Below are 54,657 nucleotides of genomic sequence, written 5' to 3'. Positions count from 1 at the left end.
AGGCCATAGACCTTGCTCCGGGCGTCCTCGACGGTGAAGGTCTCGGGGTTATAGAGGCCGAGCCACCCGGTTCGCTGCTTGCCGGTCGCCCGATCGGTGAACTTGAACGAGAAGGTCGCCACGCCAGCCGTGGTGATGCTGACATAGAGGCCGGGGCATTTGCGATCGTAGAATTTGACCCGCTTGGCAACGCGCTTCTGGCAGAGGCGGTCGGTCAGGATGATGCTGCCGTTGCGGGCGCGCTTGCCAGCGGGGGCAGGGGTGATGGTAGTATCCATTTCGGTTTCGGCTCCTAAGGGTTGGGACCAAAGGGCTCGGCTTTTGGGCTTTCAGTTTGTCGTGCGGACGCTGAAAGCCTTAGGGCCGGGCCCTAGATTTGACGAAACCCGCCGAAGCGCCCTGCAACAGGCTAGACGAAAAGGGCTTGTTTTAAAGGGTTTTGTTAGTTTCAGCCGGTCTCACCGAATGCCAAAATATAGACGTGTGGTCCTGGCCGTCGTTGCTACGGTCAAGCCTTGCGAAGATGCGAGCGAGCCCAACCGGGCGGACTGCATCATCCAATTCGCGGGGCGAGGGAGGCCAGAAGGAAAGTTCGGCTCCCGGGAGATCACGGCATAAGCCGTCCGACCATCGCGCAGGGAAGGCCGAGTGATCGGCACCACCTGTATGCTGCTGTGCGGTTCTTCCTGCGTGTGCATTTTCGCGCAGCGGACCGCGGGTGCGCGCTGGCACCCGGCCTTCCCTGCGCCTTCTTGGCTTTGAGAGGGTGGAGACCCAAGCAAAGCTCGGGCGAAACGCGCCGCGAGGCTGCGAAGCCGCGTCTGCCACCACGCACACAGTGTCATCGCCCGCGAAGGCGGGCGATCCAGCACTCCGAGACGGCAGTGATCGAACCGAGAGGCCGCGGCGTACTGGATTCCCCGCTTTCGCGGCGAAGGCGGGGAATGACAGCGTCATTTGGAGAAGCAAGCTGCCGCCTCAAACGCCGTCTGCGAGGAGCTCGCGACAAAATTGCGAAGCAATTTGCGCTGGCGACGAAGCAATCCAGAGTCTTTCCGCGGAGGGATTCTGGATTGCTTCGCTACGCTCGCAATGACGGTGTGGACAGAGCAGTGCGTCCCACTCCGCTCTCATGCTCCGGACGCAGCGCAACGCTTCTTCGGCGGTGCGCTGCAGAGCCGGGGCCTATGTCGCGGCATCGCAACGTGCCTCCTCCTGGGTCCCGGCTCTGCGCCGCAACGCTCAATGCGTTGCGGCTGGTCCGGGACACGCACGTCCATCCGGCCCGCTCAGACCCGATACCATGCCGCCAGATTCCACGTCGTGACGTCCCAGCCCGACATGTCGACCATGAGGTTGTTGACGTGGGCGTTGACGACGTTGCGGGAGAGCAGCGGCAGGAAGATGTTGGCCTCGCAAAAGGTCTCGTCGACCTTGATCAGCAGCGCGGCGCGCTTGGCGGGGTCGAGCTCGTTCTGCGCGGCCTTGTAGGCCTTGTCGGCTTCGGGATCGGACCAGCGCGAGATGTTGCGGCCGAGCCATTTGTTCTCCTTGGTGGCGATCTCCCAGGAGACGCACTGGTTCAGGAAGCGCTCCGGGTCGGGCTGCGGCTGCGTGGTGTTGTACATTTCCATGTCGGCATAGAATTTCGAATAGGTGTCGGGGTTGCCGACGTCGGAGGAGAAGAACACCGAGGCGGTGACCGCCTTGATCTCGATCTCGATGCCGGCCTTCTCGCAGGCCTGCTTGATGATGGCCTGCGTCTTCTGGCGCGGCGCGTTGGTCGAGGTCTGGAACACGTATTTGAGCTTCTTGCCGTCCTTCTCGCGGATGCCGTCCGCGCCTTTCTTCCAGCCGGCCTCGTCGAGGAGCTTGTTGGCCTTGTCGATGCTGAACTCGTATTTCAGCTTGGGCGACTTGAACTGCTTCGGCGCGTTGACGAAGCTCGCGGTGGCGATGCCGCCGCGGCCGTAGATGAATTTCTGGATCGCATCGCGATCGATCAACAGATTGATCGCCCGGCGCACGGCCGGATCGGACAGCGTCGGATGCTTGGTCTTGGCGTTCGAACGCTCGCCGTCGACCTCGGTCCACGGATCGGTGGTGTTGAGGATGATGAACTCGACATTGCCGGAGGGCGTGATGTCGAGCTTGCCCTTGCCGCCCGCCTCCATGCGCTTGAGCACCTCCTCCTCCACCTGCATGTTCCAGGCGAAATCATACTCGCCGGTCTGCAGCACGGCGCGCGCCGCCGACACCGCATCGCCGCCGCCCTTGATCTCGAGCGTGTCGAAATGCGGCTGGTTCTTGATGTGATAGTCGGCATTGCGTTCGGCCCGGATCAGGTCTCCCGGCTTGAACTCGACGAATTTGTACGGGCCGGTGCCGACCGGCTTCAGGTTGGCCGGTGCCTCGCGCGACTTGGCGCCGGCATAGTCGCCGAAATGATGTTTTGGCAGGATCTGGCCGACCGAGCCGACGAACGGGTCGGCCCAGAACGGCGTCGGCGCCTTGAAGATCACCTTGACCGTATGGTCGTCGATCTTCTCGACCTTGATGTCCTTGTAGGACCCGGTGCTGTAGGCCGCCGTCGCGAGATCCGCGGCGTAAACCCAGGTGAAGACGACGTCGTCGGCGGTGAAGGGCTTGCCGTCATGCCATTTGACGCCCTGCTTCAGCTTCCAAATCACGCTCATGCCGTCGGCCGAGAGGCCGCCGTTCTGCTTGGTCGGGACCTCGGCGGCGAGGCAGGGGATCAAATTGCCCTCCTTGTCCCAGCCGGCGAGCGGCTCGAAGAACACGCGCGAGGCCATCTGGTCCTTGGTGCCGATCGCGAAATGCGGATTGAGCAGGGTCGGGGCCTGCCAGAACAGCAGCTTCAGCGGACCGCCGCCGCCGGCCTTGGTCGGCTTGTACGGGAGCGTGGCATCCGCCATCGCCACGTCGTGCCAGACCAGGATCTGGCTCGCGATCGGGGCCGCGATCCCGACCGCGGCCACCTTGTGGATGAACGAGCGTCGCGACAGCGTGCCTTGCTTCACCTGTCCGACCAGACCCCGGATTTCGTTCTCGTTCATCAGATGACCCTCCACCTCGAAGACAATCGTCCCTGGCGGTCATCATGTTGCATCATGCGCGAGGCGGCAATGCCGGCAAGGCTGCCCTGCGACGAAATGACGACGTGGAGAGCCCGTGCGGGCCAAGAACCCGGATCGCCGCCTGAGAAACCCAGGCGGCGATCCAGCGCGAACTTAAGTGAACTTGGGGAAGTTCTAAGGCCGCGCCGGAACGCTAACGCGATCGCTCCTGGCGCATCAAGTTTCGTGATGTTGCAGCGCCCGGAGATTCATTGCAACCGCCACGCCATCGCCACACATGAGCCCTTGGGGAGCCGGCATCGACCGGACGCTGGCCACGCCGATCGCCGCGGCCGACAGCAGCAGTGCCTTTACTCAACAGCTGGGGTCGCGCCGCCAGTCTCGCGCGCCGCGCGTCGAGTCGCCATGATCGCCTCACGCTTCGCGGCCGCCGTCCATTCGTTTCGCGTTTGCCGCCGAATGGAGAACGCGGGCCCGCCACAAGCACTCAATATGGATTTCCATTTCATTGATTTCGGCCTACGGAGAAGCGAATACGGTTCCAATTATTCTCGCCGCGCCATGGAGACCAAGATGTCGTTTCGCCTTCCCCTGATCCTCGCAACCGTGCTCGCCGTCTGGTCGGCCTCGGCCTCCGCCGAGACCATCAAGATCGGCGTGACGCCGGGGCCGCATGCGCAGATCCTCGAGGCGGTGAAGCCGATCGCGGCCAAGCAGGGCCTCGACATCCAGCTCATCGAATTCTCCGATTACGTCGTGCCGAACGCCGCGCTCGATGCCGGCGAGATACAGGCCAATTCGTTCCAGAACCAGCCGTACCTGGACAACCAGAAGGCCGATCGCGGCTACAAGATCGAGGCCGTCGGCCTGACCGTGAACTTCCCGATCGGCGTCTACTCGAAGAAGCACAAGGCCTTCGCCGACATTCCCGAGGGCGGCAAGGTCTCGATCCCGAACGATCCGACCAATGGCGGCCGCGTGCTGCTGCTGCTGCGCGACAAGGGCGTGATCAAGCTCAAGGACGGTGTCGGCTTCAAGCCGACGGTGCTCGACATCGCCGAGAATCCCAAGAAGCTGAAATTCATCGAGGTCGACGCGGCGCAGGCGCCGCGCGCGCTCGACGACGTCGATGCCGCCGCGATCAACACCAATTACGCAACCCAGGCCGGGCTCGATCCGGTCAAGGATCCGATCCTGCGCGAAGACCCCAAGGGCCCCTATGTCAACCTGATCGCGGTGCGCACGGCGGACAAGGACAAGCCCTGGGTCAAGATCCTCGTCGACAGCTACCACACGCCTGAGGTGAAGGAGTTCGTCCTCACCAAGTTCAAGGGCGCGGTGCTGCCGAGCTGGTAGGCAGTCTGCCCATTCAAAGCCCAGCGCAGGGCGATCCCGGCGGACAGCCCCGCGCATGAGCCTTGCGCAATGCCCGCTTGTCTGGCGCAGCAGTAACCGACATCATCGGGGGCCTCGCCATTCTCGTCCGACAGGGGTCGTATGAAACGCTTTGCAAACCTGAAACGCCTGGGGTTCTTCACGCGGCTGCTCGACGAGGCCCCTCCGGCGGACCGCTACCGCTTCGCGGTCGAGCAGATCGTGCGCGCCGAAAAAGCGGGCCTCGATTCCGCGTGGATCGCGCAGCATCATTTCCACGAACGTGAGGGTGGCCTGCCGTCGCCCTTCATCTTGCTCGGCTACGTCGCAGCCCAGACCTCGCGCATCCGTCTCGGCACCGGCATCGTTACGCTGCCGCTCGAGAATGCGGTACGGGTGGCAGAGGACGCCGCGGTGCTGGATCTGCTTTGCAACGGCCGCTTCGAGCTCGGCGTCGGCACCGGCGGCAATCCGTCGGCCTTCGCCGCCTTCGGCCTCGACAGCGCCCAGCGCAACGAGATCTTTGCCCGCAACCTCGAGGTCGTCCGCACCGCCTTGGTCGGCAAGCCGCTCGATGGCGGCGACACGATCTATCCGCAGCGGCCGCAACTGGACAAGCGCATCTGGCAGGCCACGTTCTCGGTGGCCGGCGGCGCCCGTGCCGGCAAGGCGGGCGATGGCCTGTTGCTGTCGCGCACCCAGCCGCGGACCAGGGAGGCGCCGACAGCCACCCTTGCCGAGATCCAGAATCCGGTGATCGACGCATATCTGGAGGCGCTGCCCAAGGGAGCCGAGCCCCGCATCATGGCCTCACGCAGCGTCTTCGTCGCCGACGATCATCATGAAGCGATGCGCTTTGCCGATATCGGGCTGCGGCGAGCGCTGCCGCAATTCCTCAAGGGCGGCCACGCCAAGCCGGGCGAGACTCTGGAGGAGATGATCACGGCATTCGACACCCATGTCGGCGATGCCGACCACGTCGTCGCCTCGCTACGTGCCGACGCCACGCTGGAGCGGGTAACCGATCTCGTGTTCCAGGTGCATTCAATCGATGCGCCGCATCCCCATGTCCTGCGCTCGATCGAGCTGGTCGCGGAGAAGGTCGCGCCGGCGCTCGGCTGGACCCGGACGGCACCCGAAGTGGCGCTGGCAGGTTAACCGCTATGAACGCGATCGCGTTGCACGAGGCTGAATGATGGCGACAACAGATATCATCGACACGCTCGCAGGGATCAAGCCGGGCTCGGCGCTCGACGTCATCCGCGCCCGCCGCCTGCAAGCGCGCGAGAATGCGCAAGCGAGCTATCTCTCGCTGTTCGAGCCGATCGACGCGAGCGATTTCTCGCTGGTCGAACGCGCCGCGGTCGCAGCCTTCGTGACCGGGCTCCATGGCGAATCCCCCGTCGCTGCCTTCTATCGCGAGAAGCTTGCAGCGAACGCGGAAGCCGCAGCGCTCGTCGAGGCGATCGAGGTCGAGATCGAGCGGGGCAAGACTTCAGGACCCTATGGCGCGTATCCGGCCGGCCCGTTGTCGATCGAGAACAAGGCCGGCCTGATTTTTCGCGTGAGTGCGGAGCGCAAGGCCACGCTCGGTCCGCGGCTTGTCGCGGCCCTCGAGCATGCCCATCTCCTGGTGTTTCGGCCCCGCGACGCCGCGTCCGCCGACATGAAGGCGCTGCTGGACGCCGGCTGGTCGACCACCGGCATCGTCACCCTCTCCCAGCTCATCGCGTTCCTGTCGTTTCAGCTGCGCGTCGTCAGCGGCCTGCGCACGCTCGCAGCCGTGAACGCATAAGAGGAGGCCGCAATCATGAGCGCCGCCGTCAATCCCCCTGTCGTCTTCACCCAGGACGAGCTCGGTTGGGTCTCCTGGATCGATCCGCTGCCCGAGGCCGAGCTGACCGAGCGACACTACGCCGGCCTGGTCGATCGCGCCCGCGCCAAGTCGGACTATTTCCGTCTCCTGGTGCGCGATCCCGAAGTGCTGGAAGCCCGCACCAAGACCGACAAGGACATCTTCTACAACGTCGCCGACGGCCTGCCGCGTGCCGAGCGTGAGCTCTCCGCTGCCGCGACCTCGCGCTACAACGGCTGCATCTATTGCGCCTCCGTGCATGCGCGCTTCGCCAGCACCTATTCCAAGCGCCGCGAGGACGTGCAGCGTCTGCTCGACGAGGGCGTCGGGGCCGATCTCGGCGAGCGCTGGAACGCCATCGTGAAAGCCTCGGTCGCGCTGGCGGCGACGCCGATCGCGTTTGGGCCCGACAACATCGCGGAGCTGCGCCGCGCCGGTCTCGACGATGCCGAGATCGTCGATGTCATCAACGGCGCCTCGTTCTTCAACTGGGCCAACCGGCTGATGCTGTCGTTCGGAGAGCCCTCGAAATAGCCGATCTCGCCGGCACAAGAATTGCTGCCTTATTAAACTGGCGTTTCAACACCTGAGTGGATGGAGCCGTGCATGAGCAACATCGATCGTCGTAGCCTGGTGAAGGGCTCGCTTGCCGCCATGATGGCGGGCACCGCCTTCTCGCGCGGTGCCTTCGCACAATCGTCCGAACCGATCCTGCTCGGCGTCAGCGGTCCCCTGACGGGACCGAACGCGCAATATGGCACGCAGTGGAAGCAGGGCTTTGATCTCGCGCTCGACGCGATCATGGCCGCGGGCGGCATCAACGGGCGCAAGCTCGCCTACCAGTTCGAGGACAGCCAGAGCGATCCACGCCAATCGGTGGCGATCGCCCAGAAATTCGTGTCCGATCCCCGCATCGTCATGGAGCTTGGCGATTTCTCCAGCCCCGCCTCGATGGCGGCCTCGCCGATCTACCAGCGCGGCGGCCTCGTGCAATTCGGCTTCACCAACTCGCACCCCGATTTTACCAAAGGCGGCGACTTCATGTGGAGCACGTCCGTCAGCCAGGCCGACGAGCAGCCGCTGCTGGCGGCCTATGCGGTGAGGCGTCTCGGCCTCAAGAAGCTCGCAGTGCTGCACCTCAACACCGATTGGGGCCGCACCAGCCGCGACTATTTCGTCAAGGCGGCGAAGGAATACGGCGCCGAGGTCGCGGTGACCGAGGGCTATATCGCGGAGGAGCGCGACTTCCGCTCCACGCTGGTGCGCGTGCGCGATGCCAATCCGGACGGGCTGATCCTGATCTCCTATTATTCCGACGGTGCGCTGATCGCGCGTCAGGCGCGGCAAGTCGGCCTCAAGCAGGTGATCTGCGCCGCGAGCTCGGTCTACTCGCCGAAATTCATCGAGCTCGGCGGCGAGGCGGTCGAGGATGTTCATCTCGGCACGCGCTATTTCCCCCAGGATCCCAGACCCGAGGTGAAGAAGTTCATCGCGGGCTTCAAGGCCAAGTATGGCGGGCAGGAGCCCGATGCCTTCAACGCCTATTCCTATGATGCGATGAACATGGCCGCCGCGGTCGTCAAGATCGGCGGCACCGACCGCCGCGCGATCCGCGATGCCTTCGCGAAAGTGAAGGACGTCTCCAGCGTTATCTTCGGCCAAGCTACGTTCGACGTCGAGAGCCGCCGCGTCAAGGGCGCCATGAATGCCGAGCTCGTCGTCCGCAAGGGCCAGTTCGAGCTCTGGGACGGCAAGCCGACCTGACCTGATGGCCTGAGCATCCGCTTCGGCCCGTTCTCCCCTCAGTAGGAACGCTGCGTGTCTTCCTGGCTCGACTACACCATCAACGGGCTGATCGTCGGCAATGTCTACGCCCTGGTTGCGGTCGGGCTGGCGCTGATCTTCGGCGTCAGCCGGCTGATCAACTTCGCGCAAGGCTCGATCTATCTGGTCGGCGCCTATATCGGCTGGGTCGCGGTGGTGAAGCTGCATACACCGCTGCCGCTCACCATCATCGTGGTGGCTGCGGCTGCCGCACTCGTCGGGCTGATCATCGAGCGGTTCGGCCTGCGGCCGCTGCAGAACTCGGTGCGGATCGCACCACTGCTCGCGACCATCGGCATCAGCTTCGTGCTCGATCAACTGGTGATGCTGACCTTCTCGCCCAATCCGCGGGCGCTGCCGAGCCAGTTGCCGGACGTGCGCTTCCAGGTCGGTGGTGGCACGATCGGCCCGCTCGACCTCTTGATCGCCGGCGTCGGCATCACCAGCGCGCTGCTGCTGTTCGTGTTCCTGCGCTACTCCAAGCTCGGCTGGGCGGTGCGCGCGGCCTCGCAGGACCGCGACGCCGCGATGCAGATGGGCGTCGACGTCAACCGCGTCAATCAGGCGGTGTTCGGCATCGCTGCCGCGCTCGGCGGCGTCTCCGGCATGCTGGTCGGCATGTACTACAACCAGATCGACACCGCGATGAGCCTGCAGGCGACGCTCAAGGGCGTCGTCGCCGAAGTCGTCGGCGGCGCCGGCAATGTGCCCGGTGCTGTCGTCGGCAGCCTGCTGCTGGGACTGGTGGAAAGCTATGGCGTCGCCGTGTTCGGCACCAGCTACCGCAATCTGTTCGCGTTCCTGCTGCTCGTCGTCGTGCTCGTGCTGCGGCCGAACGGCCTGTTCGCCAGCGCGCGGCAGGCCCCGCCCGAGCCGCTCACCGGCACCTTCATCGCGCCGAGCCGTCCCGTGCGCATTCCGCGCTGGGCCTTGGCTGTTGCGGCGGCGATCTTTGCCATCCTGCCCTTGTTCCCGGTGTCGTTCTACGTGCTCCAGACCCTGATCAACGCCTGGCTGCTCGGCATGCTCGCGCTCAGCCTGACGCTGGTCGCGGGCACGATCGGCCAGGTCTCGCTCGGACACGCCGCGCTGCTCGCGATCGGCGCCTATACGTCAGCGCTGCTCTCGCTGACCTTCGCCGTCCCAGTCGGCCTCGCCATCATCGGCGGCGGGCTGATGAGTGCTGCACTCGGCACCACATTGATTTCACCCTCGTTCCGCCTGCGCGGGCATTATGTGTCGATCGCGACGCTTGCCATCGGCGAGATCGTCTCGCTGGTGATCCTGAACTGGGAAAGCGTCACGCGCGGCCCGATCGGCATCTCCGGCATCCCGCCGCTGTCGTTGTTCGGCTATGATTTGATCAGCCCGACCTCGATCTACTGGTTCAGTCTCGCGGTGATGGTCGTGCTGGCGCTGCTGCAGGGGCGGCTGCTCACCTCGCATCTCGGCCGCAGCTTCCGCGCCATCCGTGACGACGACATCGCCGCGCGCGCCTACGGCCTCAGCCTGAATCGCTACAAATCGCTGGCCTTCATCTTCGGCGGCTTTGCCGCCGGCATCAGCGGCGGCATCGCGGCGCATCTGTATTCCTACATCAACCATGAGACCTTCAACACGCAGCAATCCATCCTGGCGCTGACCGTCGTCATCCTCGGCGGTCTCGGCAATGTCGTCGGCGCTATTCTCGGATCGGTGGCGCTGGTCGGACTGCCCGAGATGTTCCGGATCGCGGCGGAGTATCGCATCCTGATCTACGGCATCGTGCTGCTGCTGCTGGTGCGGTTCAGGCCGCAGGGCCTGCTGGGGACGATCTGATGGCGGAGCAGTCTCCCATGCTGTCCCTGCGCGGGCTGACGCGCCGCTTCGGCGGCCTCACCGCCGTCGACGCCATCAATCTCGATCTCGCCAAAGGCGAGCTCGTCAGCATCATCGGCCCGAACGGCGCCGGCAAGACGACGCTGTTCAATCTGGTCACAGGGCTCGATCGGCCCGACGCGGGTGCGGTTCAGTTCGAAGGCCAGGACATCACCGGCCTATCACCGGAGCGGCTCGCGGCCGAAGGCATCGCGCGCACGTTCCAGTTCGGCCGCGTCTTCGGCAATCTCAGCGTGATGGACAACGTCCTGATCGGTGCGCATACGCGGCTGCGTGCTGTGAAGCCGGCGGTCCCGGTGATCGGCCCGCTGCTTGAACTGGGACTGGCGCTGCTGCGGCCAGCGAGCGTCAAGGCGGAGGAAGAGCGGCTGCGCGAAGAGGTCAAGGCCATCCTCGCCCACTTCGGCGAGCGGCTGCTGCCCCGGGTCGACCAGCCCGCCTATAGCCTGTCCTACGCCAACCGCCGCCGCGTCGAGATCGCGCGCGCGCTCGCGCTGAAGCCGCGCCTGTTGCTGCTCGACGAGCCGACCGCCGGCATGAACCCGACCGAGACCGCGGAGATGCAAGCGCTCGTCGCCGAGCTGAAGGCCGAAGGGCTCACCATCCTGCTGATCGAGCACAAGCTGGAGATGGTGATGCGCCTCTCCGACCGCGTCATCGTCATGGACGAAGGCAAGAAGATCGCAGAAGGACTGGGCGAACAGGTGCGGAGCGATCCCAAGGTGATCGAGGCCTATCTCGGCCACGGGCTGTCAGGGACGGCGGAGCAGGAGAGCGCGGCATGACGAACGCGTCGCCCGAGGCGCTGCTGGCGCTCTCCAACGTCAACACGTTCTACGGCCAGGCCCAGGTGCATTTCGACCTGTCGATATCGGTCGCGCGCGGCCACATCGTCTGCCTACTCGGCGGCAACGCCAGCGGCAAGTCGACGACGATGAAGATCATCCTTGGCCTCGTGAAACCGCGCTCGGGCGAGGTGACGTTCGACGGCGCCTCGCTCGTCGGACTGACGACGCCGCAGATCGTCCGCCGCGGCATCGCCTCGGTGCCGGAGGCGCGGCGGCTGTTTGCGGAGATGAGCGTGCGCGAGAACATCCTGATGGGTGCCTTCGTGCGTAACGATCGTGAGGCGATCGCGCAGGATCTCGACAGGATGCTCACCCTGTTTCCGAAGCTCGGCCAGCGGCTGTCGCAGCGCGCCGGCTCCTTGTCGGGCGGCGAGCAGCAGATGGTTGCGATGGCGCGCGCGCTGATGAGCCGTCCCAGGATGATCGTGATGGACGAGCCGACCATGGGCCTGTCGCCGCTCTATGTCGATCGCGTGCTGGAGCTGATCCGGACCATCAACCAGGAGGGCGTCTCGGTATTCATGGTCGAGCAGAACGCCAGCCTCGCGCTGGAGATCGCGCACGAAGCCTATGTGCTGCAGACCGGAAAGATCGTGCTGTCAGGCCCGGCGCGCGCGTTGAAGGACGATCCGCGCGTGCGCGATGCCTATCTCGGCGGCTCCGAGGCGGCGTAGAGGTCTGAACCTCTCCCGCTTGCGTCAGGGCGATCGAATTTGGAGATTGTTCGCCTGTGGCCATCCTTCGAGACGCCCGCCGTTGGCGGGCCCTCAGGATGAGGACCGGGGGCGCGGCACTGGTTTCAACGGGCAGCAATGCTACTTAGCCTCATCCTGAGGAGACCGAGAAGCGGTCGTCTCGAAGGACGAGGCGTGCGCTCAGGTCCCGCACTCAGGCCGACGCCGCGCTCGCGATTTGCTCGGCCGGCAGGTCATCGCCATTGGGATCGCCGGGGGCCGTGGCCCAGGCCAGCTCGACCAGCGTCACGATCCTGCGTCCACCACCATCGAGCTGGACCACGATCAGGCCCTGCTCCTCCATATAGCCGAGCAGCCGCTGCGCCCGGCGCAACGAATGCGAGCCGTAGGCGCGGGCGATCGCGGCGTCGCCGGGGCAGGGCCAGCCTTCCTTGGCCGCGCGCGCGATCATCATGAATACGCCTTGCATGTCGTCCGGCAAAATGGACGCTCGCAGCGAGACATCCTGCCAGGCGTCATCTTCAGTGAGATCAGCGCCGAGCCCGGCGCGCGCATGGGTCAGCATGCGGCGGAATTCGTTGAGATCGGGCACCGCCGTGCCGAGGCCCTCGATGCGGCAGCGAACCACGAACTCCTGATAGAGCACGCCGATGGCGCGGAAGCCGGCGTCGGGCGCGGCGAGCACGGCACGCAGCGTACGGTCCACGCGCTCGCGCCGCTCGGCGAGCTCCTCGGCACTGACCGGCACCTCGACCGCTGCCGGTTGGATCACCGGGGCGGCGGCCTTCGCGGCGCGAAGCTGCTCCAGCAGATCCGGCGCCGGCCGGCGCTGCGGCCGGCTGGCATCGGGCGGCGGCGCGGCCAGGATCACGGCGCGCATATCTTCAGTGGTCGCCTCCGGCAGCGGCATCAGCCGCGGCGTCGAATTGCGCGGAGAGGTGTCGGTCGGGCCGATGTTCAGGCGTAGCGGACGGCGCGACAGCGCAGGCCCCAGCGCCATGAATTGTCCGCGCTCGAGGTCGCGAAAGGCTTCGGCCTGCCGCCGTTCCATGCCGAGCAGATCGGCGGCGCGCGCCATGTCGATGTCGAGGAAGGTCCGGCCCATCAGGAAGTTGGAGGCTTCTGCCGCGACGTTCTTGGCGAGCTTCGCCAGCCGCTGGGTCGCGATGATGCCGGCGAGGCCACGCTTGCGGCCGCGGCACATCAAATTGGTCATGGCGCCGAGCGAGAGCTTTCGCGCTTCGTCCGAGACTTCGCCCGCCACGGCCGGCGCGAACAGCTGCGCCTCGTCGACGACCACGAGCATCGGATACCAATGGTCGCGGTCGACGTCGAACATCCCCCCGAGAAACGCGGCGGCGCGTCGCATCTGGTTCTCGGCGTCGAGGCCCTCGAGATTGAGCACGGTGGAGACGCGATGCAGCCGCGCGCGCTCGCCGGCGACCTGAAGACCGCGCTCGGTGTGATCCTCGGCTGCGATCACCAGATGGCCGAAGCGCTCGGCCAGTGTGACGAAATCGCCTTCGGGGTCGATGATGGCCTGCTGCACCCAGGGCGCGCTCTGTTCCAGCAGCCGCCGCAACAAATGCGATTTGCCGGAGCCCGAATTGCCCTGCACCAGGAGGCGGGTCGCCAGCAGTTCCTCGAGGTCCATGGCGGCCGCGGCGCCTGCCGTGGTCTGCCCCATCTCGATTGCAACCGTCATGTCCCCGACTCAAGTCCCGTCATTCGCGGACAGCGGCTTATCAATCCCGCCGCCGCGCGTCGAGCGGCACGGGTCGATCATGCCGCGTTGCCCACGGCGGCGTTCAGGCGTGGCTCGATTGCCGTAGAAGTGCGGGCCGATAGGGCGGTTGCGGATCGTCGTCCTCGTTTGCGGGGATGAGGCAGGAGCCGAATTCCTGCCTGATCCGCTCCATCTCGGCGATGCGTTCGTGCAGTCGCTGCAAATGCTCCGGCGATGTTGCCCGCCAGAACCGGAACGTGTCGGCCGTGAGCGGCACGAAAGCCGTGCCGAACAGCGTCGGCTCGGGAACGATGGTGCGTCCGAGCAGCAGGAAGCGGTCGGCGCCGGAGACGACGAGGGTCGCATAGCCCCGGTTTCCGATCCGCCTGATCCCGTTCAGCGACCATTCGGCGAGCTTGCTGAAATAAGGCTCCTCGCGCCAGCGATCGGGGCAATGGTCGTCGACCGTGACGTTCACGGCATCCTGGCTGAAATGCACGATGATGCCCGACTTCGCCGGGAACCAGTCATCGTCGAGATGCCCTTGCAGCCAGGCGCAGACGAAGGAGCGGCACATCTGGGGGCGGCGGTCGTAGATGGTGCAGCCGGTGCCGGTCTGCCAGTGCTTGCAGAGCTGGTTCACCGGCTTGTCGACGGCGGCCACTTCGAGGATATCGCAGCAGGCGTTGCACGACCCGCATTGCCGGGCCAGCGGCGTCGTCTTCGGCACGCCGGCCGCCTTGAAGCCCTGGCCGTCGCGCACGAGCAGTTTCTGCTTCTCCAGCGCGTTCAACGCGCGCTCGATCTTGAGACGGGACAGCCCGGTGGCGTCGATCACGCCCTTCATGGTCGTCGCGCCTGCCTCGACCGCGCGGACGACGCTCAGCATCGTCTGATCCATTACTTCTGCTTCTCTGTCTGTCCTGGATCCCGATGCAGGCACGGCCCATCCATGCCGGAAAGCGCCGTGTAACACAGGCGGTTTTACAAGGCTATGTTGCTCACAAGGCTATGTTGCTCACGCTCGGACCGGAGTGATCGCATCCGCCAAATTTGCGTCACACAGGGAACGGTCCCAGCTCAATCGTCGGATTGAGCGCGTCGTTGCCGATGAATGCAATCCGCGGCGTCATTGCCGGATGACGGAAGTGGGGTCCCTCGCCGGAACCCAGCACATTGCCCGCGCATCCCGATCCGGTCACACGTACCGGCGCGCCTACTGCGCGCCGGATCCGCCCTGCACGATCTTCTCGTTCAGCTTCTGGTCCACAGTGTCGACCGTGCGGTCGATCTCGGAATTGGGCACGCCGAGCTGATGCGAGATCAGCTTCACCAGGAGGTCGACGCGCTCGATGAAGGGCGCGCCACTTGCGACGGCACGCGCGGCCGATGACGGCTTGAGCAGGCTCTCGGCGGCCTTGGCGTATTTCGCGAAGGGCACCTGGTCCTGCGGATCGGCGCCGAGGCGGCGCGCGATCGCATCGACATGGTCGTAGATCGTCTGCGAGCGCTTGAGATCGCCGTGCACGGCATCGCGGATCGATTGCGGCTCGTGCGGCGTGATGCAGCGGTAATTGCCGGTCAGCAGCATCGACCATTTCGCCAGCGGCACGAACAGGGAATCGAAAACTTTCAGCTTCACCGGCACATCGTGGCCGTCGAGCGTCACAGCATCGATGTCGGCCTCCAACTCGCGCAGCACCTTGTTGTGCTTCTCGTCGGCGAACACCGACGCCTTGAAGTTGGTGGGCAGGCCGACATGCAGCACGTTCGCGGCTTCTTCCGGCGGACGGAACGCCTGCGGGTCGGGCGAGCACAGCGTCACCAGCCCCGGCTCGAACCGCTCCCACACCTGCGCATTGGTGTAGGCCTCTTCCAGATCCATGTCGGCGAGCGCCGGAATCCGTTTCAGATAGGGCAGCGGCGGCATGTTCATGATCGACAGGCACGGCAGCTTCGCCGCGGCGATCTTCACCATGAGAACGCGCACCGTGTGGTTGGTGTATTGCGGCTCCTGCATCGCAAGGCCAACCATATCGTAGCGGGAGAGATCGACATTGGCCGGGGTCACGGCGTCGAGCTTGCCGGGCAGATCGCGCGAGAAGATCGCCCGGTGCACCGCCTCGTCCCGCAGCTTGATGCGTACCTCGGTACCTTCTCGGTTGATCAGCTCCGCGGTCTTGGCGCGGCAGACCAGGGTCACGTTGTGCCCGGCCATCAGCAGCTTCGTGCCCAGCAGGGAGCCGTAAGAAGCCCCGAGAATCAATATGTTGCGCGCCATGCTCCGTCCCTTTGACAATTTGTGCGATTTTTGAGCCCCGGCCGTCATCCGGCGGGCGAGTTGCCGGCATGTAAAGCGAAGTCCGCGAGGATGGCAACTGGGATAATGCATACAAGGCGGCGCCGAAATCGGCCTCGCCTGGATGGAGCGAAGAAAGATTCGACGATCATTACGTCCGCCGGCAGGGACTCCCGCCTTGCGCGGCACTCGATCCGGCCATGGGCGCTCGTTTCTCGCCCGACCGATAAGCCTCGGTACCTGCCGCCGTCAGTCCGCTCGCCAATGCTGTACGGCTTTACCGAATTCCGATCTGTCTGATGTCGCGCTCGTCCCGGCTCACCGTGAGGTGCGATCACACGTCGTCACGCTTCGCGTGCCAATGATCGGCACGTTGGCCGGTATCGCCGTCATCGTCTTGTCACGTCCGCAGCGCGCATTGACGAAGCGACAATCCGCCGCATCGCTCACCATATCGTGGTTTCACAATGACGGCCTAGGCAGGCATGTCTCTTCGGTCGGCGAAGTGAAGTCATTTCTATTCGCCGATCGCAACAAGAAACGACCGGGCCCGAATCGCAAGCGTGGCGGTCTACGCGGGCAAACAACTATGTGTCAGCGATGGAGCTGGGACGTGACGATTGAGTTGAGCCAGCCTCGGGTCGGCTCGTTTGGAATACCGGCGGTCCCGCGCAGAGCCTCCGCCGCGCGAAGCGAGGATGTAGCGATTGTCGGGGTGGGTCTCGTCGCCTCGAGGCGCTGCACAGAACGTGAGGCCGGCGGATCTGGACGCAAGTCCGGGCAATCGTTGACGGCGCCGTTCGGGGGCTGACATGGAAGGTGATCATTGGCCTTACGGCTCGTGCGACGGCGCCGGGCAAAGCCTGGCTCGCTTGCGGGATCGCGCGTCACAATTTTTCGCAAGCCTGTCCGTCGCGGAGCTCGGGCGTGAGACGGACCGGCAATTGTGGATTTCGGACTGGCTGAGGGTCGCAGACGACTACCGGGCATTGGCCGAATCCGCGCACGACACCGGCTCCGCTCAGATTGCGCGGGAAGCGTGGCTATGTTCGCTGACGGCCCTCGAAGTCGTCAGACGTCTGTCCTGCCCGGGTGATGTCGCAAGTGCCGACCTCGCTGACGAGGTCGGCATCAGCCTGAGGGGCTTCGAGGCAGAGGCTGGTCTGGCGATCGAGCGCGTCAAGATCGACTGCTTCGATCAAGGGGTGCTGGCTGGCTTCTTTCTGCCGGCGCTCCGTCATGGGCCTTCCGCGCCGGCGGTGATCTGCGTCAGTGACGAGGACATCAGTTTGGGCTCGATGATGAGCCGGCTGTTGCCGGCCTCGCTCTGCGGGACCATGTCGCTGCTGCTCGTCGATGCCGGCAATTCGACGGTTCATCGCGCCTTCAAGCCGGTGCACAGGCTTCAGTGCTGGTTGGACTATCTGCAGGGGCGCCCCGATGTCGACCCGCGGCGGATCGCGATCTACGGCGAAGGGACGGGCGCCTGTCATGCGTCCCGCCTTGCCCTCTCGGATCGCAGGATCGCGGCCGCGGTGTGCGACGGCGGCCTGTTGACGCCGCGCATGCGTCGCGCCTCGCTACGCTGGATCAGCGGCTTCGGACAGGCCGCCCCTGACGGCGCCTCGACGGGTTCGTTGCTGCCGTCGCGTCGGCTGCCGTGCCCGCTGCTCATGATCGTCGGGAGTCGCTCCATGATATGGGAGCAGGACGCTCTCGAGCTGCAGGCCGATTATCGGCAGACCGGAGCGGATTGCTCGGTCGTCGTCCCCAACAACGTGTCGCACCCACTCGGCGAGGTCGAGAATTTCATCGCCCTCGACGACTTCGTTCTCGAATGGCTCGACAGCAAGCTTGGTGCGGCCCGTCCGCATGAACCCGTGACGTACCTCTAGCCGGTCAGGGCATAAGCGGCGCGCTATCCTGACGCGGCGCGACGACGTCAGCGTTCGGCTCGGGCACTCAGTCTGTCCCGGACATTTGCGGATTACGACGCGTCGATCGCCAGCAATCGAGCCGCCAGCCGGGCGTTCCTGGCGATCGTAGCGAGCGCGCCATTCAGTTCAGCTAAAGTCTTCTCGTCGAGCTCGTTGAACATGGTCGAATTCAAGGCGAGCCTTCTCTTGGATAGTTTCTCGATCTCCGTCTTCGCCTTCGCCGTCAGCGACATCAGAACGAAGCGGGCGTCGTCCGCTGCCGGCCGTCGCGATAGCAAGCCGCTCTTTTCCAGGGTCTTGGTCTGGTTGGTGACGAAAGCCGGATGGACCCGCAACTTGTTCGCGATCTCGATGCCGGCGACGCCGCGCCCCTCGTCCAGCTCGGTGATGGCCATCATGATCAGCCATTGCGGCTGGGTAATGCCCAGCAGTCCGGCCCAACTTGCGTGGATGTCCTCCAGCTGCGCGTGAATTTCGACGACGTTCCAGATGAAGTCCGTGATCGCCCTGTCGAGTTTTTTCTCGATCATGTGGCTTTGCCCCCCGCTTCGGCGTTGATCCCTTCTTATTGCTCTTGAATCAGTCTTTTAACGGCATATTCCGAGGGCGTCTCAGATTTCCGTCGTGATGAGGCCGAAACCGTCCGACCATTTGATGCTTGCAAAAAGCAATTAATTAAATTATGTCTCGTCGCACTCAATCTTTGCTGCTCTTGACCCTGTCGACGGACGGCGATGTGAGACCTCCAAGAAAGCCCTCGGGATGCCCCCTGAGGGCTTTTTACTTTTTATTCAGCATGTTAGTTCGCATTCCGACAGGTTCTGTTGCTCTCGGGCAACATCTCTCGCCGAACTTACAATTCACTAAATCAATAAATTGAGGCGATTGTTTTTATAAACTATACGTGAGGAACGACGGAGGGGGGCACCTCACTGTCGTTTCAGTCCGGACCTTCAGTGCGGATCTGAATTGAACGGAAATTATGAGGGTGAAGCGGTGTCCTCCGAGGAAGCCGAGCCCCCTGAATCGACCTGGAGGTTTACCTAATGAAGTTGACGAAGTCGCTCTTTCTCGGCTCGGCTGCCGGCCTGATGGCCGTCTCCGGGGCGTTCGCAGCCGATCTTCCCGTGAAGGCCAAGGCGGTCGAATACGTGAAGATCTGCTCGCTGTACGGCGCCGGTTTCTACTACATCCCGGGCACCGACACCTGCATCAAGCTGGGTGGTTATCTGCGCGCCGAAGTCGCGTTCAACACCAACAGCAACTACGGCATCTCGAACGGCTCTCCGGCCGGTGCGCACAACCGCCTCAGCAACTACTACCAGATGCGCGCTCGTGAAGATCTCAACATCGACACGCGCACCGCGACCGAATACGGCGTCGTCCGTACCTTCTTCGACGGCGTGTTCACCTGGACCACCGGCGGCTATCAGGGCTCCGGCTCCGCGACGGGCGGCACGGTCTATACCGGCAACCTCGGCCTCAACACCTCCGGCGCCACGCCGGCGCTCGTTGGTTCGTCGATCAACGGCACCGACGGCAACACCTCGGGCGGTTCGCTCGGCGTGTACTACGCCTTCATCCAGTTCGCTGGCTTCACCATGGGTAAGGCCGTGTCGCAGTTCGACGCGCCCTGGACCAACTATCCCGGCAACAACATCGACAGCCTCGTCGGCGGTTCCGGCACGGTCACCGGTGTTAACCAGTTCACCTACACCGCTGACTTCGGTCAGGGCGTGACGGCGGCGTTCTCGGCGGAGGACGCGACGGCCTACTATCAGGCCGGTAACCTCAACCTGCTCGGCGCCACTGCCGCTACCATGGTTGGCGGTTCGTATGGCTCCAACGCCATCGGCGGTTCGCGTTCGCCGAACCTCGTCGGTATGGTCCGCGTCGACCAGGCCTGGGGTCTGTTCCAGGCGTCGATTGCTGCGCATGACAACCACGTTGCCTATTACGGCGCCACCGAGACGACCGGCCACCCCGACGACAAGTGGGGTTGGGCTGTTCAGCTCGCTCTGTCGATCAAGAACATCCCGACTGGTGCGGGTGACACGATCAACATCCAGGGCGTCTACACCGACGGCGCGACCCGCTACAACTTCCAGAACCTGGCGGGCAGCTCGTACCAGATGTACGGCAGCTCGGGCATTGCCTACCAGAGCGTCGGCTTCGCCAATGCTCCGGACACCGTGTTCACGACCGGCGGTCAGGAAAGCGTCAAGACCTGGGGCTTCCGTGGTGCCTACACCCATAACTGGGATCCCTACTGGAACTCCGCGCTGTACGGTGCTTACGCTCAGGCGCAGTTTGGCACGCTTGCCAAGACCACGCTCTGCGGCGCGACTGGCACCGGCGGCGTGTTCGGTGGCCTGGCGGGCGTCACGGGTTGTAACCCTGACTTCGCGGTCGCCCAGATCGGCCTGATCACCCGCTGGACCCCCGTCAAGAACCTGACGTTCTCGGCCGACGTGAACTGGACCCATCTGGACCAGAAGTATGCCGGTACTGCAGTTCTCAGCCCGGCCGCTACCACGGCCAAGCCGACCGCTGTGTACGAGCTGAAGGATCAGGACAGCATCACACTGCTCCTCCGCGCTCAGCGCAACTGGTAAGCTCGGTTCAACGAACTGATCTTCAAGAGCCCTCGGCAGGAAACTGCCGGGGGTTTTCTCTTTGCTTGAGTGATGCTGGATGGCTTGAGTGATGGTGGACGTCATGGCTTCCAATGAGGCGTGGGCGAGGGCCCCCGAGCTGGTCGAACAAATAGTCAGAGCGGTACGATCCGTTGATTTTCTGATTTCGGAGGTTCAAACCGGATGGGCAAGCGCCATGGGGCTTACTGTTTCGCAATGGAACATGTTGGTTATTATCGCAGAAGCCCACGAACGCAGCGGTCTCCAAGTCAAATCCGTTGCTGAGACCCTGCGAGTAAACGCCTCGTTCATTGTCAGACAATCGAGACCGTTGGAAGACCTCGGCCTGATCCGAAGGAAAAGCTCGAACACCGATAAACGAGTGGTGTATCTTTCCGCTACGCCGAAGGCTCTCAAGGAGCTTGCTCGATTACAAGAGAGTAGGGACTCGGTGTGCGCCGCAATAAAGAAGGAGATGGGCGAGGCGACGACGTTGCACACGATAGAGCTGCTGCAGCAGCTTGAGCGCTCCTTGGCTCGTTGTCGTGCTAGGTTGCAGATCGCGGACTAAACAGCAGCTCTGACGATTTCCATGATCATCTTTCCCTATGGGTTCTATCTGCTAAATGGTAAGCGGCCCATCCACTTGGGCAACGACTTAGAAGCGCGCGAGGCCATGATGACATGGCTGGACGCGAACAATAGCGGTCATTTGCGCTCGGACATGATTGGTGGAGCCCAGCTGCTCACCAGGTTTCGAGGCTTCGATGATACCGGCTGGTCCGCTGCCATGCATCAGGCGCCGCTTCTGTTCGAAACTATGTTTTGCTCTGAGGGCGAGGTCACCCGGCATCGTCAATACGCTGAATACGACACTGCGCTCGCAGGTCACGCTGAACTGTTGGACATCAGCGGAAGATTGCACTGACTGGTTTGGTATAGGTGAGGGGGGCGCTCCCTAGCGGAGACGAAGGGTACTTCGTGAAAGCGCTGAAAAACAACGACAAATCAGCTGACTGCTTCGGCATTGCTACCACTCAACAAGCTGGCACGAGCCAAACAGTCATAACTTCTTGACCTCACCAAACACCTCGACCGTCCAAGGTCCACCCGCGCCCGCCTTCTTACGAAACCGCACGATGCCGGGGTCGTCAGACATTTTCTGGCTTGAGAAATCGAAAGTACTATCTTTGATCGTGCGCTCGACTTCAGTGCGTCGCCTGATACGAGCATTCGTGGGGATACAGCCAGCATAAACGCCGCTAGTTCGGGACTGCGGTGCCGCGGCGCAGATCGGCCTCGATCTGCAAGCGGGTGCCGCCGCCGAAGCGGGCGCGGTAGACCTGAAGGTTCTCCATGATCCGCTGCACGTAATTGCGCGTTTCGGAGAACGGAATCAGCTCGACCCAATCGATCGCATCCACCTTCGGGTCGCGCGGATCGCCGTAGCGGTCGATCCACTTCTTCACGCTGCCGCGGCCGGCATTGTAGGCGGCAAAGGTCATGATGTAGGAGCCGCGGTAATCCTCGAGCAGTCCGCCGAGCTCGGCTGAGCCCAGCGTAGCGTTGTAGACCGAATCGTTCTTCAGCCGGCCCAGATCGTAAGTCGCGCCGTGCCGCTTGCAGACATAGCGCGCGGCGTCCGGCGTCACCTGCATCAGCCCGTAGGCCTGCGCCGGGGAAACCACACGGGGGTTGAACGCGCTTTCCTGCCGCGCGATGGCGTAGACGATGCTGCGCTCGACCTCGGGACCGATCGGCGCGAATTGCGGAATGCCGTTGACGGGGTAGGCGTAGAAGTCGAACGGCAAGCCGCGATTGAGCGCGGCCTTGCCGACCAGCAGCATGCCGCGGGCATCGTTGTAGCGCTGGGCGAGCTCGCCGAGGCCGGCAAGCGCCTCGGGATCGCCGTTCTCGCCCATGTCGGCGAGAACAGGCACGGCCATCTCGTGCTCGTCGAGCTCGTAGAGCAGGTGCGCAGCGCGCACGATCTCCAGCCGTTCGGCGCCACGCCCGCGCGGCTGGCTATTGAGCTCGATCTGCGGCAGGCCGAGCTTGGCGCGGGCGAGCTGGCCATAATAGCTGGTCGATTGCTCGGCCGCGCGCGCATAGGCATTGCGCGCCTCCTGCTGGCGGCCCATCGCCTCCGCAGCGCGGCCCTGCCAATAGCCGGCACGCGCCAGCGTGGTCGGATTGACGCTGCCGACCCCGATGCGGGCAAAATGCTGCGCGGCCGTGGCGGGATCGTTGAGGAAGCGGAGCGCGATCCACCCGGCGGTGAATTCCTGCTCGGTCTTGTAGATGTCACGCGAGGGCAGCGCGGCGTCGCGCGCGATCAGATAGGCGCTGCGGAACTCCTCGGTGTCGATCATCTTGCGCGCCAGCAGACGCCGCTCGATCCACCATTCATCGAGATTGTGGAGCCGGCCCGGGTCCTTCGGCGCCGACAGCATGAGCTGGGCCGCCTCGGCAAATTTCTCCTCGCGGCGCAACAGCTGGATCTTGCTGAAGATGAAGCCGGGATCACTGTGCAGCTCGTGCGGCACCGCATCGAGCAGCGCGCGCGCGTTCGGCGCTTTCTTGACGGCGGCGATGCGGGCCCTGGCGAGTGCGACATAGCCGGCGCCGAGGCGCCTTGCGGCGCGCAGCGCGGCCTCGTTCTCGCTGCCGTAGAGCAGGGTGTCCATCCGCGCCTTCTGATCGCCCGGCGTCAGCAGGGCGCCGAACTGGTCGAGCGCGTTGTTCTCGGTCTCCTCGGACATCGGATCGCTGCGCCAGGCTTCGCGCACCAGCCGCTCGGCGTTGGCGCGGTCGCCGCGCGCCAGCATCGCCTTGGCGAGCGTGAAGCGGCCCTTGGCGGAGATCGGAGATTCGTTCTCGAACCACGACCACGCCACGGAATCGTCGCGCCTGTCGTCCCACATTGCAGCTTCGAGACGCCGGCGCAGGAAAGTCTGCGACGGCCAGCTCGGATTGGCGGAAAGGAAGGCGCGGTAGCGCTCCACGCTCGCGCCGTTGTCCTCGCTGCGCAGGATGATCCATTCCGCGAGTTTTCGCGCGACCGGATCCGAGATGCCGGCCGCGGCATTGGTGGCGTCACCCGCCTTGCGCTTCCGCACCAGCTCGATGACGCTCTCCAGGGTCTCCTTGTCGCCCTGCGAGGTCGACGACGTCGCTGCGACCGCGGCCGGCACGACCGGCTTGCGCGGCGCGGCATGCTGGCGGGTCGCCGGCGCCAGCACGGGAGCTGCGGCAGCGCGCGGGGGAGGGGCGGAAGGTTTGACGGTGGCCGTCACGGCCGGCGCGGGGGCCGCTTTCGGAGGCGAACCGCTGGCCGCCGGATGTGATTTCGGCGCTGGCGCCGCTGCGGCAGGCTTGGGCTTGTCCTTCGCGGCGTCTTTGCCGGCGCTCTTGTCGATGCTCTTGCCAGCGTTCCTGCCAGTGTCCTTGCCAATATCCTTGGCCGGCTTCTTCGCAGCGTCCTTGGCCGGGGCGGCAGCTGCGCCCTTGCTCGCGCCCTTGGCTGTCTCCTTGGCTGTATCCTTCGCGGTGTCCTTGCCAGGTCCTTTGCCGGTTCCCTTGGATGAGGCCTTCGCTGCATCCCTGGCCGCCGGCTTTGCGGTGTCCTTCGCCGTGTCCTTGGCGGTTTCCGCAGGCGTCTCATTGGACTTGGCCAGGGTGGCGCTGCCGACCGACAGCCCTGCCATCAGGCACAGGACCAGGCCGGAGGATCGCCAAACGGTGCGAGGGATTGAGGTCACGGGTTTCGTCGCCCCGAATCAGTCAAGTGGCTCAAGATCTAGCTGTATTTGATTGAATATGCGGACAAAATACCAACAGCCGCTTACTTCGGGCCCATTTGCACCATCACCACGGCAAAATCGCGGCCTAAACGGTGTGTCACCGGGCTGCGGGTCTTTTACCGGCGGGATAGACCCGATATGAATGGCGCTTGCTCAAGAGATAGCCGCGCACGGAGGAAGTCCATGGCAGCCAAGACGAAATTCCGGGGGTCGTTCACCGCCTTGGTCACGCCGTTCAAGAACGGCTCGCTGGACGAGGCCGCCTTCCGCTCGCTGGTCAACTGGCAGATTTCCGAGGGCACCAACGGCCTTGTCCCGGTCGGCACCACCGGCGAGAGCCCGACGCTGAGCCATGACGAGCACAAGAAGGTGGTCGAATGGTGCATCGCTGAAGCCAAGGGCCGCGTGCCTGTTATCGCGGGGGCCGGCTCCAACTCGACCAAGGAGGCGATCGAGCTCTCCCAGCACGCCGAGAAGGCGGGCGCTGATGCCGTGCTGGTGGTGACGCCCTATTACAACAAGCCGACCCAGGAAGGCATGTACCAGCACTTCAAGGCGATCAACGACGCGATCGGGATTCCGATCATCATCTACAACATCCCGCCGCGCTCGGTGATCGACATGTCGGTCGATACCATGAAGCGGCTGTGGGAGCTGAAGAACATCGCCGGCGTCAAGGACGCCACCGCCAGCATGGTGCGCGTGTCGCAGCAGCGCGCAGCGATGGGCGAGGAGTTCAATCAGCTCTCCGGTGAGGACGCCACCATTCTCGGCTACATGGCTCATGGCGGCCACGGCTGCATCTCCGTCACCTCGAACGTCGCGCCGCGTCTGTGCTCGGAGTTCCACATCGCCTGGCAGAAGGGCGACCACGCCACCGCCTTGAAGCTGCACGACAAGCTGATGCCGCTGCACAACAACCTCTTCATCGAGAGCAATCCGGCGCCGATCAAGTATGCGATGTCGCTGCTCGGCAAGCTGGACGAGACGCTGCGGCTGCCGATGGTGCCGGTTTCCGAGCCGACCCGCGTTGCGGTGCGCAGCGCCATGGTCCACGCTGGCCTGATCAACTGAGGCGCCAGCTTATCGGGAGTCCGTTCATGAGCGTCGACGACAAGGGTAGACTGATGCTCAGGGAGTTCCGTGAGTTCGCCATGAAGGGCAATGTCGTCGATCTCGCGGTCGGCGTCATCATCGGTGCGGCTTTCGGCGCCATCGTCACGTCGCTGGTCGGCGACGTCATCATGCCGATCATCGGCGCCGTCACCGGTGGTCTCGACTTCTCGAACCACTTCATCCCCTTGTCGAAGGCGGTTACCGCCACCAACTTAGCGGATGCGAAAAAGCAAGGCGCCGTCCTTGCTTACGGCAGCTTCCTGACGCTGACGATCAACTTCGTCATCGTCGCCTTCGTGCTGTTCCTGGTGATCCGCGCCATGAATGCGCTGAAGCGCAAGGAGGAGGCGGCACCTGTCGCGCCGCCGAAGCCATCGGCCGAGGTCGAGCTGCTGACCGAAATTCGCGACCTCCTCAAGAAGTGACGCGCGCGCTTCATCCGAACTGTTAGCTTTGCTGCGCATCTCGATCGGGTTTGCTTCTCATGGCCGATAAAAACGAACGTCCAATCAAGGTCATGGCAGAGAATCGCAAGGCCCGCTTCAACTATGCGATCGAGGACACGATCGAGGCGGGCATCGCGCTGACCGGCACCGAGGTCAAGTCGATCCGTAACGGCAAGAGCACGATCGCGGAATCCTACGCCGATTCCAAGGACGGCGAGATCTGGCTGATCAACGCCACCATTCCCGAATATCTCCAGGGCAATCGCTTCAATCACGAGCCCAAGCGGCCGCGGAAACTGCTGCTCCATCGCCGGCAGATCAACAAGCTGATGGGCGCCGTCGATCGCGAGGGGATGACGCTGATCCCGCTCAAGCTCTATTTCAACGAGCGCGGTCGAGCCAAATTGCAGCTGGCGGTTGCAAAGGGCAAGAAGCTGCACGACAAGCGCGAGACCGAGAAGAAGCGCGACTGGAGTCGCGAGAAGGGCCGCCTGATGCGGGCGAGGGGATAGCGCGATGTCTCAGAAGAACCTGCTCGAGGTCGACTGGAGCCAGATTCCGGCGCCCGCCGATGATGGCGGTGCGGCGCATCTGACGGGCATGAAGCTGCCCCCGATCGGCCTGCTCGCGACCAACGACACCTCGGTGACGCTGTCGGCGCTGCGCGGCCGGACCGTGGTGTTCGCCTATCCGCGCACGGGCGAGCCCGGCAAGATCTCGCTGGTGGACGATTGGGACATGATCCCGGGCGCGCGGGGTTGCACGCCGCAGACATGTGCGTATCGCGATCTGTTCGCCGAGCTGAAGGCCGCCGGCGCCGCCCACGTGTTCGGCCTCTCGACCCAGAGCAACGACTACCAGACCGAGATGGCCTCACGGCTGCATCTGCCGTTCCCGGTGCTGTCGGACGACAAGCTGGCGCTGACGCACGCGTTGAAGCTGCCGACCATGGCGGTCGCGGGCCTGACGCTGATCAAGCGCCTCGCGCTGATCATCGACGACGCCAGCATCACGCATGTGTTCTATCCGGTGTTTCCGCCCGACCGGAACGCCGGCGACGTCCTGGACTGGCTGAAGGCCAATCCGGCCAAGGCCTGAACCAGAGCGCTAATCGAGGTCCGCCTTCACCTTCGCGAACACCGACCGGAACATGTCCGGCGTCAGCACGCCGGTGTTCGTGTTGTAGCGCGAGCAGTGGTAGCTGTCGTAGAGCTTGAACGCGCCGGCCTGATGCACGACGCCATGGCCGAAGGGGGCCTGAGAGGCCTTCAGCTTCAGCGGCTTGAGCACGCTGTCGTGCGCAATTCGCCCGAGCGCGATGATCGCGCGCAGCTTCGGCATCGTCTCGAGATTCGCGACCAGAAACCGCCGGCAGGTGTTGATCTCGACCGGTAGCGGCTTGTTCTGCGGCGGCACGCAATGCACGGCATTGGCGATCCGGCAGTCGATCAGCTTCAGGCCATCATCGGGACGCGCCTGATAGGTGCCTTTGGCAAATCCGTATTCGAGCAGCGTGGCGTAGAGCAGATCGCCGGCATAATCGCCGGTGAACGGCCGTCCCGTGCGGTTGGCGCCCTGCATCCCCGGCGCGAGGCCGACGATCAAAAGGCGCGCCTTGATGTCGCCGAAGGGCGCGACCGGGGCATTGTGCCACAGGGGCTCGCGTGCGCGGTTAGCCTCGCGAAAGGCCACCAGGCGCGGACAGAGCGGACAATCGCGGTCGGGAACGACGGTGGGGAGCTGGCGGCTGGACCGAACCGCCTCACTCCTCGAAGTCGTCATCGCCCCTCGGCGCCATCGTGGTTGCGCGCTGGAGGAATTGCGGGGCGTGGTGGCGGGCCTCGCGCTCGCCGCGGTCGCGCGGGGCGGGGCGTTCGGACGGATCACGGCCAAGCTTGGACTGCAGCTCGACGAGGTCGGTGAAGACGTCGGCCTGGCGGCGCAACTCGTCGGCGATCATGGGCGGCTGGCTGGCGATGGTGGAGATCACCGTGACCCGCACGCCGCGGCGCTGCACGGCCTCGACCAGGGAGCGGAAGTCGCCGTCGCCGGAGAACAGCACCATCTGGTCGATGTGCTCGGCGAGCTCCATCGCGTCCACGGCGAGCTCGATGTCCATGTTGCCCTTGACCTTGCGGCGGCCGGAGGCGTCGATGAACTCCTTGGTCGCCTTGGTGACGACGGTGTAGCCATTGTAGTCCAGCCAGTCGATCAGCGGGCGGATCGAGGAGTATTCCTGATCCTCGATGATGGCGGTGTAGTAGAACGCCCGGAGCAGCGTCCCGCGGCCCTGAAACTCCTTCAGCAGGCGCTTGTAATCGATGTCGAAGCCCAGAGTTTTCGCCGTCGCGTAGAGATTGGCCCCATCGATGAAGAGCGCGATCTTGTTGGTAGGAGAAGGTGACATTCAGTTTGCTCGCGTAGTGTTCGTGATTGATCGTTTTATTGTTGGCGCGGCGGCAGCTGGCCGCGCATTTCTCTAGAGTGCCGCTGAGACCCGTCGAAACCGCAAATCCGGAGAAGTCGGGGCAATCAAGGTATAGTTATGGCCGACTTGCAAAGATCCGGCGCTGCCCTCGATGGCAGCCCGGGAAACCACCCATCCCAGCCCCAATGTGGGGGTAGCAGAGCCGTTTGGCGAGGCCAAATCACAAATTGGCCTTGCGAAACCGGCCCCGTCCCTATAACTAGCCCCAATCATCCACATATTTCGTCCCACCCACAACGGAGCGACAGTCCATGGCTCGCGTCACCGTAGAAGATTGTATCGACAAGGTCGACAACCGGTTTGACTTGGTCCTGCTGGCCGCCCACCGAGCCCGCATGATTTCGTCCGGTTCACAACTAACGGTTGACCGCGATAACGACAAGAACCCTGTTGTGTCGTTGCGCGAAATTGCCGACACGACGATTTCGCCGGAGGACCTCCGCGAGGAGCTGGTGCACTCGCTCCAGAAGTTCGTCGAGGTCGACGAGCCCGAGCCGGATACGGTGCCGCTGATCGGTTCCGCGGGCGCGAGCGTCGATGCGGACGATACCGAGGTCGCCGTCGAGCGCATGACCGAAGAGGAGCTCCTGAAGGGTCTCGAAGGCCTCGCGCCGCCCGAGGAGCAGCCCGAGGAAGACGAGTAAATCGTCCGTCGCGATCGTCGACTTCTTGTGATCTTATCAAAGGCCCGAACCGTTGTTCGGGCCTTTGCTTTTGCTGACGTTTTCGTGGTTACCATAGCGTTGTGGTTGGCGATGCGTCCTGTCACTGAATTGATCGGACACAAGCGCGATCGGAGCTAAGATGTATACAACGGGCAGGCCCAGGCTCGTTTGAAGGCAGGACGGATGGTATATCGGCGCCGCAGATCCACGCAGATGCAGGCCGCAACCGAATCGGTTGCCGTGGCCCCGACTGCGCCGGTCGCGCGCCCGGCCAAGCCGCGCGCGCGCATGATGCGTCAATATGACCTCGTCGAGCGCGTCAGGTCCTACAATCCCAACACCAACGAAGACCTGCTGAACCGCGCCTATGTCTACGCCATGAAGGCGCATGGCTCGCAGACCCGCGCCTCGGGCGATCCGTATTTCTCGCACCCGCTCGAAGTGGCGGCGATTCTCACCGACCTGAAGCTCGACGACGCCACCATCGTGGCCGCGCTGCTCCACGACACGATCGAGGACACCGAGGCGACGCGGGCCGAGATCGATCAGATTTTCGGGCCGGAGATCGGCGCGCTGGTCGAGGGCCTGACCAAGCTGAAGCGGCTGGAACTGGTGTCGCGGGAGGCCAAGCAGGCCGAGAACCTGCGCAAATTGTTGCTGGCCATTGCCGACGATGTCCGCGTGCTTCTGGTCAAGCTCGCCGACCGTCTGCACAACATGCGTACGCTGGACTTCGTGCCGACGGAATCGCGCAGGCGCATCGCGGAGGAGACGCTCGACATCTATGCGCCGCTCGCGGGGCGCATGGGCATGCAGGAAATGCGCGAGGAGCTGGAGGATTTGTCCTTCCGCACCCTCGATCCCGAAGCCTATTCGGTGGTGATGCAGCGCCTGGACGCGCTCGCCGAACGCAACCGCAATCTGATCGGCGAGATCGAGGACCAACTGTCCAATAATTTGCGTCACAGGGGCTTGGGGGCGCGGGTCTATGGCCGCCGCAAGAAGCCGTTCTCGATCTGGACCAAGATGGAGCGCAAGTCGGTCGGCTTCGAGCAATTGTCCGACATCTTCGGCTTCCGGCTCGTCGTCAACGACATCGAGGCCTGCTATCGCGCACTCGGCATCGTCCACACCACCTGGCCGGTCGTGCCGGGGCGCTTCAAGGACTACATCTCGACGCCGAAGCAGAACGACTACCGCTCGATCCACACCACGGTGATCGGCCCAGGCAACCAGCGCGTCGAGCTGCAGATCCGCACCGAGGCGATGGACCAGATCGCCGAGCGGGGTATCGCCGCGCACGTCTTCTACAAGGAAGACGTCGGTTCGCCGACCGAATTCCTCAAGCGCGAGTCGACTGCGTTCGCCTGGCTGCGCCACACCATTGGCATCCTCTCGGAGAGCGCCAATCCGGAGGAATTCCTCGAGCACACCAAGCTCGAACTGTTCCACGACCAGGTGTTCTGCTTCACCCCGAAGGGCAAGCTGATCGCGCTGCCGCGCCATGCCAACGTGATCGACTTCGCCTATGCCGTGCACACCGACGTCGGTAACAGCGCGGTCGGCTGCAAGATCAACGGCCAGTTCGCGCCGCTGTCCTCGGAGCTCCAGAACGGCGACGAGGTCGAGGTGCTGACCTCGGAAGCGCAATCGGCGCCGCCCTCGGCCTGGGAAACGCTTGCGGTCACCGGCAAGGCACGCGCCGCGATCCGCCGCGCCACGCGAACCGCGGTGCGCGATCAATATGCCGGTCTCGGCCGGCGCATCGTGGAGCGCCTGTTCGAGCGCGCCAAGATCGAATATGCCGACGACAAGCTCAAGGGCGCGCTGCCGCGACTCGCACGGACCTCGATCGACGACGTGATGGCAGCCGTGGGGCGCGGCGAGATCAAGGCCTCCCACGTCGCACGTGCGATGTACCCCGACTACAAAGAGGAGCGCATCGCGCGCTACGGCGTCAAGAAAGGGCTTGCTGCCAAGCTCAAGGAAAAGTCGTCGGAGCAGCCGCGCAGCCCGGTCGCGATTCCGATCCGCGGCATCAATTCCGACCTGCCGATCAAGTTCGCGCCGAACGGCGGCGCCGTGCCGGGCGATCGCATCGTCGGCATCGTCACGCCGGGCGAGGGCATTACGATCTACCCGATCCAGGCGCCGGCCCTGAAGGATTTCGAGGAGGAGCCCGAGCGCTGGCTCGACGTCCGCTGGGACATCGAGGACTCCGCACCGCAGCGCTTCCCGGCCCGCATCAAGGTCGAGAACGTCAACGAGCCCGGCGCGCTGGCACAGATCGCGACCGTGATCGCCGAGCATGACGGCAACATCGACAACATCAGCATGCAGCGCCGCTCACCGGACTTCACGGAAACGACGATCGATCTCGAAGTCTACGATCTGAAGCATTTGAGCGCGATTCTGGCCCAGCTGCGCGCGAAGGCGGTCGTCGCCAAAGTCGAACGTGTTAATGGATAGGTGCATCTCGCATGCGCCGGTCCCTCTGATTCTGCGAGTCCTGAAATGCCCGCTTCGAAGCTCCGCCTCGGCGTCAATATCGATCACGTCGCAACCGTGCGTAACGCGCGCGGCGGCCGCCATCCGGATCCGGTGCGGGCGGCGCTGCTGGCGATCGAGGCGGGCGCCGACGGCATCACCGCCCATTTGCGCGAGGATCGCCGCCACATCCGCGACGAGGACATGGCGAGGCTGAAGGCCGAGATCTCCAAGCCGCTCAATTTCGAGATGGCGGCGACCGACGACATGATGCGGATCTCGCTCGCCACCAAGCCGCACGCGGTGTGCCTGGTGCCGGAGCGCCGGCAGGAGGTGACCACCGAAGGCGGGCTGGACGTGGTCGGCCAGCATGACGCGCTCGCGCCCTATATCGCGCGGCTGACCGACGCCGGCATTCGGGTCTCCCTGTTCATCGCCGCCGATCCCGCCCAGATCGAGATGGCGGCGCGGCTGCACGCGCCCGTGATCGAGATCCACACCGGCGCCTGGTGCGACGCCGTGGTCGACGGCCACACCGCCAAGGCCGAGACCGAATGGCAGCGGATCGTTGCGGGCGTGAAGCTGGCTACGGCCGCCGGGCTGGAGGTCCATGCCGGGCACGGGCTTGACTATACGACGGCGGAGACGATCGCGGCTCTGCCTGACATCATGGAGCTCAACATCGGCTACTACATGATCGGCGAAGCGCTGTTCGTCGGTCTTGCCGAGACGGTGCGCAGCATGCGCGCGGCGATGGACCGCGGCCGGAGCCGGGCGTGATCATCGGCATTGGCTCCGACCTCATCGACATCACCCGCGTCGCCAAGGTGATCGAGCGCCATGGCGAGCGCTTCCTCGACCGCATCTTCACCGTGGCGGAGCGGGCCAAGGCGGAGCGCCGCGCCAAGAACGAGAAGATGGTGGTGGCGACCTACGCCAAGCGCTTCGCCGCCAAGGAGGCCTGCTCCAAGGCGCTCGGCACCGGGATTCGGCGCGGCGTGTGGTGGCGCGATATGGGGGTGGTCAATCTTCCGGGCGGCCGGCCGACCATGCAGCTGACCGGCGGCGCCCTGGCCCGGCTTCAGGCCCTGACGCCGGAAGGATTCGAGGCCCGGATCGACGTGTCGATCACCGATGACTGGCCGCTGGCGCAGGCCTTCGTCATCATTTCCGCCGTCCCGCTGGCCAAGTCCTGATCCTCACCGTGATCGCTTTATAATTCTTATTTAAAATCAATGTCTTACTCAGTTTCGATGCGATCCTTGATTGCGTGGCCTCCGACAACCGTCTAAAAGTCCGCGGACGCAAATCAGCCTGGGCGAATTCGGCTTTACGCCGGAATTGGCCCTCACTATCAGAATCAGGACAATCTCCTTGCGCCGCGAACCGGTGGGCTCTTCGCGGGAGGAGGGCGCTCTGTGACCGCCGGCCGGAATTGAGAGAGCAATGAGCGTGACTTCGGGAACGAAAACTGAGAGCGGCGTCGGCGAAACGATCCGGGTTGTGATCCACGCTCTCCTGATCGCGCTGGTGATCCGCACATTCCTGTTCCAGCCCTTCAATATCCCGTCCGGCTCGATGAAGGCGACGCTGCTGGTCGGCGACTATCTGTTTGTCTCGAAATATTCTTACGGCTACAGCCACTATTCGATCCCGTTCTCGCCGCCGCTGTTCTCCGGGCGGATCTGGGGCTCGGACCCGGCCCGCGGCGACATCGTCGTGTTTCGCCTGCCGAAGGACGATTCCACCGACTACATCAAGCGCGTGATCGGCCTTCCCGGCGACCGCATCCAGATGCGGGATGGGCTGCTCTACATCAACGACACGCCGGTCGAGCGGCAGCGGATGAGCGAATATGTCGGCGAGGAGCCCTGCGGCTCGGAAGGCGGCGGCATCTCCCGGGTGAAGCGCTGGAAGGAGACACTGCCGAACGGCGTCTCCTATGAGACGCTCGACTGCGCCGACAACGGCTACGTCGACAACACCAACGTCTACACCGTCCCATCAGGCCATTTCTTCATGATGGGCGACAACCGCGACAACTCCACCGATAGCCGCTTTCTCGGCCAGGTCGGCTACGTGCCGAAGGAGAATCTGATCGGCCGCGCCCAGATGATCTTCTTCTCCATCGCCGAAGGCGAGCATGCCTGGATGTTCTGGCGCTGGCCGTGGGCGGTGCGCTGGAATCGCTTCTTCAAAATCGTCCGATGAAAGACGAAGCCAAGGACATCGCGATCCAACCGAACGAGGCGCAAGCCGCTCCTGAGAGCGAAGCTGCACCGAAGACGCCTGCCAAGAAGAAGCGGGCGCGGAGCAGCAAGGCCAAGGGCACCGATGCCAACGCGGCGCTCGAGGCGCGCATCGGCCACAGCTTCGCCGACCCAAATATGCTGATGCAGGCGATCACGCATGTCTCGGCGCTGAAGTCCGGGCGCAAGCGGGGCGACAGCTATCAGCGGCTGGAATTCCTCGGCGACCACGTGCTCGGGCTCGTCGTCTCCGATATGCTCTATCACGCCTTCCCCAACGCCGATGAGGGCGAGCTCTCCAAGCGTCTTGCCGAGCTCGTGCGCAAGGAAAGCTGCGCCGACGTCGCCAAGTCGCTCGGCCTGCTCGACGACATCAAGCTCGGCTCGGTCGGCTCCAGCGCCGATGCCCGCCTGCGCAAGTCCATCCTCGGCGACATCTGCGAGGCCGTGATCGGCGCCGTCTTCCTCGACGGCGGCTACGCAGCGGCGTCCGAATTCGTCAAACGTAACTGGACCGAGCGCATGCACAAGCCGCGCCGTCCCTTGCGCGATCCCAAGACCGTGCTGCAGGAATGGGCGCAAGGAAAGGGGCTGCCGACGCCGGTTTACCGCGAGGTCGAGCGCACCGGCCCGCATCACGATCCGCAGTTCCGCGTCGCCGTCGACCTGCCGGGGCTGGCGCCGGCCGAGGGCATCGGCGGCAGCAAGCGCGCGGCAGAGAAGGTAGCAGCATCGGTGATGATCGAACGCGAAGGCGTCGGCGGCGGCAATGACGGCTGAAGCAAGTGGCGAGATGCCTACCGCGACGCGTTGCGGCTTCGTTGCGCTGATCGGCGCGCCGAATGTCGGCAAGTCCACGCTGGTCAATGCGCTGGTCGGGGCCAAGGTCACGATCGTCTCGCGCAAGGTGCAGACCACGCGTGCGCTGATCCGCGGCATCGTGATCGAGAATAACGCGCAGATCATCCTGGTCGACACGCCCGGCATCTTCCTGCCGAAGCGGCGGCTCGACCGTGCCATGGTCTCGACCGCCTGGAGCGGGGCGCATGACGCCGATCTCGTCTGCGTGCTGCTCGACGCCAAGACCGGGATCGACGAGGAAGCCGAGGCAATCCTCACCAAGGCTGCCAGCGTCAATCACGACAAGATCCTCGTCATCAACAAGGTCGACCTGGTCCAGCGCGAGAAGCTGCTCGCCCTGGCGCAGGCTGCCAACGAGCGCATGAAGTTCGCGCGGACCTTCATGATCTCGGCGATCTCCGGCGACGGCGTCGACGACATCCGCAGGACGCTTGCGGAAATGGTGCCGCCGGGCCCGTACCTCTACCCTGAGGATCAGATGTCGGACGCGCCGATGCGGCAGCTGGCGGCCGAGATCACGCGCGAGAAGATCTATCAGAAGCTGCACCAGGAGCTGCCCTACCAGTCCACTGTCGAGACCGACAAGTGGGAGGAGCGCAAGGACAAGTCGGTGCGGATCGAGCAGACGATCTTCGTCGAGCGCGAAAGCCAGCGCAAGATCGTGCTCGGCAAGGGCGGCGCCACCATCAAGTCGATCGGCGCGGACTCGCGGAAAGAATTGATGCAGATCCTGGACGTGCCGGTGCATCTGTTCCTGTTCGTCAAGGTGCGCGAAAACTGGGGCGACGATCCCGATCGCTATCGCGAGATGGGTCTGGACTTCCCCAGGGAATAACCAAGAAACGATCGGTATCCGATGAGCGTGCCCAGTAACGTCCGGCGCTTCGAAGCGCTGCTCTATGCATCGTTGATGCTGGACGCCTTGTCCGTTGCCGTACAGGACCGCACGCCGAGCGCCGAGACGACCGAACAGATGATCATGGCGGGGACCTTGCTCGCCGGCGGCATGATCCTGCTCCTCGTTTATTTCGTTAGGCTGGCCGCACATCATCGCAAGAATTGGCCGCGTTGGGTGCTGGCGGCGGCGCTCGTGCTGTCGGTGATCTCGCTCGGCCAGATCATCGGCGAGAAGGGCCTGGAGCTCGACAGCGCCATCGAGATCGTCTCCTGCGTGCTGACGACAATGGGCCTGTACTTCTCCTTCACCGGCGACGCGCAGGGTTGGTTCAACGCGTAGCGTCTTGCACGGTGCCGTAGGGTGGGCAAAGGCGCGCACCTTGCGCGCCGTGTGCCCACCACGTCGATCAAATCCGTGGGCACGCTTCGCTTTGCCCACCCTACGACAGCGCGAAATGGGCTACACTTCACCCCATGGAATGGACCGACGAAGGCATCGTCTTGGGCGTGCGGCGGCATGGCGAATCCAGCGCCATTGTCGAGCTCCTGACGCGCGCGCACGGCCGGCATCTCGGCCTTGTCCGCGGTGGAGCCGGCTCGCGGATGCGGCCGCTGCTGCAGCCTGGCAACAGCGTCAGCGCGGTGTGGCGGGCAAGGCTCGACGAGCATCTCGGCACCTATGCGATCGAGGGGCTGAAGCTGCGCGCGGCCACCTTGCTGGGATCGTCCCACGGCGTTTACGGGGTCACTCATCTCGCCTCGATTGCGCGGCTGCTGCCGGAGCGTGATCCGCACGAGGATATCTTTGCGCGGCTCGAGCATTCGCTCGACGATTTCGACGACATCGGCAGCGCCGCCGTGCACCTCATCCATTTCGAGCTGGCGATGCTGGCCGAGCTCGGCTTCGGGCTGGCGCTGGAGAATTGCGCCGTCACCGGCGAGACCACCGACCTGATCTACGTCTCGCCGAAGTCCGGCGGGGCGGTGTCGCGCAATGCTGGCGAGCCGTGGCGCGACCGGCTGCTGCGGCTGCCGCCGTTTCTGCGACACGGCGAAGCCGCCAGCGAACTTTCCGAACAGGACCTTCAGGATGGCTTTCGGCTCACCGGCCTGTTCCTGCTGCGTCACGTGCTGGAGCCGCGCGGGCAGGGCCATTCCGACGCACGCGCGGGCTTCATCAACGCTCTGATCCGGCAACAGGCGAGGGCCGCGATTCCCGCGCCATGAGCGAAACGGGACTCTGCCTTGTCCTCCAACATGGAGTTCCCGGGAACGAAATCGGGGCGGTTGAATTGGCCTCGCTGGGTTCCACAACGGGGGACAGCCTAAATGTTGATCAGGGGATTCGCCTTGTCCGCGGCGCTGCTCGCGTTCGCGCCCGATGCCATGGCCGGCGAGCCGCAGCCGGGCGTGTTTCGGCGCGCCTCCTGCACCGTCGTCCGGTACTACGTAGCCAAATATTCCGCTGCCGCTGCAGAGACATGGGCGCGGTCGAAGGGTGCGACGGAGGCCGAAATCGAGGCTGCCCGGCGTTGCCTGACCAATGTGCCGGCGCCGGCCCAGGCCACCACTCCGACCGTGACCGCCGGCTGGGCAGGGCAGTAGCCGCCCACAGGGAACCAATCCATCCTTGCCCGATTCCCTTCCACGGTTTAACCGGGCGGCATGGGAAAACGAATCGTTCCGCCGGAAGAACCGGCTGAAATTCACGAGGTCCGGCTGCAGGAAGCGCTGGAAGAGCGCTATCTCGCCTATGCGCTCTCCACCATCATGCACCGCGCGCTGCCCGACGCGCGCGACGGCCTGAAGCCGGTCCACCGCCGCATCCTCTACGGCATGCGCCTGCTCAGGCTCGACCCCGGCACCGCTTTCAAAAAGTCCGCCAAGATCGTCGGCGACGTGATGGGCTCGTTCCATCCGCACGGCGACCAGGCGATCTACGACGCCATGGTGCGCCTGGCGCAGGATTTCTCCTCGCGCTACCCGCTGGTCGACGGCCAGGGCAATTTTGGCAATATCGACGGCGATAACCCCGCCGCCTACCGCTACACCGAAGCGCGCATGACCGACGTCGCGCGGCTTCTGCTCGACGGCATCGATGAGGATGGCGTCGAATTTCGCGCCAATTACGACGGCCAGTCGAAGGAGCCGGTCGTGCTGCCCGGCGGCTTCCCGAACCTGCTCGCCAACGGCGCACAGGGCATCGCCGTCGGCATGGCGACCTCGATCCCGCCGCACAACGCCGCCGAGCTTTGCGACGCGGCGCTGCACCTGATCGAGAAGCCCGACGCGAAATCCAAGGCCCTGCTGAAATGGGTGAAGGGGCCGGACTTCCCGACCGGCGGCATCTGCGTGGATTCCAAGCAGGCCATCGCTGAAGCCTACACCACCGGCCGCGGCTCGTTCCGCGTCCGTGCGCGGTGGACGCAGGAGGAGGGCGCGCGCGGCACCTGGGTCGTCGTCGTCACCGAGATCCCGTTCCTGGTGCAGAAGTCGCGGCTGATCGAGAAGGTCGCCGAGCTGCTGGACCAGAAGAAGCTGCCGCTGGTCGGCGACATCAGGGACGAGTCGGCCGAAGACGTCCGCATCGTGATCGAGCCGAAATCGAAGAACGTCGATCCCGCGCTGATGATGGAATCGCTGTTCAGGCTCACCGAGCTCGAGAACAAGATTCCGCTGAACCTCAACGTCCTGATCAAGGGCCGTGTCCCCAAGGTGGTGGGGCTCGCGGAGTGCCTGCGCGAATGGCTCGACCATCTGCGCGACGTCCTGATCCGCCGCAGCAATTACCGCAAGGCGCAGATCGAGCACCGGCTGGAAGTGCTCGGCGGCCATCTGGTCGCCTATCTGAACCTCGACAAGGTGATCAAGATCATCCGCACCGAGGACGAGCCGAAGCCGGCCTTGATCAAGGCATTCAAGCTCACCGAGGTCCAGGCCGAAGCCATCCTCAACATGCGTTTGCGCAATCTGCGCAGGCTCGAGGAAATGGAGATCCGGAATGAAGACAGGGATCTGCGCAAGGAGCTGAAGGGCATCGAGGGCGTGCTCGCCTCCGAAGCCGAGCAGTGGAAGAAGGTCGGCGAGCAGGTCGGCAAGGTCCGCGACATGTTCGGGCCGAAGACGCCGCTCGGCAAGCGCCGCACCACCTTCGCCGACGCGCCCGAGCACGATCTCGCCGCGATGGAGGAAGCCCTCGTCGAGCGCGAGCCGGTGACGGTCGTTGTGTCCGACAAGGGCTGGATCCGCACCATGAAGGGCCATGTCGAGGACCTCTCGGGGCTCGCCTTCAAGCAGGACGACAAGCTCGGCTTCGCCTTCTTCGCCGAGACGACCTCGAAGCTCCTGCTGTTCGCCACCAACGGCAAGTTCTACACGCTGGATGTCGCCAAGCTCCCGGGCGGGCGCGGACATGGCGAGCCGATCCGCCTGTTCATCGACCTCGAGCAGGAGGCGGCGCCCGTCGCGCTGTTCGTCAACAAGGGCGGACGCAAATTCCTGGTCGCGAGCCATGAGGGCCAGGGTTTCGTCGTCAACGAGGACGATTGCGTCGGCACCACCAAGAAGGGCAAGCAGGTCCTCAATGTCGACATGCCGAACGAGGCGCGCGCGATCACCGAGGTGATGGGCGATACCGTCGCCGTCATCGGCGAGAACCGCAAAATGCTGGTCTTCCCGCTCGACCAGGTGCCGGAGATGGCCCGTGGCCGCGGCGTGCGCTTGCAGAAGTACAAGGACGGCGGCCTCTCGGACGTCGCCGTGTTCGAGGCCAAGGCCGGCCTGATCTGGAAGGACTCCGCGGGCCGCGAATTCTCCGCGACCATGAAGGAGCTCAGCGAATGGCAAGGCACCCGCGCCGACGCCGGCCGCCTGCCGCCGAAGGGTTTCCCGAAGTCGAACAAGTTCGGCAGGGTGATCGGGTAGGGCAGCTGGACGCGCTGTTACCATAACGGTGGTGTCATGCCCCGGCTTGACCGGGGCATCCAGTACGCCGCGGCCTCTCTTTTCAATCACGACCGTCTCGGAGTACTGGATCGCCCGGTCAAGCCGGGCGATGACACCGAGAGTGAGGCTGGACGGGTCGTAGCTCCGATACACATCTCAAACAGCAGACACAGCATCGCCTTCTCGCGGCGCGGCTCGCCCGAGTTTTGCTTCTCGTTCGCCCTCGAAAATGACGAGGGCGCAGGGAAGGCCGGGCGCCGGCGGCACCCGAGATCCGTGCGCTGTGAAAGATGCACACGGGGTGGACCACAGGTGATGCCGGTCGCCCGGCCTTCCCTGCGCGAATGGTTTTAACGGTGTCCTTCGTGCTCTCCTCGGGGAGCGTTGCACAATTGCCCCCGTCGCCTTGCGGCGGGTTGATGCGCGCACCGGTTGGCCGCCGCATCACCGCAAAGGCTTGACGCCAGAACCCCGGGCGTCGGGACCACACGACTTCTCCGTCCGCGCGCGTCCTCGCTGGGAATCCGGGGGGTGGCGTGTGCTCGCCCCCGAAGCCATGCGAAGACGCTGTCAGCGCCGTGTCGTTCACGCGAAAGCCATTGCTCACGGTGTCCCGCCCTGCAATGCCTGTCGCGCCGGCGCCGTCGCGTCCATCGCTGCCCAGCCCGCGGTTCGTGACGATCGCGATCCGCCTCTTGTGACGGGCCAGGGTGTTTCGTGTGTACGATAAATCCGAATTTCGGTAAAGTGGAATATTTTGTCGGACTGGGCTTGACAGGCGGTGTGGTCAAACTGACCGGGCTATTTTGCCCGACGGGCAACGGCCTCTCTGAATTAGCTGATCCGGGCCCAGAATTGCCCTTTATCTCAAGCGCCTGAATGTCGGCTTACGGGCGGTGACCGAGCCAGGATCCGACAGCGGTGGGATGGCCGCTTGTGAGCCCAAAGCGGACGATGCCCCCATGGCGTGAAAGCCAGCTTTTCGCCTAGAATTGAATATCGGTGGAACGGTAGAGTGCGACCATGCGGCAACGCGGTGACAAGGTTCGACCTGGGAAGGGGCGACGTCAGCAGAGAAGCAAGGCTGGCAAGTTGCCGGCGTCGGTCCTATCTAACGACGCTCTAAATCATCGACTTCGCCAAAGGACCAGAGAACTCAACGAGGCACTTCAGCAACAGGCTGCCACCAGCGAAGTGCTGAGCATCATTCGCAAGTCGCCGGTGGATGCCCAACCTGTATTCGAGGCGATCGTTGAGAGCGCTGCGCGTCTCTGCGGTGCCATATTCAGCGTTGTATATTTACACGACAACGATCGTCTTCGCTTCGCCGCTACGAAGAATTTTTCCGCCACGGCCTTAAATCAAATTAAGGAGCGTCAGGACCTCAGGCAGATCAATCGTTCCTTCGTCGGCGGGCGCGCCATCCTCGACCGTGCGATCGTCCAGATCCCCGACGTGCTTGCGGATCCCGAGTATTCGCGGGAGTTCGCGCTGGCCGGAGGATGGCGGGCGGTGCTCGCGGTTCCTCTGCTTCACGAGGGAAAATCTGTCGGGGCCATAACGGTCGGCAAAGCGGAGCCGACGGCATTTTCAGAGCAGCAAATTCGACTCTTGCAAACATTCGCCGACCAGGCCGTGATCGCGATCGAGAATGCGCGGCTTTTCGACGAGGTGCAGGCCAGAACCCGCGACCTGGAGACGTCCTTGCAACAGCAGACCGCGACCGCCGATGTGCTGAAGGTGATCAGCCGCTCGACGTTTGACTTGCAACCCGTGCTTAACACGTTGCTCTCGTCGGCATGTCGCTTATGCGAAGCCGATATCGGAACTGTCCGATATCAAGATGGCTCAACCTACCGTCTTGCCGCGGACTATGGCTGTACTCCTGAGTGGCGCGACCATTTAGCGCGCCAATCGCCCAAACCGGACCGAGGCACGATTTTTGGGCGAACGATTGTCGAAGGGCGTACTGTCCATATCCCTGACGTCCTTGTTGATCCTGAATTTACCCGGTTGGCAGCGCAAAGGCTGATGGGCTTCCGGGCGGCGCTCGGTGTTCCTCTCATACGAGAAGGTCGGGTTTTTGGAGTATTAAGTCTGCTTGGGCGAAGCTCCTTCACCGCGAAACAAATCGAGTTGGTCGAGACTTTTGCAGACCAGGCGGTGATCGCCATCGAGAACGCGCGGCTGTTCAATGAAACGAGGGAAGCGCTGGAGCGGCAAACCGCGACGTCGGAAGTGCTACAAGTCATATCCAGTTCGCCTGGCGGACTTGGGCCGGTGTTCGAGGCCATGCTGGAAAATGCAGTGCGCATCTGCCGTGCCAGTTTTGGGACGCTGCTCCTATACGAGGGCGACAGGTTGCGGCGGGTGGCGCGAATGGCCGCGCAAAACGTGCCGCAATTGTACGCGCCCGACCAGGAAACGCCGCCACACTTCATCGCGCCGTTTGATGGGGCGCCTTCGCTGGGGCGCCTCGTCGAGACCAAGGCGCTGGTTCACATTGCCGATATCGCCACAGAGCATCCCGACGATCTGATCTACAAGGTCGCCGGAGCCCGCACCATTCTGATTGTGCCGATGCTCAAGGAGAGCGAGCTTGTCGGTGGCTTTGCTGTCTACCGCAAGGAAGTGCAAGAGTTCAGCGACAAGCAGGTCGAGTTGCTGGAAAATTTTGCGGCACAAGCGGTGATCGCCATCGAAAACACACGATTGCTCAAGGAGCTGCGGCAGCGAACCGACGATCTCTCGCAATCCCTCGACGACCTCCGCACCGCACAGGACCGCCTGGTGCAGACCGAAAAGCTTGCCTCGCTCGGCCAGCTCACCGCGGGCATCGCGCACGAGATCAAGAACCCGCTCAACTTCGTCAATAATTTTGCCGCCCTTTCGGTCGAGCTGACGGAAGAACTGAAGGGTGCACTCGAGCCTGCCGCGCTGGACCAGACGCTTCGTGCCGACGTTGACGAGATCACCGGCCTGTTGAAGGACAATCTCGGCAAGGTCGTGCAGCACGGCAAACGCGCTGACTCCATCGTCAGGAATATGCTGCTTCACTCGCGCGAGGGCTCTGGCGAACGTCGGTCGGCCGAGATCAACAGGCTGGTCGAGGAGAGTCTTAGCCTCGCCTTTCATGGTGCACGCGCCGAGAAGCCCGGCTTTACAATAACTCTCAGGCACGACCTCGATCTCAACGCAGGCGCGCTCGACCTGTATCCGCAGGAAATCACCCGGGCGCTATTAAACCTCATCTCGAATGGGTTTTATGCGGCGACGCGACGAAAGATCGAACTAAACGACGACAGCTTTGAGCCTCTCCTCAGTGCCGCCACGAGGGACCTCGGCGATGCTGTCGAAATCCGGATTCGCGATAACGGCACCGGCATCCCGCCTGAAGTGAAGGAAAAGATGTTCAATCCCTTCTTTACCACCAAACCGAGCGGGGAAGGGACGGGCCTCGGCCTCTCGATGACGCATGATATCATCGTCAAGCAGCATGGCGGCAGGATCGACGTGGAGACCGAACCCGGGGTATTTACTGAGGTCATCATTACCCTGCCGCGCGGCAACGTCCCTGTCATTGGCGAGAAGCCGGAATGATCGCTTATGGCCCGAACACGAAGTCCGGGCGGGCGCCCCAGATTGTCGGCTCATTGGGGTAGACCGGAAGCGCATGGCTGCGGATCGATCTGGCGCTTACGACCAAAGCCGGCCCGCCCAAGACTATTTCGGAATGCCGGCCGGATTGACGAACTTGCGTCCACTCGGTCCTGTGCCACTGACTTGGATCAACACAGCCTCGCGTACTTCGACGAAGTGGGCGACGTTTGCGGGCTCGGTGTAAAAGCTTCCAGCGGGAAGTTCTTTCAGCGATACCGGATCGAACTTTTCACCGTAACCAGTATACCAAGTTCCCGACAGAATCGTCACTTCCCGGGAATCCGGGTGCGTATGTGGGGCAAGCTTGTACCCGGCGGGAAACTTTAAACGGACCGTGTAGGGTCCGGGCTTGGTTGGATCGCCCACCAGGTTTGTTTGCTCCATTCCTGGAAGTACCAAGCCACCTTGCGGCATCCATTTCATTTCGGACGGCGCGAGCGCCATTACTCCAGGAGCGGAAGTTTGGGCTCCAGCAAGTGTGCTGATGCCCGCGATTGCCAGAAGGCAGACCGAGGATACAAACATGTGAAGAGGCTTCCTCATAGGCTGCTCCTGTGACGCTGCATTTCGTCAATAGGCCATCGACATACGACGCGGAGCAAAAACACGAATTGTCTAATCCGCATTGATTTTTATCATTCAACGTTGTTGACCGTCGGCTCATAGTGATGGCCTGAGGCCGTGGGCATTTATTACGATGTCGCTGCTGGCCCAAAGCTGCCCTGAAGCGCCATGAATTTCATCGCCGCCTTCGATGGCAAACCGGACGTGGCGAACGATATGCCCTAAATCACCCCCGCCAGCCTTAGCACCACGCCCGCGGCACAGCTTGCCCCCAGCACCGTCAGCATCCCCAGCTTGAACCGGAAGATCGCAGTCGCCGCCGCGATCGACAGCACCAGCGCGGGGATGTCTACGCTGGTCAGCACCGGCATGTCGAAGTTCAGCGCAAACGCATGCACCGGCACCGTCTCTCGGAACAGCGTGTGCAGGGCGAACCAGATCGAGAGGTTGAGGATCACGCCGACCACGGCGGCGGTGATCGTGCTGAGCGCGCCGGCAAGGCCGGTGTTGCCGCGCAGGCGCTCGATATAGGGGGCGCCGACGAAGATCCAGAGGAAGCAGGGCGTGAAGGTGACCCAGGTCGCGAGCAATCCGCCGAGCGTGGCAGCCAGCATCGGCGACAGCCCACTCGGGTCGCGATACGCCGCCATGAAGCCCACGAACTGCAGCACCATGATCAGCGGGCCCGGCGTTGTCTCGGCCATGCCGAGACCGTCCAGCATTTCGTGCGGCTTCAGCCAGTGATAGTGCTCGACCGCCTGCTGGGCAACGTAGGCCAGCACCGCATAGGCGCCGCCGAAGGTGACGAGGGACATTTTCGAGAAGAACAGCGCGATCTGGCTGAACACGTTGTCTTGCCCAAGCGCGAGCAACAACACGATCACCGGCACCAGCCAGAGCGCGAGCCACAACGCGCCGACGCGGATCGTGCGCGCGGTGTTGGGTTTGACGTGTTCGGGCACGGCTTCGCCGAGCATGCTGTCGATCGCGGCGCCGCTGCCGCCATGGCCGTGACCGGCCGGGGCGAATTCGGCGCGGCCGCTGCGTGCGCCGGCATAGCCAATGAGGCCGGCGGCGATGATGATGATCGGGAAGGGCACCGCGAAGAAGAAGATCGCGACGAAGGCGATGGCCGCGAGCGCGATCATGATGCGATTCTTCAGCGCGCGCTTGCCGACGCGCACCACGGCCTCGACCACGATGGCGAGCACCGCGGCCTTGAGGCCGAAGAACAGCGCCTCGACGAAGCTGACATTGCCGAAAGCCGCGTAGACGTAGCTGAGGCCCATGATGGCGATGATGCCGGGCAGGATGAACAGGCCGCCCGCCATCAGCCCGCCGGCGGTGCGGTGCATCAGCCAGCCGACATAGGTGGCGAGCTGCTGCGCCTCCGGGCCCGGCAACAGCATGCAATAGTTCAGCGCATGCAGGAAGCGGCCTTCGGAGATCCACTTCTTCTCCTCGACCAGGATGCGGTGCATCACCGCGATCTGGCCCGCGGGCCCGCCGAAGCTCAGACAGGCGACGCGAAGCCAGACGCGGAAGGCTTCGTTGAAGCTGATGCCGTGACCGGCATCAGCTCCTGCTTGAACGTTACGGCTATCCATTACGCCTTCACCTTGTTGGTCGGCCAGTTGTGGGTCTCGGCCGTGGCATCGCGACACCAACGATAGAAGGCATCGTACAGCAACATGCCGGCCTCGAGCTGTTCGAGGTCGTCGTCATACATGCGCGACAGCCCGAGCGAGGCCGCGAGCAGGCCTGGCGCCTCCGGCGCGAGATCCGGCCGCGCAGTGTCGGCACCGCGCACCAGCGTCGCAAGCCGGAGCAGGGCCGGGGTGGCAATGCCGAACTCCTCGATCATGACGTCGAAGGTGCAGAGCTCACCGCGGTGGCTCCAGAACACGTTCTCGATGTCGAAAGGTGCGGCGCCAAAGCGCTCGCCGACGGCGACCACCTCGGACGGCGCTACATACAGGAACACCGCCTTGGGATCGACGAAGCGGCGGATCAGCCAGGGGCAGGCGATGCGATCGACCTTCGGTCGCGCCCGCGTGACCCAGACGGTGCGCCCCTTGGCATCGCGTGGCGGCAGCTTGCGGGCGTCGACCAGCGGCAGCTTGGCCGCCTTCCAGCCCTCGAAGCCGCCCTCCAGCGTTTCGGCCTCCACGCCGAGCTGGCGAAGCCAGGCCGCGGTGCCCTGGGCAAGCTTCTCACCGCGGAAGCACGAGACGACGGCCCTGCGGCCGGCGAAGTCGCCGCCCCATTCCGTCACATTCTCGTGGCTGAGCTTGATGGAGCCGGGGATCAGCCGTCGGTCGGCGGCAAAATCCTCCTCGGTGCGCACGTCGATCAGGACTGGGCCGTTCGCCGTGCCGATCAGCCGTGCCAATTTGTCAGATGATATGGTCGTGAATGTAGACATGATGCGTCCTCGCAAGAACCGAACGGGACGCGATGCTTGGGCTTGTCGCCTCGTGGGGAGATCGCTCAAATCCCCATGGCTCAGATTACACCGAAACTAAGAAGCACTGTCAATCCGAAGGGACGATTGAGCCTTCGAAAAGTGCAGCCCGCCGGTCTATACTGAGCCCCAACAGACCTGAATCCCCTGGAGAATTCGATGCATTCCGATTCCATCGAACAATGGACCCACGACCACGCCTTCCTGGGCGAGAAACACGACGAGAACGAGCGGCGCACCTGGCTCGTGGTCGTGCTGACGCTGGTCATGATGGTCGGTGAGATCGTCGCCGGCTCGCTGTTCGGTTCGATGGCGCTGCTCGCCGACGGCTGGCACATGGGCACCCATGCGGCCGCGCTCGGCATCGCCGCCTTCGCCTACCGCTTCGCGCGCCGGCATCTGGGGAACGCGCATTTCACCTTCGGCACCGGCAAGTTCGGCGATCTCGCGGCCTTCGCCAGCGCGATCATCCTGGGCCTGATCGCGGTCGAGATCGCCTATGAGAGCGTGCTGCGGCTGATCAATCCGGTGTCGATCGTCTATGGCGAAGCCATGGCGGTCGCCGTCCTCGGCCTCGGCGTCAACCTCCTTAGCGCGTGGCTGCTGCGCGACAGCCATGATCACCATCACGGCCATGAGCACGGCCACAGCCATGCGCATGATGACGACGATCATGACCACGACCACCCCGGCCATCACCACCATCATCACGACAACAATCTGCGCGCGGCCTATGTCCATGTCATGACCGATGCCGCGACCTCGGTGCTGGCGATCGCCGCGCTCGCGGTGGCGATGTATTCGGGATGGGTCTGGGCCGATCCCGCGGTCGGCCTGATCGGCAGCGTGGTGATCGCGAGCTGGGCGTTCGGCCTGGTCAAGTCATCAGGCGCGGTGCTGCTCGACGTGCGTGCCGACGAGAAGCTGGAGCGGGTGATCCGGGCGCGCATGGAGGTCGGCGACGACCGCGTCACTGATCTGCATCTGTGGCAGGTCGGCCCCGGCCATTGTGCCGTGCTGCTCTCGGTGGTGTCGGACAAGCCGAGGCAGCCGGCGGTCTACAAGCGGCGGCTCGCCGGACTGAAGGGCCTCAGCCATGTCACGGTGGAGGTCGAGACCTGCCCGCATTGACGCGGGGCCTTGCGGAATTCTGTGAACGGGCCGGGGTTGATCCTCGGTCACGGCCTGCATGGCTGTACGGGAGAACAACATGATGCCCAGGATCAAGCTCGCGTTCGCCATCGCAGCACTCGCTCTGTCCGGTTTTGCGGCGCACGCGCAATCGGACAAGACCGGCGTCGAAAAGCTCTACGTGCTCAATTGCGGGGAGGGCACCGCGGGCGATATCTCGCGCTGGTCGCCCGGGGTGAATGAAGGCAAGACGATGGATTTCGTCGACACCTGCTATCTGATCAAGCACGCCAAGGGCTGGTTCCTGTGGGACACCGGCATCCCCGATGCCGTCGCGGCGATGCCGAACGGTCTCGCGCCCGCCGATCCCAAGGCGGTTACCTGGCGCCGGCCGAAGACGCTGGCCGCCCAGCTCGAGCAGCTCGGCGTCAAGCCCGACGACATCAAGGCGATGGCGGTCTCGCACACGCATCCGGACCATATCGGCAATGTCGAACTGTTCCCGCAGTCGGTGCTCTATGTGCAGAAGGCCGAATATGACTGGCCCGGCGCCAACAACGCGCCGCGGTTCAAGCCCTCGCATCCGGCCGAGCCGCTCAATGGCGACAAGGATATTTTCGGCGACGGCAGCATGACCATCCTGTCGACGCCCGGCCACACGCCCGGGCACCAGTCGCTCCTGGTGAAATTGCCGAAGACCGGGGCGGTGGTGCTGTCAGGCGATGCCGTGCACTTCAAAGACAATTGGGACCATCGCCGCGTGCCCAGCATGAATGTCGACAAGGACCAGACCGCGGCCTCGATGCAGAAGATCGCCGACATCCTCGCCAAGGAGAAGGCGCAGCTCTGGATCAACCACGACAAGGCCCAGCGCGACAGCCAGAAGTTGGCGCCGGAGTTTTACGACTGAAGGCGGATCAGCTTTTCGGTACGCTCGCGGCAGGCGGGCTCGCTTCCGGCGTCTTCTTCGGCTTGAACGTGCCGGCATAGAACGAGAGCAGCCAGACCAGGAGGACGGCGAGGAGATAGACGCCCCAGGCCTGCGGCGGCGTGGTCGCCCAGCGCAGCAGGCCTTTGAAGGTGCGGGGCGGGCTGTGGTCGTCGGTCATGGCCCGCTTGTGCGCGAAAGCGGCAGCGCGGTCAATCCGGCCGCGGCTTGGTGCGGATCAGGAACAGCGCCGCCAGCGCCGAGAGGCTGAGCGCGGAGGAGACGATCAGCACCTTGGCACCCATGAGGTCGATCAGCAGGCCGAAGGCCAGCGGCGCCACCGCCTGCGCCATGCGTGCGGGGGCGCCGATGATGCCGAGACGGTAGCCGAAATCCTTCGGACCGAAGATCGACAGCGGCAGCGTGCCGCGCGCGATCGTCAGGATGCCGTTGCCCGAGCCGTGGAACAGCGCGAACGCGCTCGCCGCGGCGCCGCCGAAGATCGCCACGATCACCGCCCCGATCGGATGGGTGAGGCAGGCAGGCCGCGTCGACCACAGCGGATGGAAGCGGCTGAGGAAGCCGGCCTCGAGCATGCGTGCGCCGACTTGCGCCGGGCCGATCAGGGCGCCGGCCGCGATCGCTTCGGCAGGCGTCGCGCCCGTCGTCTCCAGGATACGCGGGAAATGGGCGGCCATTGCGCCGGTGACGGTCCAGACCGCCGCGAAGATGAAGGCGAGCAGCAGCATGGTGCGGTCAAGAGGGAGATGCGGCTTCTCGGCCGCGGCCGCCGCCTGCTTGGCGCCCTTGATCACCGGCAGCATGAAGAAGTTGAGAGGCAGGCCGATCAGGATATTGGCGGCCGCCCAGGCAAAGCAGGTCTCGCGCCAGCCGATATGGGCGAGGCCCCAGGCGGTGAGCGGCCAGCCGACGGTGGAGGCAAAGCCCGCCATCAGCGTGATGCCGGTGATGGGTCTGCGCGCCTCGGTGCCGTAGATGCGCCCCAGCGCAGCGAAGGCGGCGTCGTAGAGTCCCATCGCCATGCCGATGCCGAGCACGAGCCAGGCGAGCACCATCACTGGGATGGAGTGTGCGAAGCCAAGCAGCGCAAGGCCGCCGGCAATGGTCAGGTTCGAGGCCGACAGCACCTGCCGGCCTCCGACGAGGTCGATCTGCCGCCCGATGCGCGGGCCGAGCATCGCCGAGATCACCAGCGAGGCCGAGAACGCGCCGAAAATCCAGTTGGAGGAGACGCCGAGCTCGCGCGCCATGGGATCGGCGAGCAGCGCCGGCAAATAATAGCTCGAAGCCCAGGCCAGCGTCTGCGTGGTGCCGAGTGCCAGGATGATCGGAAGCTGGCGCTGGCTCATATCACCGTATTTCTGGTCGTCTGTATCATCGATTGCATTTGCCCCCTGCAGCGAGAGCGCGTCAACAGCGCCTGCGGCATATTCGATCTGCTGCGGGCGGGAGCCTTGGTTGCCATGTCCGCGCGGCCTTTCGTTCGTCACGAATGCGCGCCATAATGGCGCATGCAAATAACTTCGCGCCTTTCATTGACGAACTGGCTCGCCAGCCAGGGCCTTACGGGCCTGCCCGAACCCGAGCTGCTGCGCGGCTTCTGCGAGCGATGCCGCGCCGAGGGGCTCGCATTGTCGCGCGGCCTCGTCGTCATCGACACGCTGCATCCGATCTATGAGGGCCGCGCGTTCCGCTGGAGCGATACGCCGAGCAACGAGAGCGACGTCGTCGAGTACGGCTCGACGGCAGAGGGCGATGCGGCCAAGAACTGGCGCCGCTCGGTGTTCTATCATTTGCTCGAGCATGGCCACGACGAGATGGTGATCGATCTCGCCGATGCGCCGTCGCTCGATTTCTCGCAGATCGGCGACCTCGCCGAACATGGCCACCGGCATTTCCTGGCTTTCGTGCACCGCTTCGGCGAGAGCGGAGCGCTCGGGCAGATGGACTGCCTCTACTCCTATTGGACGACGCGGCGGGACGATGGCTTTACCGAAGCCGAACTTGCCGCGCTGCGCGATCTCGTGCCGGTGCTGGGTCTTGCGATCAAGTCGGCCCAGCAGGTCGACATCGTGCGCACGCTCGGCCGCGTCTATCTCGGCCGCGACGCCTCCGAGCAGGTGCTGCGCGGGCGGATCTCGCGCGGCGTCACCGAGCGCATCAACGCCGTGCTCTGGTACTCGGATCTGCGCGGCTCGACCGGGATCAGCGAAAGCATCGGCCCCGACGAGATCATCCCGTTCCTCAATGATTATGCGCAAGCCGTGATCGACGCGATTCACGAGGCCGGCGGCGATGTGCTCAAGCTGATCGGCGACGGCGTGCTTGCGATGTTCTGGGGCGAGGACATGGCGGATGCGCGGCGCGCGGCGCTACGCGCCGAGCACCTGTTCCGCAAGAATATCGCGGCGCTGAATGCCCGCCGGGCGGCGGAGGGGCGGCCGACGACGTCAGCCTATATCGGCCTGCATGTCGGGCAGGTTTTCTACGGCAATATCGGCAGCGAGGACCGGCTCGACTTCACCGTGGTCGGTCCGACCGTGAACGAGGTCAGCCGTATCGCCTCGATGAGCCGCTCGGTCGACCGCGAATTGCTGGCGTCATCCGAGTTCTACAAGGGCCTCGATGCCACCGGGCGCCGTTATCTCGTCTCCACCGGCCGCTACGCGCTGCGCGGCATCGGCCGTGCGCAGGATCTCTACACGCTCGATCCTGATGTCGACGCGAGCGAGCCCGTGACAGGGAGCTACGAGCGGTACCTGGCGAATTAGCTTCCGCTGTTTCAACGGTGTGGGAGCAGCGCGTACTCTCTCCTCGTGCCCCGGACGCACTGCAGCGCCCTTCAGCGCTGCACTGCAGAGCCGGGGCCCATGTCGGAGAGGAACGCGCGGCGTCTGGGTCCCGACGGACGGTTGTGGCTAGCACCGCGCCGGCACTTCGTCCCCCACCATGTCCGGCTGCCGGTCCAGCGCCACGGCCGGTGACAGCCAGATCACCAGGGCCTGCAGGCCGAACACGGCGGTCGCCAGGTACAGGCACGCTTCCGCGCTCCAGAGCCCGCCGACCACCGCGCCCAGCGCAGAGCCGAGCGGGCGCGCGCCGTAGCTCATGATGTTGATGGCGGAGACGCGTCCCAACAGGCGTGGCGGCGTCACCGACTGGCGCAGCGTCGTGGTCGAAATCACCCACAGGATCGGCCCGACGCCGAGCAGGAAGAAACTCAAGGCCGCGAGCCACGGCGAGGGGACCAGCACCGTCAGCGCCATGACCAGTGCGGCGATGAAGCCGGTGACCGGGCCGAGGCCGACCACCGTGCCGAAGCTGATGCGCTGCATCACGCGGGTGGCGAGCAGCGCGCCGATCACCATGCCGACGCCGTACATCGTCAGCACCGTGCCGACGCCCGCGGCGGTGAGGCCGAGATGGCGCACGGCGTAGGGCACGAACACGGCGATCTGCAGGAACCAGCCGGTGTTGAAGATGAACTGGGTGATGAACACCGGCCGCAGCAGCGGATGGTGAAACACGAAAGCCGCGCCTTCGCGAATGTCCTGCAACGGATGGCGGCGGGGCGCTGGCGCGCGGGCGGGTTCAAAGATGCCGGCCAGCAGCACCACCGCAATCGCCGAGAGCGCCGCGGCGAAGCCGAAGGCCGGGCTTGCGCCCCACCAGCCCACCAGCGCGCCGCCGAGCGCAGGTCCGCTGGCAAAGGCGATGGTGCGCGCAAGCTCGATCCGCGCATTCGCCGCCGGCAACAGCTCCGCGCTCACCAGCGAGGGCACCAGGGCCGGCGCGGCCACGCTGTAGACGACGGTGCCGCACACCGCAGCGAAGCCGAGCAGCGCCAGCAGCGGCAGGTTGAGCGCGCCGAGCGCGAGCAGTAGCACGATGGCGGCGAGCGCCGCGGCCCGCAGCGCCTCGGCCCCTGCCATCAGCGAGCGGCGCGAGATGCGGTCGGCGAGCAGGCCGGCCGGAATCGCGAACAGCACGAAGGGCAGGGTCAGTGCGGTCTGCAACAGGCCGGTCTGGCCTTCCGCGACCCCGAGGGTGAGCACCGCGACGATGGGGGCCGCCGCCAATGCGATCTGTTCGGCCGACTGCGCTGCGAGGTTGGACCAGGCAAGGCGGCTAAAGGTGTCGGGAAGGCGAGGCGGGTTTGACATGGCGCATTTCCTGCAAAGTCGGGTTGGCGCCAATATTCGGCGCCGAGGGGCGCCAAACCCACCCGCTTCCCGACAGGGCGGCGAACAACGGCCCGGGCGGGAACCCATGCCACTAGATGCAGTTGCAAATGAGTTGCAATAAGCCTCGACATCGGTATTCTCGTCGTATGGATGCCCGATCGCCTGATTTGACCCCCGACACCGCTGGCTGGCGCACTGACGCGCCCGCCACCAAGAGCCTCCCCGAGGTCAACGCCACGGTCGCCATTCCGGCCGCGGGCCGCTGGTGGCGCCGGATGCTCGCTTTCGTCGGCCCGGGCTATCTCGTCTCCGTCGGCTATATGGACCCCGGCAACTGGGCGACCGACCTCGCCGGCGGTTCGAAGTTCGGCTACACGCTGCTCTCGGTCATCCTGCTCTCGAATTTGATGGCGATCCTGCTGCAATCGCTGGCGGCACGGCTCGGCATCGTCACCGACCGCGATCTCGCGCAGGCCTGCCGCGCCACCTATTCGCCGGCGGTGAACTTCCTGTTGTGGCTCGCCTGCGAGGCGGCGATCATCGCCTGCGATCTCGCCGAAGTCATTGGCACCGCGATCGCACTGAAACTCCTGTTCGGCATTCCCCTGATCGGAGGCGCGCTGCTCGCCGCGCTCGATGCCTTCCTGCTGCTGCTCCTGATGAACCGCGGCTTCCGTTTCCTCGAAGCCTTCGTCATCGCGCTGCTGGCCGTGATCGCGGTCTGCTTTGCGGTCCAGATCGTGGCCGCCGCGCCGCCGGTCGCGGAGGTCGTGCACGGCTTCATGCCGAAGGCCGAGATCTTCACCAACCCCGAGATGCTCTACATCGCGATCGGCATCATCGGCGCGACCGTGATGCCGCATAATCTCTATCTGCACTCGTCGATCGTGCAGACGCGCGCCTATGAGCGCAACGATGAAGGCCGGCGCGAAGCAATCAAATGGGCGACGACTGACTCGACCATCGCGCTGATGCTGGCGTTGTTCATCAACGCTGCCATCCTCGTCGTCGCCGCGGCGACATTCCACAAGAGCGGCCATTCGGATGTCGCCGAGATCGGGCAAGCGTTCGAGCTGTTGTCGCCGCTCCTGGGCCTCGGCATCGCCTCGACGCTGTTCGCGGTGGCGCTGCTCGCCTCCGGCCTGAACTCGACGGTGACGGCGACGCTCGCCGGCCAGATCGTGATGGAGGGCTTTCTCGATCTGCGCCTGCCGAGCTGGGCGCGCCGCCTGCTCACGCGCGGCATCGCCATCGTCCCCGTGATCGTCGTCACCGCGATCTATGGCGAGCGCGGCACGGCGGATTTGCTGGTGTTCAGCCAGGTCGTGCTGTCGATGCAGTTGCCCTTCGCCGTCATCCCGCTGGTCCGCTTCGTCTCCGACCGCCGCAAGATGGGAAAGTTTGCGATTCCCGCCTACGTCGCCGCGATCGCGTGGATCGTCGCTGGCGTGATCGTGATCCTGAACGTGAAGCTGTTGTCCGATACATTGTTTGGATGAGCGGCTGCCGCTCTGTCTGTACCGAGCACCCTGCGACCGATTGGTCCTGCGCAAGCCCGGCCGTACAAGTTTCGCGCGAACCCTGTTCGGTCCTTTCGGAAATCCGCGCCATTCGGGGCGACGGCTTTCGTCGGAACCCATGAACTACGGCTTTTCAATTGGTGCGAAGAGGGTATACTACCTTCAATTGCTGATAGGCCGCATATTGCAAATAGGCCCTGTTATGACAGTGCGTTTTTCAGGATTGGTTTTTCTCCCGGCGGGATAATCGGCGGTCCCGCGCCGGATTAAGTGCGCCGATCGCATTTTCTCCGGATACGTCTATGAGTTGTGCGCGACGTCGGCGCGCGGAGCCAGTGGTGAGACCGTTGGCTTGATGGATTGATTTTGAACTGCGCGGGTTCACGTCCGGGAGGGGACGATGATCAAGCCAGAAAGCGTTGATTGCTGCGTTGAAATCATTGATGAGCGTGTCCTGCCGTGACCAAGTGTCCCGCATGTTCAGCCCGTGTTGCTCGCGAGCATCGCTTCTGCTCTCAGTGCGGCGCGCGCCTCGATCACGCCGTGGAGCAACTCTCCGCTTCATCGATTGCCAGCCCAATCGACCGCGAGGCGCGGGTTGTTCCGCTGCACGATCATGCGACGGTTCGGTCACAGATGTTGACCGAAAACAAGCAGGTCAGCGTTCTCTTTGTCGACGTCTGCGACTCCACATCACTGCTCCAGCACTCCGACCCCGAGGAATCCCGCAACTATCTCGGCAAGGCGCTGAACCACTTGGCCGAAGCGGTCGGGACCTATGGCGGCACGGTGAGCCAGTTGCTCGGCGACGGGCTCGTCGCCTTGTTCGGCGCGCCCGTGGCGCAGGAGGATCACGCCCTGCGGGCGTGCCTTGCCGCTCTCAAGATGCAGCGAGCAAGCATTCCCGGCCACGCGGTTCAGGGCGTGGCCAGCCCGACGCTGCGCATCGGCATCAATTCGGGCGAAGTCCTGGTCGGCGTCGTCGGACAATACGGCTGGTCGCACTACGGTGCGGACGGCAAGACGATTCACCTTGCATCGCGGCTCGAAAAGATGGC

General features: G+C 64.3%; 48 protein-coding genes (1 of these 48 cut by a window edge). 33 read left to right on the top strand and 15 right to left on the bottom strand.

Features of this window, described 5'->3' with window-relative positions; genetic code table 11:
* Together UNPA324_RS03005 and UNPA324_RS03000 are read right to left on the bottom strand one after the other, a co-directional pair.
* The coding region (locus tag UNPA324_RS03005) for an Arm DNA-binding domain-containing protein (RefSeq protein ID WP_141938662.1) at positions 1-278 on the bottom strand (278 nt) is incomplete at its 3' end.
* A gap of 1,011 nt (positions 279-1,289) precedes the next feature.
* Positions 1,290-3,077, bottom strand: coding sequence for a peptide ABC transporter substrate-binding protein (locus UNPA324_RS03000; protein ID WP_128921432.1), 1,788 nt, complete (start codon positions 3,075-3,077; stop codon positions 1,290-1,292).
* A 582-nt stretch (positions 3,078-3,659) separates the two neighbouring features.
* On the opposite strand from UNPA324_RS03000, the gene UNPA324_RS02995 reads away from it, so the two are divergent.
* The 8 genes from UNPA324_RS02995 to UNPA324_RS02960 all read left to right on the top strand — a co-directional run bounded on the left by UNPA324_RS02995 (position 3,660) and on the right by UNPA324_RS02960 (position 11,551).
* Positions 3,660-4,454, top strand: coding sequence for a MetQ/NlpA family ABC transporter substrate-binding protein (locus tag UNPA324_RS02995; protein ID WP_141933411.1), 795 nt, complete (start codon positions 3,660-3,662; stop codon positions 4,452-4,454).
* A gap of 141 nt (positions 4,455-4,595) precedes the next feature.
* Positions 4,596-5,630, top strand: coding sequence for a putative FMN-dependent luciferase-like monooxygenase (locus UNPA324_RS02990; RefSeq protein ID WP_141933409.1), 1,035 nt, complete (start codon positions 4,596-4,598; stop codon positions 5,628-5,630).
* A 37-nt stretch (positions 5,631-5,667) separates the two neighbouring features.
* Positions 5,668-6,267, top strand: a complete 600-nt coding sequence (locus tag UNPA324_RS02985) for a CMD domain protein (protein WP_181769638.1) — start codon at positions 5,668-5,670, stop codon at positions 6,265-6,267.
* Positions 6,268-6,282: 15 nt separating this feature from the next.
* Positions 6,283-6,861, top strand: coding sequence for an alkylhydroperoxidase domain protein (locus UNPA324_RS02980; RefSeq protein ID WP_141933403.1), 579 nt, complete (start codon positions 6,283-6,285; stop codon positions 6,859-6,861).
* A gap of 72 nt (positions 6,862-6,933) precedes the next feature.
* Positions 6,934-8,091: an ABC transporter substrate-binding protein gene (locus tag UNPA324_RS02975; protein ID WP_141933401.1), complete on the top strand. Its 1,158-nt coding sequence runs from the start codon at positions 6,934-6,936 to the stop codon at positions 8,089-8,091.
* Between the two features lie 54 nt (positions 8,092-8,145).
* Positions 8,146-9,969: an ABC transporter permease gene (locus UNPA324_RS02970; protein WP_141933400.1), complete on the top strand. Its 1,824-nt coding sequence runs from the start codon at positions 8,146-8,148 to the stop codon at positions 9,967-9,969.
* Entirely contained in the window at positions 9,969-10,814 is an 846-nt protein-coding gene (locus UNPA324_RS02965) for an ABC transporter ATP-binding protein (protein ID WP_181769270.1), read from the top strand. The genes UNPA324_RS02970 and UNPA324_RS02965 overlap by 1 nt, the downstream gene beginning before the upstream one ends.
* Positions 10,811-11,551, top strand: coding sequence for an ABC transporter ATP-binding protein (locus UNPA324_RS02960; protein ID WP_128921439.1), 741 nt, complete (start codon positions 10,811-10,813; stop codon positions 11,549-11,551). The genes UNPA324_RS02965 and UNPA324_RS02960 overlap by 4 nt, the downstream gene beginning before the upstream one ends.
* A 214-nt stretch (positions 11,552-11,765) precedes the next feature.
* Here the strand turns inward: UNPA324_RS02960 and UNPA324_RS02955 are convergent, their stop codons facing one another.
* From UNPA324_RS02955 to UNPA324_RS02945, 3 genes are all read right to left on the bottom strand, one after another.
* Positions 11,766-13,277: a helicase HerA domain-containing protein gene (locus UNPA324_RS02955; protein WP_141933397.1), complete on the bottom strand. Its 1,512-nt coding sequence runs from the start codon at positions 13,275-13,277 to the stop codon at positions 11,766-11,768.
* A 103-nt stretch (positions 13,278-13,380) separates the two neighbouring features.
* The gene (locus UNPA324_RS02950) at positions 13,381-14,199 is read right to left on the bottom strand and encodes a YkgJ family cysteine cluster protein (protein WP_141933396.1); all 819 of its coding nucleotides are present in this window, start codon (positions 14,197-14,199) and stop codon (positions 13,381-13,383) included.
* Positions 14,200-14,514: 315 nt separating this feature from the next.
* Positions 14,515-15,579 carry a ketopantoate reductase family protein gene (locus UNPA324_RS02945; protein ID WP_141933393.1) on the bottom strand — a complete coding sequence of 355 codons (1,065 nt, stop codon included), beginning with the start codon at positions 15,577-15,579 and terminating at the stop codon, positions 14,515-14,517.
* Between the two features lie 1,007 nt (positions 15,580-16,586).
* Here UNPA324_RS02945 and UNPA324_RS02940 point away from each other — a divergent pair.
* A complete protein-coding gene (locus UNPA324_RS02940; protein WP_349630194.1) occupies positions 16,587-17,492 on the top strand; it encodes an alpha/beta hydrolase family protein in 906 nt (301 codons plus the stop codon).
* A gap of 92 nt (positions 17,493-17,584) precedes the next feature.
* Here UNPA324_RS02940 and UNPA324_RS02935 read toward each other — a convergent pair whose 3' ends face one another.
* Positions 17,585-18,064, bottom strand: coding sequence for a MarR family winged helix-turn-helix transcriptional regulator (locus UNPA324_RS02935; RefSeq protein WP_128921444.1), 480 nt, complete (start codon positions 18,062-18,064; stop codon positions 17,585-17,587).
* 516 nt (positions 18,065-18,580) lie between these two features.
* On the opposite strand from UNPA324_RS02935, the gene UNPA324_RS02930 reads away from it, so the two are divergent.
* From UNPA324_RS02930 to UNPA324_RS02920, 3 genes are all read left to right on the top strand, one after another.
* Positions 18,581-20,149, top strand: a complete 1,569-nt coding sequence (locus UNPA324_RS02930) for a porin (protein WP_141933390.1) — start codon at positions 18,581-18,583, stop codon at positions 20,147-20,149.
* A 91-nt stretch (positions 20,150-20,240) separates the two neighbouring features.
* A complete protein-coding gene (locus tag UNPA324_RS02925; protein WP_128920601.1) occupies positions 20,241-20,741 on the top strand; it encodes a MarR family winged helix-turn-helix transcriptional regulator in 501 nt (166 codons plus the stop codon).
* Between the two features lie 21 nt (positions 20,742-20,762).
* Positions 20,763-21,098: a hypothetical protein gene (locus tag UNPA324_RS02920; protein WP_128920602.1), complete on the top strand. Its 336-nt coding sequence runs from the start codon at positions 20,763-20,765 to the stop codon at positions 21,096-21,098.
* 334 nt (positions 21,099-21,432) lie between these two features.
* Here UNPA324_RS02920 and UNPA324_RS02915 read toward each other — a convergent pair whose 3' ends face one another.
* A complete protein-coding gene (locus UNPA324_RS02915) occupies positions 21,433-23,877 on the bottom strand; it encodes a lytic transglycosylase domain-containing protein (RefSeq protein ID WP_181769637.1) in 2,445 nt (814 codons plus the stop codon).
* A gap of 279 nt (positions 23,878-24,156) precedes the next feature.
* Here UNPA324_RS02915 and dapA point away from each other — a divergent pair, with 279 nt between their 5' ends.
* The 4 genes from dapA to UNPA324_RS02895 are packed head-to-tail and all read left to right on the top strand — an operon-like array spanning position 24,157 to position 26,633.
* A complete protein-coding gene (gene dapA, locus UNPA324_RS02910) occupies positions 24,157-25,047 on the top strand; it encodes a 4-hydroxy-tetrahydrodipicolinate synthase (protein ID WP_128920604.1) in 891 nt (296 codons plus the stop codon).
* A gap of 53 nt (positions 25,048-25,100) precedes the next feature.
* A complete protein-coding gene (gene mscL / locus UNPA324_RS02905; protein ID WP_128920730.1) occupies positions 25,101-25,514 on the top strand; it encodes a large conductance mechanosensitive channel protein MscL in 414 nt (137 codons plus the stop codon).
* Between the two features lie 59 nt (positions 25,515-25,573).
* Complete coding sequence (smpB, locus tag UNPA324_RS02900; protein WP_027530006.1) at positions 25,574-26,047, top strand: SsrA-binding protein SmpB; 474 nt, start codon at positions 25,574-25,576, stop codon at positions 26,045-26,047.
* A 4-nt stretch (positions 26,048-26,051) separates the two neighbouring features.
* A complete protein-coding gene (locus UNPA324_RS02895) occupies positions 26,052-26,633 on the top strand; it encodes a peroxiredoxin (RefSeq protein WP_128920605.1) in 582 nt (193 codons plus the stop codon).
* A 9-nt stretch (positions 26,634-26,642) separates the two neighbouring features.
* On the opposite strand, the gene UNPA324_RS02890 is transcribed toward UNPA324_RS02895, so the two are convergent.
* Positions 26,643-27,317, bottom strand: coding sequence for a uracil-DNA glycosylase (locus UNPA324_RS02890; protein ID WP_141933386.1), 675 nt, complete (start codon positions 27,315-27,317; stop codon positions 26,643-26,645).
* A complete protein-coding gene (locus tag UNPA324_RS02885; RefSeq protein WP_028135957.1) occupies positions 27,298-27,942 on the bottom strand; it encodes a LabA-like NYN domain-containing protein in 645 nt (214 codons plus the stop codon). Before UNPA324_RS02885 ends, UNPA324_RS02890 begins: the two co-directional genes overlap by 20 nt.
* Positions 27,943-28,274: 332 nt before the next feature.
* On the opposite strand from UNPA324_RS02885, the gene rpoZ reads away from it, so the two are divergent.
* The 12 genes from rpoZ to UNPA324_RS02820 all read left to right on the top strand — a co-directional run bounded on the left by rpoZ (position 28,275) and on the right by UNPA324_RS02820 (position 42,727).
* The gene (rpoZ, locus tag UNPA324_RS02880; protein WP_008133017.1) at positions 28,275-28,667 is read left to right on the top strand and encodes a DNA-directed RNA polymerase subunit omega; all 393 of its coding nucleotides are present in this window, start codon (positions 28,275-28,277) and stop codon (positions 28,665-28,667) included.
* 204 nt (positions 28,668-28,871) lie between these two features.
* On the top strand, positions 28,872-31,157 hold the full coding sequence (locus UNPA324_RS02875) for a RelA/SpoT family protein (RefSeq protein WP_128920607.1): 2,286 nt from the start codon (positions 28,872-28,874) through the stop codon (positions 31,155-31,157).
* A gap of 45 nt (positions 31,158-31,202) precedes the next feature.
* Positions 31,203-31,955, top strand: coding sequence for a pyridoxine 5'-phosphate synthase (locus UNPA324_RS02870; protein ID WP_141933384.1), 753 nt, complete (start codon positions 31,203-31,205; stop codon positions 31,953-31,955).
* A complete protein-coding gene (gene acpS, locus UNPA324_RS02865; RefSeq protein WP_128920609.1) occupies positions 31,952-32,371 on the top strand; it encodes a holo-ACP synthase in 420 nt (139 codons plus the stop codon). The genes UNPA324_RS02870 and acpS overlap by 4 nt, the downstream gene beginning before the upstream one ends.
* Before the next feature lie 250 nt (positions 32,372-32,621).
* A complete protein-coding gene (gene lepB / locus UNPA324_RS02860) occupies positions 32,622-33,386 on the top strand; it encodes a signal peptidase I (protein WP_128920610.1) in 765 nt (254 codons plus the stop codon).
* The gene (gene rnc, locus UNPA324_RS02855) at positions 33,383-34,204 is read left to right on the top strand and encodes a ribonuclease III (protein WP_128920611.1); all 822 of its coding nucleotides are present in this window, start codon (positions 33,383-33,385) and stop codon (positions 34,202-34,204) included. The genes lepB and rnc overlap by 4 nt, the downstream gene beginning before the upstream one ends.
* A complete protein-coding gene (gene era, locus UNPA324_RS02850; RefSeq protein WP_128920612.1) occupies positions 34,194-35,120 on the top strand; it encodes a GTPase Era in 927 nt (308 codons plus the stop codon). The genes rnc and era overlap by 11 nt, the downstream gene beginning before the upstream one ends.
* A gap of 21 nt (positions 35,121-35,141) precedes the next feature.
* Positions 35,142-35,522 (top strand): hypothetical protein, encoded by a 381-nt coding sequence (locus UNPA324_RS02845; protein ID WP_128920613.1) that lies wholly within the window; start codon positions 35,142-35,144, stop codon positions 35,520-35,522.
* Positions 35,523-35,656: 134 nt separating this feature from the next.
* A complete protein-coding gene (gene recO / locus UNPA324_RS02840) occupies positions 35,657-36,409 on the top strand; it encodes a DNA repair protein RecO (protein ID WP_128920614.1) in 753 nt (250 codons plus the stop codon).
* Between the two features lie 102 nt (positions 36,410-36,511).
* Positions 36,512-36,787 carry a hypothetical protein gene (locus UNPA324_RS02835; RefSeq protein ID WP_128920615.1) on the top strand — a complete coding sequence of 92 codons (276 nt, stop codon included), beginning with the start codon at positions 36,512-36,514 and terminating at the stop codon, positions 36,785-36,787.
* 60 nt (positions 36,788-36,847) lie between these two features.
* Positions 36,848-39,106, top strand: a complete 2,259-nt coding sequence (gene parC / locus UNPA324_RS02830; RefSeq protein ID WP_141933382.1) for a DNA topoisomerase IV subunit A — start codon at positions 36,848-36,850, stop codon at positions 39,104-39,106.
* 1,044 nt (positions 39,107-40,150) lie between these two features.
* Positions 40,151-42,727 (top strand): GAF domain-containing protein, encoded by a 2,577-nt coding sequence (locus UNPA324_RS02820; protein ID WP_141933380.1) that lies wholly within the window; start codon positions 40,151-40,153, stop codon positions 42,725-42,727.
* Positions 42,728-42,850: 123 nt separating this feature from the next.
* On the opposite strand, the gene UNPA324_RS02815 is transcribed toward UNPA324_RS02820, so the two are convergent.
* The 3 genes from UNPA324_RS02815 to UNPA324_RS02805 all read right to left on the bottom strand — a co-directional run bounded on the left by UNPA324_RS02815 (position 42,851) and on the right by UNPA324_RS02805 (position 45,776).
* Complete coding sequence (locus tag UNPA324_RS02815) at positions 42,851-43,312, bottom strand: cupin domain-containing protein (protein WP_128920619.1); 462 nt, start codon at positions 43,310-43,312, stop codon at positions 42,851-42,853.
* A gap of 260 nt (positions 43,313-43,572) precedes the next feature.
* Entirely contained in the window at positions 43,573-44,958 is a 1,386-nt protein-coding gene (gene chrA / locus UNPA324_RS02810) for a chromate efflux transporter (protein ID WP_141933379.1), read from the bottom strand.
* Complete coding sequence (locus tag UNPA324_RS02805; RefSeq protein WP_141933377.1) at positions 44,958-45,776, bottom strand: chromate resistance protein ChrB domain-containing protein; 819 nt, start codon at positions 45,774-45,776, stop codon at positions 44,958-44,960. The genes chrA and UNPA324_RS02805 overlap by 1 nt, the downstream gene beginning before the upstream one ends.
* Before the next feature lie 198 nt (positions 45,777-45,974).
* Between UNPA324_RS02805 and dmeF the strand changes: the two genes are divergently transcribed.
* Both dmeF and UNPA324_RS02795 read left to right on the top strand, forming a co-directional pair.
* Positions 45,975-46,946: a CDF family Co(II)/Ni(II) efflux transporter DmeF gene (dmeF, locus tag UNPA324_RS02800; RefSeq protein WP_128920622.1), complete on the top strand. Its 972-nt coding sequence runs from the start codon at positions 45,975-45,977 to the stop codon at positions 46,944-46,946.
* Positions 46,947-47,025: 79 nt separating this feature from the next.
* Entirely contained in the window at positions 47,026-47,856 is an 831-nt protein-coding gene (locus UNPA324_RS02795) for an N-acyl homoserine lactonase family protein (protein WP_141933374.1), read from the top strand.
* Positions 47,857-47,863: 7 nt separating this feature from the next.
* Here the strand turns inward: UNPA324_RS02795 and UNPA324_RS02790 are convergent, their stop codons facing one another.
* Entirely contained in the window at positions 47,864-48,055 is a 192-nt protein-coding gene (locus UNPA324_RS02790) for a hypothetical protein (RefSeq protein ID WP_141933372.1), read from the bottom strand.
* A 31-nt stretch (positions 48,056-48,086) separates the two neighbouring features.
* Positions 48,087-49,244, bottom strand: a complete 1,158-nt coding sequence (locus UNPA324_RS02785; RefSeq protein ID WP_141938660.1) for an MFS transporter — start codon at positions 49,242-49,244, stop codon at positions 48,087-48,089.
* 162 nt (positions 49,245-49,406) lie between these two features.
* On the opposite strand from UNPA324_RS02785, the gene UNPA324_RS02780 reads away from it, so the two are divergent.
* A complete protein-coding gene (locus UNPA324_RS02780; RefSeq protein WP_128920625.1) occupies positions 49,407-50,666 on the top strand; it encodes an adenylate/guanylate cyclase domain-containing protein in 1,260 nt (419 codons plus the stop codon).
* 147 nt (positions 50,667-50,813) lie between these two features.
* Here the strand turns inward: UNPA324_RS02780 and UNPA324_RS02775 are convergent, their stop codons facing one another.
* A complete protein-coding gene (locus tag UNPA324_RS02775; protein ID WP_141933370.1) occupies positions 50,814-52,058 on the bottom strand; it encodes an MFS transporter in 1,245 nt (414 codons plus the stop codon).
* Between the two features lie 167 nt (positions 52,059-52,225).
* Between UNPA324_RS02775 and UNPA324_RS02770 the strand changes: the two genes are divergently transcribed.
* Together UNPA324_RS02770 and UNPA324_RS02765 are read left to right on the top strand one after the other, a co-directional pair.
* The gene (locus tag UNPA324_RS02770) at positions 52,226-53,578 is read left to right on the top strand and encodes an Nramp family divalent metal transporter (RefSeq protein WP_128920627.1); all 1,353 of its coding nucleotides are present in this window, start codon (positions 52,226-52,228) and stop codon (positions 53,576-53,578) included.
* A 657-nt stretch (positions 53,579-54,235) separates the two neighbouring features.
* Positions 54,236-54,657 carry the start of an ATP-binding protein gene (locus tag UNPA324_RS02765; RefSeq protein ID WP_246667101.1) on the top strand. 2,599 nt of this gene lie beyond the right edge of the window, so 422 of the gene's 3,021 nt are visible here — the first part of the coding sequence; its start codon is at positions 54,236-54,238; the stop codon falls past the right edge of the window.

It is taken from the genome of Bradyrhizobium sp. UNPA324, from assembly GCF_006658635.1.
Lineage (GTDB): Bacteria > Pseudomonadota > Alphaproteobacteria > Rhizobiales > Xanthobacteraceae > Bradyrhizobium > Bradyrhizobium nanningense.
This window is presented reverse-complemented; position numbering and strand designations above follow the sequence as displayed.

What these genes read in the sequence shown, in the direction of transcription:
- UNPA324_RS02920 (WP_128920602.1), top strand. Translation starts at nt 20,763, where the DNA reads ATGATCATCTTTCCCTATGGGTTCTATCTGCTAAATGGTAAGCGGCCC.
- UNPA324_RS02780 (WP_128920625.1), top strand. Translation starts at nt 49,407, where the DNA reads ATGCAAATAACTTCGCGCCTTTCATTGACGAACTGGCTCGCCAGCCAG.
- UNPA324_RS02965 (WP_181769270.1), top strand. Translation starts at nt 9,969, where the DNA reads ATGGCGGAGCAGTCTCCCATGCTGTCCCTGCGCGGGCTGACGCGCCGC.
- UNPA324_RS03000 (WP_128921432.1), bottom strand. Translation starts at nt 3,077, where the DNA reads ATGAACGAGAACGAAATCCGGGGTCTGGTCGGACAGGTGAAGCAAGGC.
- UNPA324_RS02975 (WP_141933401.1), top strand. Translation starts at nt 6,934, where the DNA reads ATGAGCAACATCGATCGTCGTAGCCTGGTGAAGGGCTCGCTTGCCGCC.
- UNPA324_RS02835 (WP_128920615.1), top strand. Translation starts at nt 36,512, where the DNA reads ATGTTGATCAGGGGATTCGCCTTGTCCGCGGCGCTGCTCGCGTTCGCG.
- UNPA324_RS02960 (WP_128921439.1), top strand. Translation starts at nt 10,811, where the DNA reads ATGACGAACGCGTCGCCCGAGGCGCTGCTGGCGCTCTCCAACGTCAAC.
- rnc (WP_128920611.1), top strand. Translation starts at nt 33,383, where the DNA reads ATGAAAGACGAAGCCAAGGACATCGCGATCCAACCGAACGAGGCGCAA.
- mscL (WP_128920730.1), top strand. Translation starts at nt 25,101, where the DNA reads ATGCTCAGGGAGTTCCGTGAGTTCGCCATGAAGGGCAATGTCGTCGAT.
- UNPA324_RS02935 (WP_128921444.1), bottom strand. Translation starts at nt 18,064, where the DNA reads ATGATCGAGAAAAAACTCGACAGGGCGATCACGGACTTCATCTGGAAC.
- era (WP_128920612.1), top strand. Translation starts at nt 34,194, where the DNA reads ATGACGGCTGAAGCAAGTGGCGAGATGCCTACCGCGACGCGTTGCGGC.
- UNPA324_RS02870 (WP_141933384.1), top strand. Translation starts at nt 31,203, where the DNA reads ATGCCCGCTTCGAAGCTCCGCCTCGGCGTCAATATCGATCACGTCGCA.
- UNPA324_RS02995 (WP_141933411.1), top strand. Translation starts at nt 3,660, where the DNA reads ATGGAGACCAAGATGTCGTTTCGCCTTCCCCTGATCCTCGCAACCGTG.
- UNPA324_RS02955 (WP_141933397.1), bottom strand. Translation starts at nt 13,277, where the DNA reads ATGACGGTTGCAATCGAGATGGGGCAGACCACGGCAGGCGCCGCGGCC.
- UNPA324_RS02795 (WP_141933374.1), top strand. Translation starts at nt 47,026, where the DNA reads ATGATGCCCAGGATCAAGCTCGCGTTCGCCATCGCAGCACTCGCTCTG.
- UNPA324_RS02770 (WP_128920627.1), top strand. Translation starts at nt 52,226, where the DNA reads ATGGATGCCCGATCGCCTGATTTGACCCCCGACACCGCTGGCTGGCGC.
- chrA (WP_141933379.1), bottom strand. Translation starts at nt 44,958, where the DNA reads ATGGATAGCCGTAACGTTCAAGCAGGAGCTGATGCCGGTCACGGCATC.
- dmeF (WP_128920622.1), top strand. Translation starts at nt 45,975, where the DNA reads ATGCATTCCGATTCCATCGAACAATGGACCCACGACCACGCCTTCCTG.
- UNPA324_RS02985 (WP_181769638.1), top strand. Translation starts at nt 5,668, where the DNA reads ATGGCGACAACAGATATCATCGACACGCTCGCAGGGATCAAGCCGGGC.
- UNPA324_RS02805 (WP_141933377.1), bottom strand. Translation starts at nt 45,776, where the DNA reads ATGTCTACATTCACGACCATATCATCTGACAAATTGGCACGGCTGATC.
- UNPA324_RS02980 (WP_141933403.1), top strand. Translation starts at nt 6,283, where the DNA reads ATGAGCGCCGCCGTCAATCCCCCTGTCGTCTTCACCCAGGACGAGCTC.
- UNPA324_RS02790 (WP_141933372.1), bottom strand. Translation starts at nt 48,055, where the DNA reads ATGACCGACGACCACAGCCCGCCCCGCACCTTCAAAGGCCTGCTGCGC.
- rpoZ (WP_008133017.1), top strand. Translation starts at nt 28,275, where the DNA reads ATGGCTCGCGTCACCGTAGAAGATTGTATCGACAAGGTCGACAACCGG.
- UNPA324_RS02950 (WP_141933396.1), bottom strand. Translation starts at nt 14,199, where the DNA reads ATGGATCAGACGATGCTGAGCGTCGTCCGCGCGGTCGAGGCAGGCGCG.
- UNPA324_RS02930 (WP_141933390.1), top strand. Translation starts at nt 18,581, where the DNA reads ATGAAGTTGACGAAGTCGCTCTTTCTCGGCTCGGCTGCCGGCCTGATG.
- UNPA324_RS02925 (WP_128920601.1), top strand. Translation starts at nt 20,241, where the DNA reads ATGGTGGACGTCATGGCTTCCAATGAGGCGTGGGCGAGGGCCCCCGAG.
- UNPA324_RS02820 (WP_141933380.1), top strand. Translation starts at nt 40,151, where the DNA reads ATGCGGCAACGCGGTGACAAGGTTCGACCTGGGAAGGGGCGACGTCAG.
- smpB (WP_027530006.1), top strand. Translation starts at nt 25,574, where the DNA reads ATGGCCGATAAAAACGAACGTCCAATCAAGGTCATGGCAGAGAATCGC.
- UNPA324_RS02990 (WP_141933409.1), top strand. Translation starts at nt 4,596, where the DNA reads ATGAAACGCTTTGCAAACCTGAAACGCCTGGGGTTCTTCACGCGGCTG.
- UNPA324_RS02885 (WP_028135957.1), bottom strand. Translation starts at nt 27,942, where the DNA reads ATGTCACCTTCTCCTACCAACAAGATCGCGCTCTTCATCGATGGGGCC.
- UNPA324_RS02875 (WP_128920607.1), top strand. Translation starts at nt 28,872, where the DNA reads ATGGTATATCGGCGCCGCAGATCCACGCAGATGCAGGCCGCAACCGAA.
- UNPA324_RS02890 (WP_141933386.1), bottom strand. Translation starts at nt 27,317, where the DNA reads ATGACGACTTCGAGGAGTGAGGCGGTTCGGTCCAGCCGCCAGCTCCCC.
- UNPA324_RS02775 (WP_141933370.1), bottom strand. Translation starts at nt 52,058, where the DNA reads ATGTCAAACCCGCCTCGCCTTCCCGACACCTTTAGCCGCCTTGCCTGG.
- UNPA324_RS02845 (WP_128920613.1), top strand. Translation starts at nt 35,142, where the DNA reads ATGAGCGTGCCCAGTAACGTCCGGCGCTTCGAAGCGCTGCTCTATGCA.
- UNPA324_RS02895 (WP_128920605.1), top strand. Translation starts at nt 26,052, where the DNA reads ATGTCTCAGAAGAACCTGCTCGAGGTCGACTGGAGCCAGATTCCGGCG.
- parC (WP_141933382.1), top strand. Translation starts at nt 36,848, where the DNA reads ATGGGAAAACGAATCGTTCCGCCGGAAGAACCGGCTGAAATTCACGAG.
- dapA (WP_128920604.1), top strand. Translation starts at nt 24,157, where the DNA reads ATGGCAGCCAAGACGAAATTCCGGGGGTCGTTCACCGCCTTGGTCACG.
- UNPA324_RS02815 (WP_128920619.1), bottom strand. Translation starts at nt 43,312, where the DNA reads ATGTTTGTATCCTCGGTCTGCCTTCTGGCAATCGCGGGCATCAGCACA.
- recO (WP_128920614.1), top strand. Translation starts at nt 35,657, where the DNA reads ATGGAATGGACCGACGAAGGCATCGTCTTGGGCGTGCGGCGGCATGGC.
- UNPA324_RS02785 (WP_141938660.1), bottom strand. Translation starts at nt 49,244, where the DNA reads ATGAGCCAGCGCCAGCTTCCGATCATCCTGGCACTCGGCACCACGCAG.
- UNPA324_RS02915 (WP_181769637.1), bottom strand. Translation starts at nt 23,877, where the DNA reads ATGGCAGGGCTGTCGGTCGGCAGCGCCACCCTGGCCAAGTCCAATGAG.
- UNPA324_RS02945 (WP_141933393.1), bottom strand. Translation starts at nt 15,579, where the DNA reads ATGGCGCGCAACATATTGATTCTCGGGGCTTCTTACGGCTCCCTGCTG.
- lepB (WP_128920610.1), top strand. Translation starts at nt 32,622, where the DNA reads ATGAGCGTGACTTCGGGAACGAAAACTGAGAGCGGCGTCGGCGAAACG.